Origin of the sequence: uncultured Sphingomonas sp. (assembly GCF_964237155.1) — a bacterium.
GTDB lineage: Bacteria > Pseudomonadota > Alphaproteobacteria > Sphingomonadales > Sphingomonadaceae > Sphingomonas.
In genome coordinates, this window is record NZ_CAXSHH010000008.1 from 1 (window position 1) to 57,671 (window position 57,671).

46 protein-coding genes and 1 pseudogene (1 of these 47 running past the window's edge) are annotated in these 57,671 nt (G+C 70.1%); 22 read left to right on the forward strand and 25 right to left on the reverse strand.

The window, feature by feature from the left end; all coding sequences use genetic code 11:
* Positions 1 to 54 precede the first annotated feature (54 nt).
* Positions 55 to 3,074: pseudogene (locus ACFE71_RS03335) on the forward strand (efflux RND transporter permease subunit); the annotation flags it as partial.
* A gap of 12 nt (positions 3,075 to 3,086) precedes the next feature.
* Positions 3,087 to 4,484 carry an efflux transporter outer membrane subunit gene (locus ACFE71_RS03340; RefSeq protein WP_375427398.1) on the forward strand — a complete coding sequence of 466 codons (1,398 nt, stop codon included), beginning with the start codon at positions 3,087 to 3,089 and terminating at the stop codon, positions 4,482 to 4,484.
* 154 nt (positions 4,485 to 4,638) lie between these two features.
* Here the strand turns inward: ACFE71_RS03340 and ACFE71_RS03345 are convergent, their stop codons facing one another.
* Entirely contained in the window at positions 4,639 to 5,838 is a 1,200-nt protein-coding gene (locus ACFE71_RS03345) for a tyrosine-type recombinase/integrase (protein ID WP_375427457.1), read from the reverse strand.
* Between the two features lie 869 nt (positions 5,839 to 6,707).
* Here ACFE71_RS03345 and ACFE71_RS03350 point away from each other — a divergent pair.
* Together ACFE71_RS03350 and ACFE71_RS03355 are read left to right on the forward strand one after the other, a co-directional pair.
* Positions 6,708 to 7,010 carry a hypothetical protein gene (locus tag ACFE71_RS03350; protein ID WP_375427399.1) on the forward strand — a complete coding sequence of 101 codons (303 nt, stop codon included), beginning with the start codon at positions 6,708 to 6,710 and terminating at the stop codon, positions 7,008 to 7,010.
* Positions 7,011 to 7,066: 56 nt separating this feature from the next.
* Positions 7,067 to 8,959, forward strand: a complete 1,893-nt coding sequence (locus ACFE71_RS03355; RefSeq protein ID WP_375427400.1) for a YcaO-like family protein — start codon at positions 7,067 to 7,069, stop codon at positions 8,957 to 8,959.
* Here ACFE71_RS03355 and ACFE71_RS03360 read toward each other — a convergent pair.
* From ACFE71_RS03360 to ACFE71_RS03375, 4 genes are all read right to left on the reverse strand, one after another.
* Positions 8,901 to 10,880: a BTAD domain-containing putative transcriptional regulator gene (locus tag ACFE71_RS03360; RefSeq protein WP_375427401.1), complete on the reverse strand. Its 1,980-nt coding sequence runs from the start codon at positions 10,878 to 10,880 to the stop codon at positions 8,901 to 8,903. The genes ACFE71_RS03355 and ACFE71_RS03360 overlap by 59 nt on opposite strands.
* 156 nt (positions 10,881 to 11,036) lie before the next feature.
* Positions 11,037 to 11,528, reverse strand: coding sequence for a hypothetical protein (locus ACFE71_RS03365; RefSeq protein ID WP_375427402.1), 492 nt, complete (start codon positions 11,526 to 11,528; stop codon positions 11,037 to 11,039).
* Positions 11,529 to 11,855: 327 nt separating this feature from the next.
* Positions 11,856 to 12,602 carry an HlyD family efflux transporter periplasmic adaptor subunit gene (locus tag ACFE71_RS03370; RefSeq protein ID WP_375427403.1) on the reverse strand — a complete coding sequence of 249 codons (747 nt, stop codon included), beginning with the start codon at positions 12,600 to 12,602 and terminating at the stop codon, positions 11,856 to 11,858.
* Between the two features lie 227 nt (positions 12,603 to 12,829).
* Positions 12,830 to 14,962, reverse strand: a complete 2,133-nt coding sequence (locus ACFE71_RS03375) for an ATP-binding cassette domain-containing protein (protein ID WP_375427458.1) — start codon at positions 14,960 to 14,962, stop codon at positions 12,830 to 12,832.
* Between ACFE71_RS03375 and ACFE71_RS03380 the strand changes: the two genes are divergently transcribed.
* From ACFE71_RS03380 to ACFE71_RS03395, 4 genes are all read left to right on the forward strand, one after another.
* Positions 14,864 to 15,226, forward strand: coding sequence for a TolC family protein (locus tag ACFE71_RS03380; RefSeq protein WP_375427459.1), 363 nt, complete (start codon positions 14,864 to 14,866; stop codon positions 15,224 to 15,226). The genes ACFE71_RS03375 and ACFE71_RS03380 overlap by 99 nt on opposite strands.
* Positions 15,227 to 15,415: 189 nt before the next feature.
* Positions 15,416 to 17,641 (forward strand): calcium-binding protein, encoded by a 2,226-nt coding sequence (locus ACFE71_RS03385; RefSeq protein WP_375427404.1) that lies wholly within the window; start codon positions 15,416 to 15,418, stop codon positions 17,639 to 17,641.
* A 238-nt stretch (positions 17,642 to 17,879) separates the two neighbouring features.
* Entirely contained in the window at positions 17,880 to 20,114 is a 2,235-nt protein-coding gene (locus tag ACFE71_RS03390) for a hypothetical protein (protein WP_375427405.1), read from the forward strand.
* Positions 20,115 to 20,123: 9 nt separating this feature from the next.
* Complete coding sequence (locus tag ACFE71_RS03395) at positions 20,124 to 21,101, forward strand: M23 family metallopeptidase (RefSeq protein WP_375427406.1); 978 nt, start codon at positions 20,124 to 20,126, stop codon at positions 21,099 to 21,101.
* A gap of 41 nt (positions 21,102 to 21,142) precedes the next feature.
* Here ACFE71_RS03395 and ACFE71_RS03400 read toward each other — a convergent pair whose 3' ends face one another.
* The 3 genes from ACFE71_RS03400 to hemC are packed head-to-tail and all read right to left on the reverse strand — an operon-like array spanning position 21,143 to position 23,597.
* Positions 21,143 to 21,988 carry a hypothetical protein gene (locus ACFE71_RS03400; RefSeq protein WP_375427407.1) on the reverse strand — a complete coding sequence of 282 codons (846 nt, stop codon included), beginning with the start codon at positions 21,986 to 21,988 and terminating at the stop codon, positions 21,143 to 21,145.
* Between the two features lie 32 nt (positions 21,989 to 22,020).
* The gene (locus ACFE71_RS03405) at positions 22,021 to 22,692 is read right to left on the reverse strand and encodes a uroporphyrinogen-III synthase (protein ID WP_375427408.1); all 672 of its coding nucleotides are present in this window, start codon (positions 22,690 to 22,692) and stop codon (positions 22,021 to 22,023) included.
* Positions 22,689 to 23,597, reverse strand: coding sequence for a hydroxymethylbilane synthase (hemC, locus tag ACFE71_RS03410; RefSeq protein ID WP_375427409.1), 909 nt, complete (start codon positions 23,595 to 23,597; stop codon positions 22,689 to 22,691). The genes ACFE71_RS03405 and hemC overlap by 4 nt, the downstream gene beginning before the upstream one ends.
* A gap of 64 nt (positions 23,598 to 23,661) precedes the next feature.
* Here hemC and tsaD point away from each other — a divergent pair, with 64 nt between their 5' ends.
* Together tsaD and ACFE71_RS03420 are read left to right on the forward strand one after the other, a co-directional pair.
* Positions 23,662 to 24,687 (forward strand): tRNA (adenosine(37)-N6)-threonylcarbamoyltransferase complex transferase subunit TsaD, encoded by a 1,026-nt coding sequence (gene tsaD / locus ACFE71_RS03415; protein ID WP_375427410.1) that lies wholly within the window; start codon positions 23,662 to 23,664, stop codon positions 24,685 to 24,687.
* Positions 24,684 to 25,661: an NAD(P)H-dependent glycerol-3-phosphate dehydrogenase gene (locus ACFE71_RS03420; protein WP_375427411.1), complete on the forward strand. Its 978-nt coding sequence runs from the start codon at positions 24,684 to 24,686 to the stop codon at positions 25,659 to 25,661. Before tsaD ends, ACFE71_RS03420 begins: the two co-directional genes overlap by 4 nt.
* A gap of 179 nt (positions 25,662 to 25,840) precedes the next feature.
* On the opposite strand, the gene ACFE71_RS03425 is transcribed toward ACFE71_RS03420, so the two are convergent.
* Positions 25,841 to 26,002, reverse strand: coding sequence for a DUF1674 domain-containing protein (locus tag ACFE71_RS03425; protein ID WP_375427412.1), 162 nt, complete (start codon positions 26,000 to 26,002; stop codon positions 25,841 to 25,843).
* 51 nt (positions 26,003 to 26,053) lie between these two features.
* Here ACFE71_RS03425 and ACFE71_RS03430 point away from each other — a divergent pair, with 51 nt between their 5' ends.
* From ACFE71_RS03430 to purH, 4 genes are read left to right on the forward strand one after another with little or no spacing between them, the layout of a single operon-like run.
* Positions 26,054 to 27,331, forward strand: a complete 1,278-nt coding sequence (locus ACFE71_RS03430) for an RsmB/NOP family class I SAM-dependent RNA methyltransferase (RefSeq protein ID WP_375427413.1) — start codon at positions 26,054 to 26,056, stop codon at positions 27,329 to 27,331.
* 37 nt (positions 27,332 to 27,368) lie between these two features.
* Positions 27,369 to 28,025, forward strand: coding sequence for a ribulose-phosphate 3-epimerase (gene rpe / locus ACFE71_RS03435; RefSeq protein WP_375427414.1), 657 nt, complete (start codon positions 27,369 to 27,371; stop codon positions 28,023 to 28,025).
* Positions 28,022 to 29,773, forward strand: a complete 1,752-nt coding sequence (locus tag ACFE71_RS03440; protein WP_375427415.1) for a heparinase II/III family protein — start codon at positions 28,022 to 28,024, stop codon at positions 29,771 to 29,773. Before rpe ends, ACFE71_RS03440 begins: the two co-directional genes overlap by 4 nt.
* Positions 29,774 to 29,814: 41 nt before the next feature.
* Positions 29,815 to 31,404: a bifunctional phosphoribosylaminoimidazolecarboxamide formyltransferase/IMP cyclohydrolase gene (purH, locus tag ACFE71_RS03445; protein ID WP_375427416.1), complete on the forward strand. Its 1,590-nt coding sequence runs from the start codon at positions 29,815 to 29,817 to the stop codon at positions 31,402 to 31,404.
* Positions 31,405 to 31,429: 25 nt separating this feature from the next.
* On the opposite strand, the gene ACFE71_RS03450 is transcribed toward purH, so the two are convergent.
* The 7 genes from ACFE71_RS03450 to ACFE71_RS03480 form a co-directional block, all read right to left on the reverse strand.
* Entirely contained in the window at positions 31,430 to 32,614 is a 1,185-nt protein-coding gene (locus ACFE71_RS03450; protein ID WP_375427417.1) for an alpha/beta fold hydrolase, read from the reverse strand.
* Between the two features lie 97 nt (positions 32,615 to 32,711).
* Positions 32,712 to 34,232, reverse strand: a complete 1,521-nt coding sequence (locus ACFE71_RS03455) for a lipopolysaccharide biosynthesis protein (protein WP_375427418.1) — start codon at positions 34,230 to 34,232, stop codon at positions 32,712 to 32,714.
* On the reverse strand, positions 34,232 to 37,012 hold the full coding sequence (gene polA / locus ACFE71_RS03460) for a DNA polymerase I (protein WP_375427419.1): 2,781 nt from the start codon (positions 37,010 to 37,012) through the stop codon (positions 34,232 to 34,234). Before polA ends, ACFE71_RS03455 begins: the two co-directional genes overlap by 1 nt.
* A gap of 68 nt (positions 37,013 to 37,080) precedes the next feature.
* Positions 37,081 to 38,220 carry a serine hydrolase gene (locus ACFE71_RS03465; protein ID WP_375427420.1) on the reverse strand — a complete coding sequence of 380 codons (1,140 nt, stop codon included), beginning with the start codon at positions 38,218 to 38,220 and terminating at the stop codon, positions 37,081 to 37,083.
* Between the two features lie 113 nt (positions 38,221 to 38,333).
* Positions 38,334 to 39,926: an L-aspartate oxidase gene (gene nadB, locus ACFE71_RS03470; protein ID WP_375427421.1), complete on the reverse strand. Its 1,593-nt coding sequence runs from the start codon at positions 39,924 to 39,926 to the stop codon at positions 38,334 to 38,336.
* A 159-nt stretch (positions 39,927 to 40,085) separates the two neighbouring features.
* Positions 40,086 to 40,910, reverse strand: a complete 825-nt coding sequence (locus tag ACFE71_RS03475) for an SAM-dependent methyltransferase (RefSeq protein WP_375427422.1) — start codon at positions 40,908 to 40,910, stop codon at positions 40,086 to 40,088.
* Positions 40,911 to 40,931: 21 nt separating this feature from the next.
* Positions 40,932 to 41,855: an ABC transporter ATP-binding protein gene (locus ACFE71_RS03480; protein ID WP_375427460.1), complete on the reverse strand. Its 924-nt coding sequence runs from the start codon at positions 41,853 to 41,855 to the stop codon at positions 40,932 to 40,934.
* Positions 41,856 to 41,929: 74 nt separating this feature from the next.
* On the opposite strand from ACFE71_RS03480, the gene ACFE71_RS03485 reads away from it, so the two are divergent.
* From ACFE71_RS03485 to tldD, 4 genes are read left to right on the forward strand one after another with little or no spacing between them, the layout of a single operon-like run.
* On the forward strand, positions 41,930 to 42,163 hold the full coding sequence (locus ACFE71_RS03485; RefSeq protein WP_375402811.1) for a zinc-finger domain-containing protein: 234 nt from the start codon (positions 41,930 to 41,932) through the stop codon (positions 42,161 to 42,163).
* The gene (locus tag ACFE71_RS03490) at positions 42,073 to 45,297 is read left to right on the forward strand and encodes a DUF4011 domain-containing protein (protein WP_375427423.1); all 3,225 of its coding nucleotides are present in this window, start codon (positions 42,073 to 42,075) and stop codon (positions 45,295 to 45,297) included. Before ACFE71_RS03485 ends, ACFE71_RS03490 begins: the two co-directional genes overlap by 91 nt.
* The gene (locus tag ACFE71_RS03495; RefSeq protein ID WP_375427461.1) at positions 45,258 to 46,868 is read left to right on the forward strand and encodes a DUF3320 domain-containing protein; all 1,611 of its coding nucleotides are present in this window, start codon (positions 45,258 to 45,260) and stop codon (positions 46,866 to 46,868) included. The genes ACFE71_RS03490 and ACFE71_RS03495 overlap by 40 nt, the downstream gene beginning before the upstream one ends.
* 27 nt (positions 46,869 to 46,895) lie before the next feature.
* Entirely contained in the window at positions 46,896 to 48,320 is a 1,425-nt protein-coding gene (gene tldD, locus ACFE71_RS03500; protein WP_375427424.1) for a metalloprotease TldD, read from the forward strand.
* A gap of 4 nt (positions 48,321 to 48,324) precedes the next feature.
* Here the strand turns inward: tldD and ACFE71_RS03505 are convergent, their stop codons facing one another.
* Positions 48,325 to 48,624, reverse strand: coding sequence for a CcdB family protein (locus ACFE71_RS03505; RefSeq protein ID WP_375427425.1), 300 nt, complete (start codon positions 48,622 to 48,624; stop codon positions 48,325 to 48,327).
* Positions 48,624 to 48,869, reverse strand: coding sequence for a type II toxin-antitoxin system CcdA family antitoxin (locus tag ACFE71_RS03510; protein WP_375427426.1), 246 nt, complete (start codon positions 48,867 to 48,869; stop codon positions 48,624 to 48,626). The genes ACFE71_RS03505 and ACFE71_RS03510 overlap by 1 nt, the downstream gene beginning before the upstream one ends.
* 36 nt (positions 48,870 to 48,905) lie before the next feature.
* Between ACFE71_RS03510 and ACFE71_RS03515 the strand changes: the two genes are divergently transcribed.
* The 4 genes from ACFE71_RS03515 to ACFE71_RS03530 all read left to right on the forward strand — a co-directional run bounded on the left by ACFE71_RS03515 (position 48,906) and on the right by ACFE71_RS03530 (position 51,583).
* Positions 48,906 to 49,472: a pyridoxamine 5'-phosphate oxidase family protein gene (locus tag ACFE71_RS03515; RefSeq protein WP_375427427.1), complete on the forward strand. Its 567-nt coding sequence runs from the start codon at positions 48,906 to 48,908 to the stop codon at positions 49,470 to 49,472.
* Entirely contained in the window at positions 49,469 to 49,666 is a 198-nt protein-coding gene (locus ACFE71_RS03520) for a DUF2007 domain-containing protein (protein WP_375427428.1), read from the forward strand. Before ACFE71_RS03515 ends, ACFE71_RS03520 begins: the two co-directional genes overlap by 4 nt.
* Positions 49,667 to 49,799: 133 nt before the next feature.
* Positions 49,800 to 50,138, forward strand: coding sequence for a P-II family nitrogen regulator (locus ACFE71_RS03525; RefSeq protein WP_375427429.1), 339 nt, complete (start codon positions 49,800 to 49,802; stop codon positions 50,136 to 50,138).
* Between the two features lie 14 nt (positions 50,139 to 50,152).
* Positions 50,153 to 51,583 (forward strand): ammonium transporter, encoded by a 1,431-nt coding sequence (locus ACFE71_RS03530; protein WP_375427430.1) that lies wholly within the window; start codon positions 50,153 to 50,155, stop codon positions 51,581 to 51,583.
* Between the two features lie 234 nt (positions 51,584 to 51,817).
* Here ACFE71_RS03530 and ACFE71_RS03535 read toward each other — a convergent pair whose 3' ends face one another.
* The 7 genes from ACFE71_RS03535 to ACFE71_RS03565 form a co-directional block, all read right to left on the reverse strand.
* On the reverse strand, positions 51,818 to 52,210 hold the full coding sequence (locus ACFE71_RS03535; protein WP_375427462.1) for a hypothetical protein: 393 nt from the start codon (positions 52,208 to 52,210) through the stop codon (positions 51,818 to 51,820).
* A gap of 5 nt (positions 52,211 to 52,215) precedes the next feature.
* On the reverse strand, positions 52,216 to 52,656 hold the full coding sequence (locus ACFE71_RS03540) for a TIGR01244 family sulfur transferase (protein ID WP_375427431.1): 441 nt from the start codon (positions 52,654 to 52,656) through the stop codon (positions 52,216 to 52,218).
* A gap of 32 nt (positions 52,657 to 52,688) precedes the next feature.
* Positions 52,689 to 54,452 carry a DNA helicase RecQ gene (gene recQ, locus ACFE71_RS03545; protein WP_375427432.1) on the reverse strand — a complete coding sequence of 588 codons (1,764 nt, stop codon included), beginning with the start codon at positions 54,450 to 54,452 and terminating at the stop codon, positions 52,689 to 52,691.
* On the reverse strand, positions 54,449 to 54,715 hold the full coding sequence (locus tag ACFE71_RS03550) for a type II toxin-antitoxin system PemK/MazF family toxin (protein WP_375427433.1): 267 nt from the start codon (positions 54,713 to 54,715) through the stop codon (positions 54,449 to 54,451). The genes recQ and ACFE71_RS03550 overlap by 4 nt, the downstream gene beginning before the upstream one ends.
* Before the next feature lie 59 nt (positions 54,716 to 54,774).
* The gene (locus ACFE71_RS03555; RefSeq protein ID WP_375427434.1) at positions 54,775 to 55,056 is read right to left on the reverse strand and encodes a hypothetical protein; all 282 of its coding nucleotides are present in this window, start codon (positions 55,054 to 55,056) and stop codon (positions 54,775 to 54,777) included.
* A 37-nt stretch (positions 55,057 to 55,093) separates the two neighbouring features.
* Positions 55,094 to 56,914, reverse strand: a complete 1,821-nt coding sequence (locus tag ACFE71_RS03560) for an ABCB family ABC transporter ATP-binding protein/permease (protein ID WP_375427435.1) — start codon at positions 56,912 to 56,914, stop codon at positions 55,094 to 55,096.
* 81 nt (positions 56,915 to 56,995) lie between these two features.
* Positions 56,996 to 57,671: the 3' portion of a S9 family peptidase gene (locus ACFE71_RS03565; protein WP_375427436.1), read on the reverse strand. 1,325 nt of this gene lie beyond the right edge of the window; only the last 676 of its 2,001 coding nucleotides appear in the window; the start codon falls outside the window, past its right edge — the gene reads right to left on this strand; the stop codon is at positions 56,996 to 56,998.

The following is a 57,671-nucleotide window of genomic DNA, read 5'->3' on the forward strand; positions in this document are numbered from 1 at the left end:
CTTGGACGCCGATCACCCCGCTAAGAGGGTCCTTGTTCCACGCCGATCCACAATCCCGGCGCGTCCGCGGAGACGGTGGCCGAAACGGTCGCCGCCCCGATCGAGCAGGAAATCAACGGCGTCGACGACATGCTCTATCAGAGCTCGCAATCAACGGGCGACGGCAACCTGACGATCACTGTCACCTTTCGCCAGGGCACCGACCTCGATGCCGCGCAGGTGCTGGTCCAGAACCGCGTCGCGGTCGCCGTGCCGCAGTTGCCCGAACAGGTGCAGCGCCTGGGCGTGGTGACGCGCAAGACCTCGCCCGACTTCCTGATGGTGGTGAACCTGGTCTCGCCCGACCGGTCGCTCGACCGCGGCTACATCTCCAACTACGCGCTGACCCAGGTCCGCGACCGGCTGAGCCGCATCGACGGCGTGGGCGACGTGCGGCTGTTCGGCAGCCGCGACTATTCGATGCGCGTCTGGATCGATCCCGGCCGCGCCGCGGCGATGAACCTGACCGCCGGCGAGATCGTGGAGGCGCTCCGCGCGCAGAACGTCCAAGTCGCGGCGGGCAGTCTGGGGCAACCGCCCCATGACACGGGCAACGCCTTCCAGCTCAGCGTGGAAACGCAGGGAGACTCGTCGATCCGGCGCAGTTCGGTGCGGTCGTGATCCGCACCGATCCCGACGGCGCCCAAGTGCGCGTGTCGGACGTGGGGCGTGTCGAGCTCGGCGCGGCGGATTATAACTCGAACACCCATCTTTCGGGCGAGCCCACCGTCATCGCGGCGGTGTTCCAGCGGCCCGGCTCCAACGCGCTCGCTGCGGCGGAAGCGGTCAGCGCCGAGATGGAGGCAATGGCCAAGTCGTTTCCCAAGGGGCTAGAATACCGGGTCATCTATAACCCGACGGAGTTCATCGCCCAGTCGATCGACGCGGTGATGGAGACGCTGGTCGAGGCGATGTTCCTCGTGGTGCTCGTCATCCTGGTGTTCCTCCAGAAATGGCGCGCGGCGGTGATCCCGATCGTCGCCATCCCCGTGTCGCTCGTCGGCACCTTCGCGGTGCTCGCGGCGTTCGGCTACTCGCTCAACAACCTGTCCCTGTTCGGGCTGGTGCTCGCGATCGGCATCGTCGTCGACGACGCGATCGTGGTCGTGGAGAATGTCGAGCGGAACCTGGAGCGCGGGCTCACCCCGCTGGAGGCGACGCGCACCTCGATGGACGAGGTCTCGGGAGCGCTGGTGGCGATCGTGCTGGTGCTCTGCGCGGTGTTCGTGCCGACTTTGTTCCTGTCGGGGTTGTCGGGCGCGTTCTACCAGCAGTTCGCGGTAACGATCACGACGGCGACGCTGATCTCGCTCGTGCTGTCGCTCACGCTGTCGCCCGCCCTGGCGGCCATGCTGCTGCGCGCGCATGTCGACGTGGGGCCAGGGAACCGCGTGCAGCGTCTCGTGCGGGCGGCGGGCGATAGATTCAACCGCGGGTTCGAGCGGATGAGCGCGGGCTATGCGGCGCTGACCGCAAGGCTGGTCGCACGGCCCAAGAGCATGATGACGGTTTATGCGGGTATGATCGTCGCGACGGTGGGCTTGTTCTGGGCGACGCCGTCCGGCTTCATCCCCGCTCAGGATCAGGGTTACTTCCTGACGGTGGTGCAGCTTCCCTCCGGCGCGTCAGTCGGGCGCACCGATGAGGTGGTTCAGAAAGTCGCCAAGCGCATCCTGCCGCTCGCGGGCGTCGAGGGCGCGGTGATGCTGGCCGGGTTCGATGGCCCATCCCAGACGCTCGCGCCCAATTCGGCCGCCGCCTACATCCCGCTGAAGTCGTTCGAGGAACGCGGGGAGCTCGGCGTCACGCTGGCGAGCATCATGGAGGAGGCGCGCCAGGCGACCGCCGACATCGACGAGGCGCGTATCCTGGTGATCCCGCCGCCGCTGATCCAGGGTATCGGCTCGGCCGGCGGCTACCGCATGATCGTGCAGGACAGGAACGGCGGCGGTTACCAGAAGCTCGCCGAGGAGACGGGCAAGCTGATCGGCCGGGCTAGCCAGACGTCCGGGCTGGCACAGGTCTTCACCTTCTTCGACACCACCACGCCGCGCGTCTATGCGGACGTTGACCGCACCAAGGCCAACCTGCTCGGCGTGCCACCCGAACGCGTGTTCGAAGCGTTGCAGGTCTATCTGGGCTCGGCCTTCGTCAACGACTTCAGCCTGCTCGGCCGCACTTACCGCGTGACGGCGCAGGCGGACGCGGCACACCGGACGACCCAGGCCGACATCGCCGACCTGCGCACCCGCTCCAATTCGGGCGAGATGGTGCCGATCGGATCGGTGGCGACGTTCCAGGACAGGACGGGTCCCTACCGGGTCACGCGCTACAACCTGTTTCCAGCGGTGGAGATCGACGGCGACACCGCCCCGGGCTTCTCCTCGGGCCGCTCGCTGCTCACCATGGAGAGCCTGGCCGCAAGCGCGCTGCCGCAGGGCTACGGGACCGAGTGGACCGGCATCGCGTTCCAGCAAAAGGCGGCCGGCAGCACGGCGGGCATCGTCTTCGCGCTCGCCGTGGTGTTCGTGTTCCTGGTGCTCGCGGCACAGTATGAGAGCCTAATCCTGCCGCTCTCGATCATCCTGATCGTACCCATGTGCCTCTTGGCCGCGATGATCGGGGTGAATTTGCGCGGCATGGACAACAACGTGCTCACCCAGATCGGGCTCGTCGTGCTGATCGCGCTTGCGGCGAAGAACGCGATCTTGGTGGTCGAGTTCGCGAAGCAGGCCGAGGAGCAGGATGGGCTGAGCCCCACGGAGGCTGCGGTCCGCGCCGCGCAGGACCGGCTCCGGCCCATCTTGATGACCAGCTTCGCCTTCATTCTGGGCGCGGTGCCGCTGCTGATCGCGACAGGGGCCGGGGCCGAGCTGCGTCAGGCGCTGGGCACCGCCGTGTTCTTCGGGATGCTTGGCGTGACCGGCTTCGGGCTGCTCTTCACCCCCACCTTCTACGTCGTCTGCCGCGCGCTCGGCGACCGCTTTCGCCGTCCGCGGCGCGGGGCCGAGCCGCTCCGGCAGCCTGCCAAATAAGGGAGAACACCCATGCGCGCCATTCTCACCGCCGCCTCCGCGCTCGCGCTCGCCGCCTGCGCAACCGGGCCCGACTATCGCACCCCCGCGACACCGGTCGCCGCCGCCGGCCCGTTCCTCTCGACCGGGCCGGGCGCGACCGCGACCGCGCCGGCCGACGAGAGCTGGTGGCGGTTGTACCGCGACCCCGTGCTCGACGGCTTGGTCGCCGACGCGCTCGCCGCCAACACCGACCTGCGGGTCGCGGTGGCCCGGCTCGGCCGCGCCCGCGCCGCCTTGCGCAAGGTTCGGAACGACCGCGTGCCGCAGGTCGGCGTCGGCGCGGGCGCGACCTATGGCCGGGCCTCATCCGTCCAAAGCCTGCCGGGCATCGACCGCCAGGGATGGCGCGTCGATGCGGGGCTGGACGTGGCCTATGAGGTCGATCTGTTCGGCCGAGTGGGCCGCAACGTGGAGGCGGCGCGGGGCGATTTGGGTGCGGTCGCCGCTGATCTCGACGCCGCCCGCGTCGCGGTGGTCGCAGAAACCGCGCGCGCCTATGCCGACGCGGTCTCCGCCGCCGAGCGGATCGCGGTGGCCGAGCGGATCGTGGCGCTGCTCGACCGGTCGGTGCGGGTCACCGAGCGCCGCGCGGAGGTCGGGTTGACGACGCGGCTTGATGGCGCGCGGATCGCGTCGCTGCGCGACCGCCGCCGCGCCGACATTCCGGAGATCGCTGCCGAGCGCCAGGCGGCGCTGTTCCGGCTGGCGACGCTGACGGGCCGCATGCCCGCCGAGCTGCCGCCGATCGCCGCCTCGCGCACGAGCACGCTCCGGCTCGATCGGCCGATCCCCGTGGGCGACGGCGCGGCGCTGCTCGCGCGGCGGCCGGATGTGCGCGCGGCCGAGCGCCGGCTGGCCGCCGCCACCGCGCGGATCGGCGTCGCGACCGCCGACCTCTATCCGCGCGTCAGCCTGGGCGGGTCAATTGGGTCGACGGGCACAGGGCTGGGCGACCTGTTCGGCGCGGGACCGCTGCGCTGGCTGCTTGGACCACTCATCAAATGGAACGCCAATGTCGGCCGCGCCCGCGCGCGGGTCGCCGGGGCGGAGGCGGACACCCAGGCGGCGCTGGCAGCTTTCGACGGAACGGTGCTCCAGGCGCTGGAGGAAGCGGAGACTGCGTTGTCCAACTATGCGCGCCTGCTGGACCGTCGCGGCGCCCTGCAGGCCGCGCGGAACGGGGCAGAGACGGCAGCGCGCATTACCCGCGCGCAGCAGCGTGAGGGTCGGATCGACAGCCTGGCCCAACTCGACGCCGAGCGCACCTTCGCAGACGCCGAAGCCGAGCTGGCGCTTGCCGACGCCCGCATCTCCGGCGCGCAGATCGACTTGTTCCGCGCTCTCGGGGGTGGATGGCGTGCCGCCTAAATTATTAGGCGACGATGGCTAGAAGCGGGATGGAGCGCTGGCGGCCGATGCGAGCCGCAAGCCGTACCTGAACCGATGTCCGGTTTAGGCGCGCGCTCAGGGCGTTTCGAACGGCCATTTCTGGGCCAATTTTTCAAGGCGGCTGACGACCACCTTACGCCCTCCGTAGCGTCCGCTCCGCACTGAGGTTCAGCGCCTTCGCGAGCTTACTGGACACGCGTTCCGCTGCGTTCTTCATCGGTGCGCGCTGAACGTGAGCGTAGATGGCGGTCGACCGCGGATTGCTGTGTCCCAGGATCGCGCCGGTAAGGGCGAGCGCCTCGCCGCTCGACACCGCGGTCGAGCCGAGCGTGTGGCGCAGCGTGTGCGGGGTCACGTCGGGGAGCTTGGCCATTGTCTTGACCTTGGCCCAGATCCGCTTGGTGCCCTGGTAATGGTTCTCGCCGGTGGTGCCCGGGAAGACATAGCCGGAGCCGTCCACATGCTCGACATCGGTCAGGATCGCGACGGCGGCAAGGCTGAGCGGCCGGACGGATCGACCGGTCTTGGTGTCGCCGAGGATGAGGAGGCCGCGTTCCAGATCGACCTCGTCCCAGCGAAGCGCGGCGACCTCGTTGCGGAGGCAGCCGGTCAGCGCCCACAGCCGCGCGATGGCGATCGCCTTGGCGTTCGCGCCCTCTGTGACCAGCGTGTCGAACGCTTGGCCGAGCCGCTTGACCTCTTCCAGGCTGAGGTAATGCTCGCGCTGGTTGTCGGTCTTGCGCACGGCCGCGCGCTCGACCGGGTTGCTCGCCACCAACTCGCGGCGGACCGCGAAGCTGTAGACGGCCGAGAGATCCCGCACGACCTTCCGGGCAGCACCGGCGCCGCCGCGCACGATGATGCGTTTACGAGGGGCGACCTTCTCATCCTTGGCGGTCTTGCCCAGCGACACGTCTCGAACGAAGCCCTCGATGTCGGCGGCGTTCACCTCGCCGATGCGCTTGTTACCGAGCAGCGGCACTACGTGGTGGCGCAGCCTGGCAAGGGTGTACGCCTTGGTCGTATCCTTCATGGGCTCGCCCTGGCGCTTGCCACGCTGCACGAAGCAGCCCTCGGCGTCATACTGGTCGACCAAGTCGCTGACCCGGAGTTCCTTGCGCCGCGCCTGCCGCTCCGCTGCAGGGTCGTTGCCGATCGCGGCCGCGCTCAGCAGCAATCGCGCCTGCTTGCGCGCCTCGTCCAGCGTCACGGTGCCGTACCGGCCGATTGCCATGAAGCGTCGGGGCGCGGTCCGTCCGCCGCCGTCGGTCCGGTAGCGGACGATGAAGGTCTTGCTTCCGCTCACCTCGACCCGCACGCCGAACCCGCTCAGGCTGCCGTCCCAGAGGCCCTACCGCGCGGCTCGCGGCTCCGCGCGATCGATCAGGGTCTTGGTGAGCACCACGCCGGACTTCGCCATGCATCCTCTCCACCGCAACAGCTGGTGGTCACATGGTGTCCACCAAAGCCGCCAACTCTGGAACAACGAGGCGCATCATAGCGTAGCTAATCTGCTGTAACAACGCGCATCATTCCCACTCCAGCATAGCCCGGAGTACCCCAGCGTAGCCTTGGCTTATTCTTGCCAAGGTTGGGGCCGAGGGTTCGAATCCCTTCGCCCGCTCCAAATCGTCACGGCAATTGTCAGGGCTCAGATAGGCGGCCGAAAGGCCTTCACTCTTTCGGCTATCCATGGTGCCCCCAATAAGCCGAGCCCCGGATCGTCGTTTGCCGACCGGCAGGCGGGTTGATCGCGAAAGCCGCCGTCCGTTCATCCGAGATCGCCCGCGCAAGACCGGGAGAGCGGACTTGTGGAAATCGCGACCGAGGCGGGTAGCATCGGCGTTGCTTCCCTGATACACTTCCCCGACGAGTCGATCAGTTTCGGTAGGCGTGCACGAAGCTACGGGCAGGTGAGTCCGATCATGAAGCCGTTCAAGCCAGGAATGATCGGACGAATGTTCCGCGACCGGTGCGCCGTATGTAGCCCTGTATCTTCGCTCGCGCCGGCCGTTCGAGGGCGAATACGGCCGGGTTATATATTTTCGACCGGAAACTTGTAAGTGCCGGTCACGATTATGGTCGAGTGGCCATTAGGGTTCTAGGACTACTACCTTCATTGTCCGTCATGCGAAGTAAAGGCGTTGGTTGCTTTGTAGGAAACACATTTGGGATCGGGTCGATCCCGCTTGGGAGAATGACATGGACCGGGAAACGATCGAAGAGCGGGGAAGTCGCTCAGCCACTCACTTCATCGTCGAGCTACCTTCCGAAGGAGGTGGGCGGTACGCCTTGTGCGAGGCGATCCTGACGGTCGACGGGAACGACGACGTGGGCGGCCTGCCCGCCGAACTCGTCGCGCGGATGTTCGAGGATGACGCCTTGCGCGCGGTGGCGCTGCCGATGGGGCAGGGCGGGGGGCATCGCCGGTTCGCCCGTGGCGGCGGGTGGACGCAGTCCGGGCACAACGTCAACATCAACATCAACTTTCCGCCCGAGCCCTGAGGCGCGACTGGTCCGTCGCGACCGGGCAGCGCCGATCGCGCCCACTCGCGCGGACGTTGACAGCCGCCCGTGCCGCCGCGATCCGGGCGGGCGTGACCCGCTTGGGCGATGTCACCGGCTTGGGCGGGCTGGGCGTGCCCACCTTCCAGGCGGTGCGGCCGTGGTCGCGGTCGCTCACCGTGTCGCAGGGCAAGGGCCTGACGCCAATGGCGGCGATGGTCTCGGCGCTGCTCGAGGCGGTGGAGTTCGACGCGGCCGAGCGGCTGACCGCGGCCGGGTCGAAGCCCGCGCCGCTGCGGGACCTGGGCCCCGACGCGCTCGCCTGTTGGGCACCCCGGGCGCGCGATCCGCAGGCGATCGCGCTCGATCCCGATCGCCCGCGCCCCTGGCTCCGTGGGAGCGACCTGTTATCCGGCCGCGCCGCCGTCCTGCCGTTCGACCTCCTGTCGCTCGACTTCACCCGTGCGCCCGCCCCGGATGTCCTGCCGTGCTCGGTAGGGCTCGCGACCGGCAACATACCCGCCGAAGCGTTGGCCGCAGGCGTGGCGGAGGTGATCGAGCACCATCTCACCGTCGAGCTGGATCGGCTCCCGCCCGCCGGACGTCGCCGCGTCGAACTCGACCTCGCGAGCGTCGACTGCCCGCTCGCGCTGCGATTATTGTCCCGTTTCGGCGATCACGGCTGGACGGTCCGGGTCTGGAGCCTGGGGCAGGAGGCCAACGTCGCGGCGTTCGCCTGCGTCCTCTTGCCGGAGCGCGGCCGTCGATCGGGTCTGACGCCCGCCGGTGGATCGGGCTGTCACCCGGACCGCCGCATCGCCCTGCTCCGCGCGCTTCTCGAAGCCGCGCAGGCGCAGGCGACGTTGATCGCGGGCGCACGCGACGATCTTCGCCCCGACGACTATCGCGACGGCCCGCAACGGCGCTTCGACCTGATCATGGACGGATTGAGCTTCGGGCCCGGCCCGCTGGCCTGGCATCGCGCTCCCCATGCCGAGACCGATTGCGCCAAAGCCGATCTGGAGGCGTTGCTGACCGTCGCCGAACGACTTTCCCCCATGCCCGTGATCGCGTTCGCGCACCCCCATCTCGGGCCCGACCTTCATGTCAGCCATGTGGTGGCGCCCGGACTTCTCGAAGGCGCACGGGCCGAGCGGCGCGGCGTCGACCTGCGTGATCGTCCCGGCGCGCCGTCCGTCCTCCGGCGCCGAGGGCGACGTCCCATCCTGTTCGCCGGCCCTAGTCTTCCGGCGGGCTGGCGGGACGAGCGCGTGGAGCTGCGCCCACCCGCGGTCTGCGGCGATCTGGCGGCGCTGCTCGATGATCCGCCGCCGGCGGTGGGGCTGGTCGACGGATGTTTCGGGATCGCCCCCACCGTGTCGCACAAGGAACTGCTCGAACTGCTCGCGCACGGGGTGGCGGTGCTGGGCGGCGCGAGCCTGGGCGCGATCCGTGCGGCGGAACTGGCCGCTTTCGGCATGCGGGGGATCGGCGCGATATTCCTGCTCTATGCGTCGGGCGCGGTCGTCAGGGACGACGCGGTGATGCTGGACCACGCGCCCGCCGAGCTCGGCCACCGCCCCCTCACGCTGGCGCTGGTCGACGCGGAAGCCGCATTGCGCGTCACGCCCATGCCCCCGGACGAGCGCAGGATGCTGCAACGGATCGTCCGTACGCTCTCGTTTCGCGAACGGACGTGGCGTCGTTGCCTCGATGCGTATGCCGAGCGGACCGGGCGGAGGGCGTCGGTGGACGATGGCGTGCTGGTCGCCGCGCTCTCGCTGAAGGAACACGACGCCGCGCTGCTCGCTTCGCTGTTGCCCGGTGCGGGGCCGGGCCGGGCGGGCGGGCGGCCGCCGCCGACCGGCGATCACCTACGCGTGCTGGCGCTCAATCGAGCGCGCCCGACATCCCTTGCTGAAGAAGTCGGCGATGCTCCTCGACCCTGAGCGGGATCGTGTCGTCGATCCATCGGCGTAGATCGTCGGCCCCGGGCGATCTCTTTCCGCGCCACGCCGCCCGAAAACCGCGTGCGAACCGCGCGCGGAGCGCAGCCGCTCCCGTTCGCCCCTTCGCCCGCGCGGCATTGGCGATCCGCACCGCCGCATATTGCAGGCCTTCCTCGCCCGACACCTCGAAATGCTCCTCCGCCTCCTCGACGCGTCCCTGTAGCGCAAGGATCACGGCGTAATCGGCATGGTAGTCGGTCGGCGGAAACGGGTTGAGCCGGAACGCGCGCTGCATCAACGAGTCGGCCTTGTCGAGCTCGCCCAGATGGCAGAATCCGAACGCGCACAGATTGGTCGTATCCGGGTCGTACGGCAGCGCCTGAACCGCGCGCTCGAAGCCCGCCTGCGCCAAACGCCACTCGCGCCGCCTCAGGTCGCACCAGGCGCGCATCACGGCCAGTTCGGTGCTGCTCGGCTCCACCATCGTCGCCCGCTCGCACAAGGCGCGCGCCCGCGCGCGGAACGTCGCCACGTCGTGCCCGGCGATCATCTGCCAAAAATCCGTGTTGTACATCCGCGCGAGCAGCAAAAGCGCGCGCAGGTGCCGTTCGTCCAGTTCCAGCACGCGTTCGAGCAGCGCGCATCCTTCCTCGGCCATCTCCGCCGTCCGAGCCTCCCCGATCCGCAGCCGCGCCCGCATATAGAGCACTCCCGCGTCGTTCTCGCCCGTTCGCTCCGCCAGGACGGAATGCAGATCGCGATCGATCGACGGCAACACCGCCCCGGTGGCGCGCTCCACGATCTGATCGACCGCGTTCAACAGGTCGCCCGCCGGCAGGCGGATCTGCTCGGACCAGACGACGGTGCGCGAGTGGACGTTGCCGAGTTGAAGGTTGACGCGCACCTCGCCGCTCATGCTGCGTAGCCGGCCCGACAACAGGTACACGGCCACCGCTCCGGCGCATACCGCCTCCAGGCGCTCGGCATCGGCCGAGTCCAGCATGATGACGCGCAGGTCGGGCAGGCGCGTCAACGCGACTCGTATGTCGTCCGTGCAGATTTCCGCCAGTTCGGCCGCCTCGCCCCGTCCATCGACCGCAAGCGGCGACACCAGGATCGTCGGGGGCGAAGCGGTCGGGGACGCGGGAGCGGTCGTCGGTGCGGGGCTGTCCGGAAACGACGGCGCAAGCGAGGTCAGGGCCGCGAACAGGGACCTGGTCTCGTCGGTCGGGCGGCTGCCGAAATCGCGCGCCAGGCCGACCTCCAGACGCTTGTACCGGCGGTGAAGCGAGGCGCGGTCGTCGCCGCCCTGGTCGACCCGCATGCCCAATCGGGTCACCGCCTCGTTGAGCGGATCGAGATGGTCGAGGCCGCGCAATATCGCCTGCATCTCGGTCGACGGCGAGCGGCTCAGCATATCGTCCGCGGCCTCGAGCACGCAGGCGACGATGCGCTCGTGCTGCTGATGGCGCTCCGTCGCCAGCCACTCGTCGAAGCCGCTGGCGAGGCCGTCCAGCCCGTCGCCGAAGCCACCGCGCACGTCGCCCATGATCCGCGCCAGCTCGGACGCGCTGCGATCGACGGCGGCGTCCAGGACCGCATCGATATCGGTCGTGACCGCGTCGCGGTCGAGATCGACGCGCTCGCGCCCGATGTCCAGGAACGGGTGGTCGGGCGCGCATCGCCGCACCTCGGCGAGCGCCTGGCGAAGGCTGCCGCGCGCCTGGTCGGCCCCGCGATCGGTCCAGAGAAGGTCGGCCAGCCTCTCGCGCGTGGCCGAACGCGTCGGCGCCACCGCGAGATAGGCGAGCACCCCGCGGGCCTTGCGGCCGCGCGGACAGACGTCATGGTCGTCTGACAGCAGGCGCACATGGCCGAGCAGTTGCAAGAACAGTCTTACGCGGTCGCGTCGCTCGCTCATCGCTTCGTCCTCGACCGATGAAGCTTGCGAGCCGGTGCATGACCAGCGTCGCGGACCGGGAGAGATCAAGCGATGACATGCAGCAATCGGCCGGACGCGGCAAGGCGGAAGCGTCCCCATCGCTTCCGCCTGCCTGACCGCGAAACCGCGTCGACCCTACTTCGTCGCGAGCACCGCGAGCTGGCCCGGTCCGTTGCGTTGCGCGAACCGCACGTTGCTCGCCTGCGCCGACGCCAGCATGCGCTTGCGCTGGTCGTGGTACGATACCGGATCCGCGACGTTGCCGACCAGCATCTGCATGCGGATACGCTTTCCGACATAGCCGGCGGGCAGCTGCGGCAGGTCACGGATGCGGTTGAGCGTGTGCCGGGCGGCCCGCGTCATCGCGGGGTGGCCCGATTTCACGATGATCGCCCTGGCGCGCCCGTCATCATCGCGCTCGAAGGTGGCCTGCACGACGCCGCTCCGTCCATTCGCCGGGAACACGATGGTCCGGTCGAGCTTACGGTTGACCTGCTTGACCCAGTTTTCGATCGCGCCCGGGTCGGCGTTCGCGTTCGCGTTCGCGTTCGCGTGGGCGGGAGCGCCGGCGGCCAGCGCGGCGGCGGTGACGAGCGCGGAGACCACGCCGATGACGATCTGATTCATGTCCCTGATCCTTGGCTTTTCTTCCGACGTCCATCGCCGGTGGAACTCAGCTAGGCCAGGCAACGTGATCCCATGTGCGATCGAAACGTGAAACGATCGTGAAAACGAACGGAGTTTGCGGCGCGCGGATCGAGGCGGGCGTTCGGATGCCCGGATGACGCCCTTGTCGGCCGGCTTATCGAAAGACCACCGTCCCATGTCCGTCGGCGAGCACGCGCCCTTCGGCATGCCACGTCAGCGCGGCGACGATCCCCAGCCGGTCGGGACGACCGAGCGTGTGCAGCCAATCGTCATGGGCACCGTCGCCATCGACCGAGGCGCGCGAGGTCAGTCCTCACGAAAGCCCCGGTTAAAACTGTCCGTCAATGGTTGGCGAAAATACCGGACGAGCGAACGCGAGCCGAGCTGGATGTAGACCTCGGCCGGCATCCCGGAGAGAAGCTTGACCCCGTCGAGCTTTTCCAGCGCGGCCGGATCGATCGCCACCTCCGTCTCGTAATAGAGCGTGCCCGTATTCTCGTCGAGGACGGCGTCGGCCGCAACCTGGCGCACCTCGCCGATGAGCGTGGGAACCGAGCGCGCCTTGTACGGGCTCAGCCGTATTTCGGCGAGGAGACTCGGCTGCACGACGTCGTTGTCGTTGGCGCCGAGTCGCGCCACCACCACCACCACGCGCCCGCCCGACGGCACGATGTTGAGGATCGGCTGGCCGGGCAGCAGGACGCTACCCGGTGTGACCAGGCGCAGGTTGACGACCGTGCCCGCCACCGGGGCGTTGATGCTGCGGCGGCGGTCGACATCGCGCCCGACCGCCAGCTTTTCCCGCGCCGCCGCGATCTCGGCCTGGACGGAGCGTTGTTCCTTGGCGGCGTCGGTGATCCGTTGTCCGCGCAGGAAGACGGCCTGCGCCTGCATCTCGCCGATCGTTTCTTGGAGCCGCCCGGCGGCGGTCGTCACGCGGCTGCGCTGGCCCGCCACGTCGGCGCGTTGGCGCTCGAGTGTCAGCAGGCGGGAACGGCGTTCCAGCTTCTCGTCGACGAGCGTGCGCACACCCGACAGCTCCTCGCCCAGCAACTGGTCCTGCGTGTCGAGGGAGGCGAGCTGGGGGGCGGAGCCGCCCAGTTCGGCGCGGCCCTGGCCGATACGCTCGTCAATTATCGCGATCTGGTCCGATAATGCGCGGCGGCCGGCGGTGAACAGCCGATCGGAGGCCCGGATGACCTTGGCGACCTCCGGGTCCGATCACCGGGCGAGCAGCTCCGCCGGATAGGCGACTCTCCCCTGGCCGTCGCGCTCCGCCGTCAGCCGCGCGTCCTGAGCCAGGAGGGAGTCGTAGGTGAATTGGAACGCCGCGTCCTGCGCCGCGCTCTGAGTATCGTCGAGCTCGACCAGGATCTCGCCCGCCGCGACCTTGCTGCCCTCGCCGACCAGAAAGCGGCGGACGATGCAGCCCTCCAGATGCTGCACCACCCGGCGTCCGCCGCCTTCGGCGCGAAGCACGCCCGACGCGATCGCCGCGCTATGCGTTGTCGCTGCCCGCCCGAAAGCTGGAGACCGCCGTCGGTCAGGACCATGTCGTATCCGCCGTCGAGGCGCATGATCATGCCGTGGCAGTCGGCCAGCTTGGCGGCCGCGACGACCTGGTCGTCGGTCGCGTCCGGGTTGAACCGCGCGATGTTATCGCGGACCGTGCCGGGCAGGATCTCTACATCCTGCGGCAGGTAGCCGACATTCGGCCCCCAATCGGCGCGCATCCAGTCGAACACGTCGGCGTCGTCGAGCCGTACATGGCCCTGCGTCGGCCGGATGTTGCCGACGATCAGGCGCGACAGCGTCGTCTTGCCGGACGCGGACGGCCCCACCAGCGCCAGCAGCTCGCCCGCATGGAGTTTGAAGCTCACGCCGCGCAGCACGGGCGTGGCGAGCGCGGGCGGCACATAGGTCGCCCCCTGCACTGCCAGGGCGCCCGTCGGGCGCGGCAGGCTCATGGTGGACGGCCGGGGCGCGGGCAGCCCCATGAACCGGTCGATCCGGCCGAGCGCCTGCCGGGCGAGCACGAACTGCTTCCAATAGCCGATCGCCGCCTCGATGGGGGCGAGCAGCCGCGCCACGATGATCGATTCGGCGATCATCGCGCCGCCCGTGAGCTCGCGGTCGAGCACCAGGAGAGCGCCGCCGCCGAGCAGCGCGACCTGGACCAGGTAGCGCGTGAACCGCGCCCATGTCGTAATCCATACGGAGAAGCGCTGCGGCCGGGCGTTCGCGCTCAATTCCTGGCGGTGGCGCGCCGACCAATGGGTGACGGTCGCGTCCACCATGCCCATCGCGTCGATCACTTCGCTGTTCCGGACCAAGCTTTCGGCATAGTCGAGATTGGCGGTGGTGAGCGCCTGGCCGTCGCGCACCCGGGCCCGCGTGCCCCGTTCGTTCAAGAAGGCGAGAATGAACAGCACCGCCGCGCCCAGCCCCGCGATGACGCCCAGCAACGGGTGGAGCAGGAACACCACGAGCAGGTAGAGCGGCACCCACATCATGTCGACGACGCTGAACAGCGTCGGCGTGGACAGGAAATTGTTCGCCACCGACAGGTTCCGCAGCGCGTCAAGGCGGCCCGGCTGGCCCTGTGGCCGCTGTTCGAGCGACTTGGCGAGGAGGGCCGGGCCGAGCCGGCTCGAAAGCCAGCGGCCGAGCCCTTGCGCCACATGCTGGCGCACGCCGTCCAAGATCGCGCTCAGCCTGATCGCCAGCACGGCCGCGAGCGTGAGGAAATACAAGGTGTCGCGGCTTTGCGAGGTCAGCACGCGGTCGAAGATCTGCAGGGAGAAGAGGGATATCGCCAACGCCAGCACGTTCACGATGCCCGAAAATAGCACCAGCGCGCCGACCACCTGGCGGTGGGGGCGGAAAAGCGCGGCGACATGCCCCGGTCCGCCCCGTTCCCGGCGATCGCGTTCCCGGCGATATTGGCCGCGCACCGTCACGCCGCCTCTCCGATCGGAATGGAACCGCCGTCCGCGATCATTGGGGGCGAGGAGCCCGTGGACCGAGCGGGCCAGGTCCATCTGCCGCGGCGCGCCGAGCTTGGCGCGGACGCGTTTCAGATAGGTGCGTGCCGTTTCGTCCGACAGGCCGCACCTCTTCGCCGCTTCGACCAGGCTGCTCGACCGCATGAAGACGGCGAGGAAGCGCTGTGCCCCGTCGGTCGAACTGGTCGGCGGATACCAATACCTGACCGGTGGGGTCGCCAATCTGTTCATCGACAGACTGCCCAGCGACCGGTCTGCGGTGTCGCGGCCCGTATTCCGTTCCTTCAACGCGGGCAGGAATATGCCGAGATCCGCCGCGCCCGCGCCATAGAAGGACAGCGCGGTTTCCAGTTCGCTCAGGTCGCGCGCGAGGTGGCGCGGGACCTCCAGATCGCCTGGAACCGCCAACGCACCGCCGCCGACATCACCGGGGCCGCGCGCGTCGCGGTCTCCGCCAACGAGGACGCCACCATGGGCGTCGAGCGGGAAAGCCAAGTCGGCGCGCGAACCACGGTCGAAGTGCTCGACGCGCAGAACGATCTACTCTCCGCGCGGATCGTGCTGGAGCGGTCGATCCGTGCCGAATACGTCGCGCGCGCGACATCACTTGCGATAATCGGCGAGTTGCAGGACGTGTTGGTCAGGACCCAGCGCGTGACTAGCCCCGATTGAGGACAGTACAAGCTCGATCGAATGAAAATCCTTCAACATGAAAGTCTATATTCACGATCAACCCTACGTCCCTTTGCGGGGATATTGAGCGGAGCTTGGACCGGATAACTGGATCAACGACGGAATAACCGTCTGCGGGACGCTGGACATGACGCCCAGCGCCCGCGTGGTTCAGGTAAGGAATATATCATGGTTGCTCCTATTCTTCCAAAAGCCGCCACCGCGCGCGCGCAAGTCCTGGGTACCAACGCGGTCGACGTGATCGACCTTCAGACCAGCAACACCACCGCCAACCTGCCGTACAATGTGCGCGCGGGCGGCGGGAACGACCGGGTCTTCGGTAACACCCTCGACAATGATCTGTATGGTGACGCCAGCAACGACGCGTTGATCGGCCGCAGGGGCGCCGACCGCATCGAAGGCGGCACGGGCGACGATGTCCTGGTCGGCGACAATGCCTCCTTCGTCGTGACCGGACCCGGCATGGCGACCTTCACGGGCAATGACGAGGTGGGCGACGGAGCCGACTCGCTGTTCGGCGGCGCGGGCAACGACACCGCATGGGGCGGGGGCGGCGACGACTTCCTCGCCGGCGGCGCGGGCAACGACCTCCTCAACGGCCAGTCGGGCGACGACCGCGCGGTCGGCGGCGACGGCAACGACACGATCAACGGCGGCACGGGCGCGGACGACCTGTATGGCCAGGCCGGGGCCGACGTGGTCAACGGCGACTCGGGCGACGACTATATCGAAGGCGGCCTGAACGTGGTCGGGGCCGACGTGCTGAACGGCGGCGACGGCGCCGACATCATCTTCGGCGATAACGGTCATAGCTTTGGCGCGACCAGCTCGCTCCGCATGGGGACCGGCAACGGCCTGAACGCCGACGGCGGGCGCGAAAGCGACCCGTTCTTCGCCTACAACCTCGATGGCGAGTACGATCCCAGTGAGGGCCAGGCCGACGTGATCACGGCCGGCGCCGGCGACGACCAGGTCTACGGCCAGGGCGGTAACGACGTCATCGCGGGCAATGCGGGCGCCGACCTGCTCTATGGCGACGACGGCGACGACGTGGTGTCCGGCGGCGACGACGACGACCAACTGGACGGCGGCGAGGGCAACGACGTGCTCGACGGCGACGCGGGCAATGACGAGCTCAACGGCGATGCGGGCGAGGACCTGATCCGCGGAGGCATCGGCAACGACTTCGTCCAGGCCGGGGCCGACAACGATACGGTGTTCGGTGGTGCCGGCGACGACGTGCTGAACGGCGACGACGGTGCCGACAACGTGAGCGGCGAGGCCGGCGAGGACAGGATCGCGGGCGGCCTGGGCAACGACGTGCTGTCCGGCGGCGACGACAACGACGTGATCCGCGGCAACGGCGATCCGTTCGCCGATCCGGCGGATGACGGCGCCGACGACGACGACACCATTTCGGGCGGCAACGGTGCCGACCTGATCAACGGCGACGGCGGCAACGATACGCTGTCGGGCGACGCGGGCAACGACACCGTCTTCGGTGACGACGGCAACGACACGATCTTCGGCGGTACCGGCGCCGACATACTGAGCGGCGATGACGGTGCCGACACGATCTTCGGCGGAGCGGACGGCGACGTCATCACCGGAGGGGTCGGCAACGACGCGCTGTATGGCGAAGACGGCGCCGACCTGATCAACGGCAACGTCGGCAACGACTTCATTTCCGGCGGTGCCGGAGCCGACAACCTTGCCGGCGATCTGGGCGGCGACACAATCTTCGGCGGCACCGGCAACGACTTCATCTCCGGCGACGACCGTTTCGACTCGATCGGAGCCGCCACGGGCGGGCGCGACTTCCTTTATGGTGAAGCCGGCAACGACGTCATCCAAGGCGGCGGCAACAACGACTTCATCGACGGCGGCGCCGATAATGACACCCTGTTCGGCGATACCGGCAATGACACGTTGCTGGGCGGAGCCGGCGACGACGACATCGAAGGCGAGAACGGCAACGACATCCTGACCGGCGGAACGGGCGACGACACCCTGTCCGGCGGCGCGGGCAAGGACCTGTTCCTGTATGACGAGACCGGGACGAGCGCGGGCTATGGCGACGACGTCGTGCAGGCGCCGGATAACACCGGGCGGGACTTCAGCCTGACCAACCGCGATACGGTGGTGTTCGACGTGGACAGCGGTTTCGACCCCGCCACCGACCTCACCGTCGAGACGGGCAATTTCGATGGGGACTTCGACTCGCTCGACGTGATGATCACGGGTGCCAACGGCTCGGTGATGCTGGAGGACTTCTGGGCGGGAGCCGACGTCTTCAATCTGGAGTTGGCGGCAGGCGGGTTCTACGACTCGGTGGATGCGATCAACAGCTACAGCCAGGGTAATGCCGGCTACGACATGATCCAGTTCACCTGATCGAGTTCACCCGGTCTACCGATCCTAATCTCCTTTCGTATCGGGAAAGCCGGGCGGACCTCTGCGACTGGGGACGGATGGATCGCCATCCGTCCCCCTTTTTCCGTGCAGTCTGTCCCCAAGGGGGAATGTCGAGGATCGGCCCGACGTATCAATCTCTCACCGCGCGGCACGTATGACACGCGTAAACAACCGAAGCGGCGTTCAAAATGCTTCGGGAGCAGAGATATGATGCGATATGACGACCGACCCGATCCAGGTCGGTCCGGTGACGTTGCTCACCCTGGTGGGCGTCACGGACAGACCAATCGTGACCAGGGGGCGATCACCCGCTGTCACGTCCACCTTGGCGTCGCTCCCGGCGGCTCCCGACCCTGTTCCCGGTTCCGCGCCCTTTCCGGGCGCACCGCCGGATCCGTCGACGCCGGTCGTGCGGGGAACCGCGTCGCTGGTCACCTATCCCCATGCGCCCGGTCCGAGCGGTTCGATGCCCGATGCGGTGCCGTCGATGCCCGACGGACCCGACGAGACCGAGCCGCCCGAAGAGCCCGGAGCGGAACCGGGTGTCGCCGATGACATGCCGGATGAGTTCCCCATCACGTCGGACGAAAAGGGTGACGGCGGGACATCGCTCGATGATCAGGAAATTCCTCCCACGCCGCCGGATATCGGATCGATCGTCGGTGGTCCGTCCGTTCCCGACCCCATCGGTCCGGTGGTCGAGGGTCCGAGCGGAGGAGCCGGCCTGGTGGGCGACGACGCGACGAACGCGCCCGGCGACCTTGACGACTCGCGGCCGGCGGCTCGGCCGGACGACGGACCGCCTCGCGGGGGAACGGGTGGCGAGACGGCACCCGACCGGGGCGGTGACGGGGTCGGGAGCGCCGGCTCCGATCCCGGCGCGGGCGGAACCGGAACGATCGGGCCCGGCCCGACCGACATCGGAAAGGGCGATCCCGATCCAGGCACCGGGTCGGGATCGGGATCGGGCGGGGCCGGCGGCGGGCCGGTCGTCGATCCGATACTCCCCACCGATCCACCCCTGCCTCCCGATCCGAACCTGCCGGAGGACACCCCGACCGAGGAGTCCGACATCGAACAGCCCGATCGGCGCGAGCTGGCCGGCACCCCCGGCGACGATACGCTTCGTTCGGCGGAAGCCGTCACCATCCTGTCGGGCGAAGGCGCCGACCGGTTGGAAGGATCGCGCTTCGACGACTTCCTCGACGGCGGGGAAGGCGACGACGTCCTGCATGGCGGCGGCGGTGCCGATTACCTGCTCGGCGACGCGGGCGACGATATCATCGAGGGGGAGGAGGGCCCCGACTCCCTTCGCGGCATGGCCGGAGCGGACCGCCTCGACGGCGGCATGGGCGACGACGTGCTCGACGGCGCGGACGACGACGACCGGTTGGTGGGCGGAGCGGGGCTCGATGCATTGTTCGGCGGCGAGGGCGACGATGTGCTCGATGGCGGCGCGGGTGCCGACCGACTCGACGGTGAGGCCGGGAACGACCGGCTGTCCGGCGGCACGGGGCGCGACCTGCTCCTGGGCGGGGACGGTGACGATTTCCTGGATGGCGGGGCCGGGCACGACGGCGGCGGGCCGAGCGTCGCGGAGCGGGATGCGCCGGGTGGCGGACCCGGCGAAGCACTGGCCGGCGGCTTGTTCGGCGGGGCCGGAAACGACACGCTCGACGGGGGTATCGGCGACGATTTCCTCGACGGCGGCGACGGGAATGACCTGCTCGACGGCGGCGAGGGCGCCGATCTTCTTCGGGGCGGCGATGGCGGCGACCTGGTTGATGGAGGAGCGGGCGACGACGGGCTCGACGGCGGCGGCGGCGACGATCGGTTGCGCGGTGGCGCGGGCCTGGATCGGCTGGTCGGGGGAACCGGGGATGATACGCTTTCCGGCGGTGAGGACGATGACGAGCTGCATGGGGGCGATGGCGCCGATCGGCTAGTCGGCGACGGCGGGCGCGACATCCTGGACGGCGGCGCCGGCTCGGACTGGGCGGACGGCGGCGAGGGCGACGACATGGTGAACGGCGGAGCGGGCGACGACCTCCTCTTCGGCGGCGGCGGCGACGACATATTGCGCGGGGGCGACGGCAACGATTGGCTGCATGGCGGGGCGGGCGACGACCTCCTGTCGGGCGGGGTCGGCAAGGACCGGTTCGTCTTCGATGCGACCGTCCCGTTCGGCGACGACCGCATCGTCGCCTTCGGCCCCAACAACCGCGACACCATCATCTTCGACGTGGACGATCCCGAACTGGCCGAGGAGGAGATCATCGTCACCTTCGACCTCGACGCGGGCATGATGACGCTGCGTTTCGGTGCATCGGGAAGCGTGACCCTGCCCGACATATCGCACGGGCTGCTCGCGCAGCTGATGGCGACGAGCGTCGATGAGGTGAACGGATTCTCCCAGGGACTGGCGGGCTACGACATGATCAAGTTCGTTTGAGGAACGTCGATGCGTGCCTCGATCCTGATGGCGGCGGCGCTCCTGCCGATCCAAGCGACACCGTCAGGCGCACCCGTGCCGCGGCTCGTTCAGCCGATCGCCTGCGAGGTCGGGCGCGACTGCCTGATCCAGAAATTGCCGGACGCGGATCCGGGTCCGGGTCGCGCCGATCATCGATGCGGACGGATGACGACGGACGGGCATGACGGCGTCGATTTCCGCCCGCGCGGCGATGATGTCGTGGCGCGCGGTGTCGCGGTGCTCGCGGCCGCCGACGGCACGGTGATCCGGGCACGTGACGGGGAGCCCGATCGAAGCGTATTCGAGCGCGGCTCGACCGGCGGGCGCGATGCCGGCAATGGCGTGGTGATCGGTCATGGCGGTGGCTGGGAGACGCAATATAGCCACCTGCGCCAAGGCAGCGTGCGCGTCCGCCCCGGCCGGCGCCTCCGCGCGGGCGAGCCGATCGGCGCCGTGGGCCTGTCGGGGGTGACCGAATACCCGCACCTTCATTTCAGTGTGCGTCGGGCGGGCGTGAAAATCGATCCGTTCACCGGGCTGTCGTTGACGACGCGGTGCGGCGCGGCGGGTGCGACGATGTGGGACGCGCGCGCCGCGGCGGCGCTCGCCTACAGGCCCGCCGCGCTGATCGGGATGGGGTTCGGTTCACGCGTGGCCGGTTCGGCGCGGCCGACGCCCGCAAGCGTAGACGGTGTGCTCGCGCCCGACCGACCGCTGATCCTGTGGGCCGAGGTTGCGGGGGCGGAACCGCGCGACCTCCAGCGTTTCCTGATCACCGGGCCGGACGGCGCGGTCGTGCTCGACCGCAAGGTCCCCGTCGCCTCCGGCGGGCTGGTCTGGTTTGCCTTCGCCGGCGCGCGCGCGCCATCTTCCGGATGGCGACGAGCAAGATATCACGGCCGGTATGAACTTATCCGGGCCGCCAGACCGCTCGTGAGCGGGGCGGCATCGGCGGAGCTGCGATAGTTCGCCTTTCCGAGGATTGGAAGACGGTCGGTTCCACCGATTTACCGCGGGGGTACGCGAGCGATCGCCATCGCGACCGGCGGCGTCACGGCCGCATCCTCCAGCGCGTCCAGGGCGCGGCGCGTCTCCACATATCGCCCCGCCGCCGCCAGCCACTTTCCCGCCCGGTCCGCGCCCGGCAGCGTCCGCGTCTCGACCAGCGCCGCCTCCACCTGCCCGCCATCGAGCAGCCGCCTTGCGCGCGCGAGACGTTCCACAGGGAGCGAGCGGGGAAAGTCCGCGCGGCGGAGCACCACGAGTTCGCCCAGCTCGCGGCGGAGCGCACGCCATACGTCGCCCCGCGATCGGGTCTGGAGTTCGGGCGCGATCGCGTCGAGGCCCAGGCGAAGATCCTCCAGCGTCACCGGCTCGCGCGCGGCGGCCGCGACGATCTCGACCGCGCGGGCGTTCGTTCCGTCGAACCGCTCGCGGAGCCGCTCTCCGGTGGTCCCGAGCGGAAGGCCGCGATCGATCAGCCGCCGTGCGGCGACCGTCAGGAGCAGCGCCTCGGCCCTGCCCGCCTGCGCGCCCGCCTGGGCGGCATCGCCGGCGGTCGCGGCCACGCGCTCCTCCAGGGCGGTGAGTTGCGCGTCCAGCCTCGCCTCGCGGGAGGTGAGCGTGGCGAGATCGTCGGCGGGCATGGGCGCCGCCGGCCGAAGAGGTTGCGCGACGGCGGGCGCGGTGGACCGGGCGGCCGTTTCTGGGGCACGGTCGGGGGCGAACCAGTCGAAACGTCGCGCCCCCCAGGCGGCGACCGCTAACCCGGCGAGGAAGGTCAGGACGAATAGGAGGCCGATGATGCCGAACTGCGGGCGCGAACGCATGTCGATCGGCGAGCGATACTCCATCGCGCCGCTTATCCCCGCCCGGTCAGCCCCCGTCAATCGCGACGGGGACCGAGCAGGTCCAACAGCGCGGCGTCGGTGGGGCGGGTGGCGACGACGGCGTGTCGCCAGCCTTCGCCGGCAGCGGCGAGCACCGCCGGGCTGAGCGCCGCGAGCGTGATGGAGGCGCGCGGGATCGCATCGCGGTCGACGATCTCCGCCAGCCGCCGGGCGGCGCGGGGCGAGTGGAGGAGCGCGGTCCAGCCATCGGCCAACAGGCGGGTCGCGCCCGCTGCGATCGGGACCGGGTCGCTGGCATAGACCGATATCGCCGTCACGCCGGCAAGGTCGGGCATCCGATCGCGCCCGGCGAGATGGAGGGGGCGGCCCAGCCCGCGCCCTCGCGCCGCCGCGAGCGCGGTCGTCACATCACCGTCGCCGATGACGGCGATCGTCAGTCCCGCCGCCCGCGCCGCCGCGGCCGTGCCCTCGCCCACCGCGATCCCCGGCAAGCGTTCCAGCGCCGCCAGCCCCGGCCCGGCGTGGCGCGCCGCCGATGCGCTGGTCAGGAGCAGCGCGTCGAAACCGTCCGGGTCCGGCGGGGTCCAGGCGAGAGGGCGGACGGCGAACAGCGGCAGACGCATGACGTCGAACCCGCGCTCGGCGGCGCGCTCGGCGGTTCGCGCATTCCCCGGCTCGGGCCGAAGAATGGCCGCGCGGAGCTTCACGTCGCGAACAGCCGCCGGATCGCGGGCGGGGCGCGGGCGAGCAGGTCGGCGGCGAGTTGCGCGCCTAGATCCGCGTTCCCGCCCTCCGCCGCGCCGCACGCCTGCTCCTCGCCGTCTGCGGAGAGGAGCGACGCGCGGAGGTGGAGGGACGCGCCGATGAGGCTCGCGAGCGCGGCGACGGGGGAATGGCAATCGGCCCCGAGCGCGGCGAGCAGCGCGCGCTCGGCGAGCACGCAACGGTGGGTGTCGGCGTGATCGATCGCGGAAACGACCCCGGCCGCGCGCGCGTCCTCGGCGCGGATCTCGATACCGACCGCGCCTTGCGCGGGAGCGGGGAGCATGATGTCGGTGGATATCGCGACGCCCACCTCCGGCCGGCCGAGCCGGTCGAGCCCGGCGGCCGCGAGCATCGTCGCGTCGACCTCCCCGGCCGCGAGCTTGGCCAAGCGGGTGTCGACGTTGCCGCGAATGGGGACGATGCGGAGGTCGGGGCGCCGCGCCAACAGCTGCGCGCGGCGGCGGGGCGAGCTGGTGCCGACGGTCGCGCCGCGTGGGATCGCCTCGATCGACTCCGCGCCGACGAGGCGGTCGCGCACGTCGGCGCGGGGCAGGGTGGCGGCGATGAGAAAGTCCGGGGGGCGGAGCGTCTCCACGTCCTTCATCGAATGCACGCACGCGTCGATCTCGCCGGCCAGCAGCGCGCGATCGAGCTCGCGCGTCCACAGCGCCTTGCCGCCGATCTCGGCCAAGGGGCGGTCCTGGATGCGGTCGCCGGTGGTGCGGATCACCACCGTCTCGATCCGGTCGGGCGACCAGCCGTGCGCGGCCGCGAGCGCGTCGGCGACCATGCGCGCCTGGGTGAGCGCGAGCGGCGAGCCGCGGGTGCCGAGGCGGAACGGGGGCATGCCGGGCGCTTAGGCCTGGGGAGACCGCTTCGACAAGCGGCGCGGGGGAGGGTAGGGTGATCCTATGATCGTGCTGGGCCTGGAATCCTCCTGCGACGAGACCGCCGCCGCGCTCGTGACCGACGAACGCGAGGTGCTGGCGCACCGGCTCCTGGGGCAGGAGGCGGCGCACCGGCCCTATGGCGGCGTGGTGCCCGAGATCGCGGCGCGCGCGCACGTGGAGGCGCTGGAGCCGCTGATCGTCGCCGCGCTCGACGACGCCGGGTTGACGCTCGCGGATGTGGACGCGGTCGCGGCGACGGCGGGGCCGGGGCTGATCGGCGGCGTGATGGTCGGGCTGGTGACGGGCAAGGCGCTGGCGCATGCGGCGGGCAAGCCGCTGGTCGCGGTCAACCACTTGGAGGGGCACGCGCTGTCGCCGCGGCTGGTCGATCCGGGGTTGGGATTTCCGTATCTGCTGCTGCTGGTGTCGGGGGGGCATTGCCAGCTGCTGCGCGTGGAGGGGGTCGGGCGGTACCGGCGGCTCGCCACCACGATCGATGACGCGGTGGGGGAGGCGTTCGACAAGACCGCCAAGATCCTGGGGCTGGGCTTTCCCGGCGGGCCTGCGGTGGAGCGGGCGGCGCTGGCGGGCGATCCCCGCGCGGTGCCGCTGCCGCGGCCGTTGAAAGGGTCGGCCGAGCCGCATTTCTCTTTCGCGGGGCTGAAGAGCGCGGTGGCGCGGGCGGCGGGCGCGCATTCGGCGGAGGATCTCGCGGCCTCGTTCCAGGCGGCGGTGGTCGATTGCCTCATCGACCGGACCGCGCGGGCGCTGGACGCGTCGCCGGGCGTGACCGCCTTGGTGGTCGCGGGCGGCGTGGCGGCGAATGCGGCGGTGCGGAGCGCGCTCGAAGTGCTGGCGGCGGAGCGCGGCCTGCCCTTCATCGCGCCGCCGGGATGGCTGTGCACCGACAACGCGGCGATGATCGCGTGGGCCGGGGCGGAGCGGTTCGCGGCGGGGCTGGTCGATCCGCTGGATGCGCCCGCGCGGGCGCGCTGGCCGCTCGATCCGACGGCGGAGCCGGTGCGCGGGGCGGGGGTGAAGGCGTGAAGATCGGGGTGATCGGCGGCGGGGCGTGGGGCACCGCATTGGCGCAGGTGGCGGCGCGGGGCGGGACCGAGCCGGTCGTGCTGTGGGCGCGCGAGCCAGAGGTGGTGGCGGGGATCAACGGCGCGCGCCTCAACGGAGCGTTCCTGCCCGGGGTGCCGCTGGCGGAGTCGATCCGCGCGACGGGGTCGCTGGAGGAGCTTGGCGAGTGCGAGGCGCTGCTGGTGGTCGCGCCCGCGCAGCATGTACGCGGCGTGCTGGCGGCGCTGCCCGCAGGCGACGCGCCGCTGGTGCTGTGCGCCAAGGGGATCGAGGCGGGGAGCAAGCTGCTCGTCGGCGAGGTCGCGCAGGAAGTGCGGCCGGGCGCGCCGGTGGCGGTGCTGTCGGGACCGACCTTCGCGCACGAGGTCGCCGCGGGCAAGCCGACGGCGGTGACGCTGGCCTGCGCCGATGCCGGGGTGCGCGCGGCGCTGGGCGCGCGCCTCGCCTCACCCAGCTTCCGCCCCTACGGGTCGGAGGACGTGGTCGGCGCGGAGATCGGCGGGGCGGTGAAGAACGTGCTCGCCGTCGCGTGCGGCGTGGTAGAGGGCGCGGGGCTGGGCCAGAACGCGCGCGCGGCGGTGATCGCGCGGGGGTTCGCGGAGATGACGCGGTTCGGGCTGGCCAGGGGGGCGAAGGTCGCGACCCTGAGCGGATTGTCGGGACTGGGCGACCTGGTGCTCACCTGTTCGTCGACGAGTTCGCGGAACTTCTCGCTCGGGGTCGGGCTCGGGCGGGGCAGGGCGGCGACGGAACTGCTTGCCGACCGGCGGACCGTGGCGGAGGGGGCGTTCACGGCGCCCGTCCTGGCGGAGGCGGCGCGCGACGCTGGCGTGGACATGCCGGTGACGGACGCGGTGGTGCGGCTGCTCGGCGGCGAGGACGTGCGCGCGGTGGTCGAGGCGCTGCTGGCGCGGCCGCTCCGGGACGAGGGGTAATTGATACCCTCTCCCGCTTTCGCGGGAGAGGGACAGGCGCGTGAGCGCGAGGGTGAGGGCCGGACCTTTCCGGAAACTGCCCTCACCCGACCTCGCTGCGCTCGGCCACCAGTGTCGGGTTGGTCATGCCGGGGGCATGACCAACCCGACACTCCCGCAAAAGCGGGAGAGGGCTTTATTCAAAAGTCAATCGCGATGCCCTTATGCTCCCAGTCGCCGTAGCGGACGGGGTTCTTGCCCATAGGGTCGTGCTCGGGCTCGGCGACCTCCTCCGGCTGGGGGACGGGCGGGTTGGGGGTGAGATAGGCGGGGGGCTTCAGGTGGTCGGGACGCTTGCTCATGGGTACGGCTCCGGTTGCGCGTGGCGCTGCTTCACTCCAGATCGGAGGTGCATGACCCTACCGCAACCCTCCCGCTACCTGTCCGACGACGTTCCCGGATTACCCGCGCGGCGCGCCGCGTTGAAGCTCCTCGACGCGGTGCTGCGCCAGGGACGCCCGCTCGAGGCGGCGCTTGCGGGGGCGACGAACGCGGTGCGCGGGCCCGACCGGGCGCTCGCGCATATGATCGCGGCAACGGTGCTGCGGCGCCTGCCCGATCTGGACGCGCTGATCGACGGGGCGACCGCGCGGCGGTTGCCCGATGACGCCAAGGCGCGGACCGCGCTCAGGATCGCGCTGGGGCAGGCGTTGGTGCTGGGAACGCCCCCGCATGCGGCGATCGCGACGGTGCTGCCGCTCGTCGATGGCGGCCCGCGCAAACTGGTGCACGGTGTGTTCGGGGCGGTAATGCGGGCGAAGGCCGTTCTTCCCGATCCGCCCAACCTTCCCGCCGACGTCGCCGATCGCTGGACGCGAGACTGGGGCGAGGATGCCGTCCTTGCCGCGCGGCGCGCGATCGCGGAGTCGCCGCCGCTGGACCTGACGCTCGCCCGGCCCGGGGCTACGGCGGAATGGGCGGAGCGGCTGGGAGGCGAGAGCTTCGGCCCCGGCCATGTGCGGCTCCCCGCGCGCGCGGCGGTGGTGGAGTTGCCCGGCTATACCGAAGGCGCGTGGTGGGTGCAGGACTGGTCGGCCTCGCTCCCCGTGCGCGCGCTGCTGGAGGGATGGGGCGACCGCCCGCCCGGCCGCGTGCTCGACCTGTGCGCGGCGCCCGGGGGCAAGGCACTCCAGCTCGCGGCGGCGGGGTGGGACGTGGTCGCGGTCGACCAGTCGGAAAGTCGTCTGGCGCGACTTCGCGAGAATTTTGTGCGGTGCGGGTTGGTGGCGGAGGTGGCGCTGGGCGATGTGCTGACCTGGGAGCCGGACGCCCTGGTGGACGCAGTGTTGGTCGATGCGCCGTGCAGCGCGACGGGCATCTTCCGGCGACATCCGGACGTGCTCCACCGCGCGCATCCGCGGTTCGTTGCCGAGATGGCGGAGGTCCAGGCGCGGCTGCTCGCGCGCGCGGCGGAGTGGGTCCGGCCGGGCGGCGTCCTCGTCTACGCTACATGCTCGCTGGAGCGTGCGGAAGGGGAGGAACAGGCGGATCGGTTTCTGGGCGAGCGGTCGGACTATGCGAACGCCCCGCCGTCGATCGCGGGCGGGGAGCGATACACGCGCATCCTGCCGTCGACGATGCCGGGGGGGTGCGACGGGTTCTTCATCGCGCGGTTCACGCGCAACGGCTGACTTGCCGGGGCGTTCGGGGGTGATAGAGGCCCCCACCATGTCACGATCCGTCCGCGTCGCCCCGTCCATCCTGTCCGCCGATTTCGCGCGGTTGGGCGAGGAGGTGCGCGCCGTCGACGAGGCGGGAGCGGACTGGATCCATCTGGACGTGATGGACGGGCATTTCGTCCCCAACATCTCATTCGGCCCCGGCGTGGTGCGCGCGATCCGGCCGCTTACGCCCAAGCCTTTCGACGTCCATCTGATGATCGCGCCGACCGACGCTTATCTGGACGCGTTCGCCGAGGCGGGGGCGGACACGATCTCCGTCCATCTGGAGGCTGGGCCGCACATCCATCGGTCGGTCGGGCACATCAAGTCGCTGGGGCTGCGCGCGGGCGTCGCGCTGAATCCGGGCACGCCGGCCAAGATGCTCGATTATCTGCTCGACCTGATCGATCAGGTGATCGTGATGACGGTCAATCCCGGCTTCGGCGGGCAGCGTTTCATCGGGTCGCAGCTGAAGAAGGTCGCCGCCATTCGCAAGATGATCGACGCGACCGGTCGCCCCATCGATCTGGAGGTCGATGGCGGGATCGACGCCGAGACCGCTCGCCAGGCGATCGACGCGGGCGCCGACGTACTGGTGGCGGGCACGTCGGTGTTCGGAACGGACGATTACGCCAGGAACATCGCGCGGCTCCGGCCCGCATGAGCCGTGACGACCCGGAGGCCCCGGTCCCGAGGGACGGGATCGACGAGGGCAAGCGGCTGATCCGGGTCGGCGGCGACAAGGGGCTGTCGCTCGCCGACCGACTGTCGGAGCGATTCCACCGGCTGACCTGGCGCACCCCGCTCCACGACCTGCGGCTGAAGGACCGGCATCCGCTCAAGCTGATCGCGGTACCCGACGATCCGATCCCGGGCGATGTCGGACGCGGGCGCGCGCTGCTCGCCGGGCGGCTCGTATTTTCGGGCGAGGAGCGCGCGCTGGGCGGACTGGACCTGCGCCGACCCGACTGGGGCAAGCCCTTCGCCGACCATCTTCAGAGTTTCGCGTGGTTGCGCGACCTTTCGACGGTCGCGACGCGTGCCGAGGCCGCGCCGGTCGCGGAGGCGCTGATGGCGCGCTGGCTCGACGCGCATGCGGACGCCGTCGACCAGACGGGGTGGCGTGCCGACCTCTGGGGTCGGCGCGTGCTGGCCTGGACCGCGCACGCGCCGCTGATCCTGTCCTCGACCGACCTGGTCTATAGATCGCGGGTGCTGAATGCCTTGGCGCGGGGCGGGCGGCACCTCGACCGCTATGCCGACAATACGCCCGCCGGGGCCGCGCGGATCGCCGCGTGGTGCGGGGTGGTGTCGTGTGGATTGCTGATACCGGGCGGCGAGGCGCGGTTGCGCTTCGGCGAGGCGGGGCTGGCGCGCGCGCTGGGGGCCAGCCTGTTCGAGGATGGCGGCATCGTGTCGCGCTCACCGTCGATGCTGCTGGGGACGATCGACCTGCTGGCGAGTCTCGGCGCCTGCTACGACGCGCGTCGGGAGGATATGCCCGATGCGGTGACGGGTGCGCTGGCGCGGATGGTGCCGGCGCTACTCGGAGTCGCGCATGGCGATCGGGGGTTGTCGAGCTGGCAGGGCGGGGGTCCCGTCGCCGCGACGCGCGTCGCGGCGGTGATCGAGGCGAGCGGGATACGCACCCGCCCGCTCCGCCAGGCGCGCGACTGGGGTTATCAGCGGCTGACGGCGGGGAGCGCGGTGCTGATCGTCGACGCCGCGCCGCCGCCCGTGGCGCGGGTGGTCGAGGGCGGATGCGCGTCGACGCTGGCGTTCGAGTTCTCCGACGGCCCGACGCGGCTGGTCGTGAACTGCGGCGGCGCGCGCGAGGCGGTGGCGGGCTTGCCGCGCACGCTCATCGAAGGGCTGCGCACGACGGCCGCGCATTCGACGCTCGGCCTGGCCGACACCAACTCGACGGCGATCCACGCCGACGGCACGCTCGGGCGCGGGGTCGGCGAGGTCGAACTGTCGCGTCAGGAGAGCGAGGCGGGCAGCCGGATCGAGGGCGCGCATGACGGTTATGCGCGCCGCTTCGGTTTCGTCCACCGCCGCCGGCTAATGCTGTCCGCCGATGGGCGCGAGCTGCGCGGTGAGGATGCGCTGCTGCCGCGCGGACGCCGCCGCCGGTCGGGGACGACGCCGTTCGCGATCCGGTTCCATCTGGGGCGCGGCATCGAGGCGGAGCCGACCGCCGACGGCCAGGCGGCGATCCTGCGGACCCGCGGCGGTGAAGCCGGGGGCGGACCGTGGCAGTTCCGCTGCCGGGGCGGGGCGCTGGCGATCGACGGGTCGGTGTGGATCGACGAGGCGGGGCGCCCGGTGGCGACACGCCAGCTGGTCGTCGCGGGCGAGGCGGCAGCGGGGGGCGCCAGCGTCGGCTGGCTCTTGAAGCGGGCGCGGTAGGCGGGCAGGGCGCGCGCGTCGCTGGTCACCGGAGTTCCCCCATGTCGCTCGTCCCCGTCAAGCGCGCCCTGCTGTCCGTGTCCGACAAGGCGGGGGTCGTCGACCTCGCCCGTGCGCTGGCGGCGCGCGGCGTCGAGCTGGTATCGACGGGCGGCACCGCCGCCGCGCTCCGGGATGCGGGGCTGACGGTGCGCGACGTGGCCGAGCTGACGGATTTCCCCGAGATGATGGACGGCCGGGTCAAGACGCTCCACCCGGCGGTGCATGGCGGGCTGCTCGCGGTGCGTGACGATCCGGCGCATGCGGCGGCGATGGCGCAACACGGGATCGGAGCGATCGATCTGGTGGTGGTCAATCTTTACCCGTTCGAGGCGACGGTCGCGCGGGGCGCGGAACGGGGCGAGGTGATCGAGAATATCGACATAGGCGGGCCGTCGATGGTGCGGTCGGCGGCGAAGAACCACGCCTATGTGGCGATCGTCACCGACCCTGCGGACTATCCGGCGCTGCTGGCCGAGCTCGACGCGAACGACGGCGCGACGACGCTCGAGCTGCGGAGGCATCTGGCCGCGAGCGCGTTCGCCGCGACCGCCACCTATGATTCGATGATCGCGAGCTGGTTCGCTTTCGCCGATCAGGGCGAGCGATTTCCGGGGACGCTGCCGCTGATCCTCCAGCGGCAGGACGAACTGCGCTATGGGGAGAACCCGCACCAAGCCGCCGCCTTCTACGCGAGCCGAGGCCCGTCGGCGCGCGGGATCGGGCAGGCGGACCAGGTCGGGGGCAAGGCACTCAGCTACAACAACCTCAACGACGCGGACGCCGCGCTCGAATTGCTGGCGGAGTTCCGCGACGCGGAACCGACGGCGGTGATCGTCAAGCACGCCAACCCCTGCGGCGTCGCGACGGCGCCGACGGCGGAGGCGGCGTACCGGGCGGCGTTCGCCTGCGACCCTGTGTCGGCGTTCGGCGGCATCGTCGCGGTCAACCGTCCGCTCGACGGCCCGACCGCGGCCGCGATCGCGGAGATCTTCACCGAGGTCGTGGTCGCGCCGGACGCGGACGAGGAGGCGCGGGCGGTGTTCGCGCGCAAGAAGAACCTGCGGCTGTTGTTGACGGGTGAGTTGCCCGATCCGGCGCGCGGCGGGCTGTCGGCCAAGTCGATCGCGGGCGGCTGGCTCGTCCAGTCACGCGACGGGGGACGGTTGACCGACGAGATGCTCCAGGTCGTCACCAAGCGGCGGCCGACGGAGCGGGAGCTGGCGGACTGTCGTTTTGCCTGGATCATCGCCAAGCACGTCAAATCGAACGCGATCGTCTATGCCCGGGACGGCGCGACGGCCGGCGTCGGGGCAGGGCAGATGAACCGGCTGGAATCGGCGCGCATCGCCGCCTGGAAGGCGCGCGACGCGGCGGACAGGGCGGGCTGGGCGGAGCCGCGCACGATCGGCTCGGCGGTGGCGTCCGACGCGTTCTTCCCCTTCGCGGACGGGCTGACGGCGGCGGTGGAGGCGGGCGCGACCGCGGTGATCCAGCCCGGCGGCTCGATCCGCGACGCGGAGGTGATCGCGGCGGCCGACGAGGCGGGGCTGGCGATGGTGTTCACGGGCATGAGGCATTTCCGGCATTGATCGTCGCGACCGCCCCGTCCGAGGTTTAGGGAAGCCGGGCGAGCGTCGTCAAGGCGTACCGGTTCAGGATGCGCCGCAGCTCGGCGTCGTGGCCGAAGAAGCCGTGGCCGCGACCCGGCACATCGATGCGGGTCGTGGCCGGGAACGCCCGGACGAAGCGCGCCGCCGTCGCGGGCGGGATGAAGTCGCAGCCGCCCCGCACCAGGAGCGTCGGCGCGGAGGACAGCGTTCCGCCGATCCGCGGCTGCGTCTCGAGATCGGATTGAAGCCTGAGTTGTGGATAGAGATTATGTCCGCCCGGCGACAGCGGTCGCGGCAGCGGCTTCCGAACGTCCTTGCATTGATAGCCGTAGATATGGGTCGTGGTGGCCGATCGGGCCTGATGCGTCGCGCGGGTATAGGGCTGGCTCTGCCACCGCTCGGCAAGCTGCGGCGCGTGGCCGATCAGGAGATAGATCGTGGCATCGCGCAGGGTCGGCTTGAATCCGCCTTTCGTGTCCGTACCCGAATAGTCCAGCGGTAGGGGCTCTCCCGGAAAGTCGCCGGGGGACTCCAGGATGGTCGCCGCCACCCGGTCCGGGTGCGCCCGCACATAGGCAGTCGCGAGCGACGCCCCCCAGCTCTGCCCCCATAGGACGATCTTGTCGGTTCCGAGCGCGGCGCGCAGCGAGTCGAGGTCGGCGACGGCGTTCGCGAGCGTATATTCCCCGATCGGCCGATCGCCGGACGCGCCGCCGCCGGCCTGGTCGTAGAAGACCGTCCGAAATCCGGCGTCTCGAAAGCCAGAACCGACATCGAAATCGCGAGGGCGCACCAGATCGCCGGGGCCGCCATGAAGGAATACGACCGGCGTGCGGTGGCGCGGGCGCTCCGGCTCCAGCGCCCACCAAGCGATCGATGCGCCGGTGCCGCTCCGCAGCAGGCGGTGCGGCCCGCGCGGGTCCGGGCCGGGTTCGGCGCGTGGCTGAAACGGGCTGACGAGCATCGCGGTCACGATCCCACCGAGCGGCAGCAGCGCGACAATCGCGGCGAGGCTAGACCCGGTGAGACGGGATAGACCGGCCCGCCGAGCAAAGAAACGAGCGAAGCCGGCTGCCGCAAGGCCTCCGACTAGCAAGGGCAGAAAAATCAGCAGCCAAAAATACGGTGCGATGGGGGCGAACAGGACGAGGACGCCGAAGCTGAGCGCCGCCCCTATCGCGGCCGCCACTATCAATCCGAGCCACCCCGAAATCCTCCGCATGGCCGCACTCCCCGACCTGGAGATTACGTCATCCCACGCGCGATGCAACTCGGCGAGGACGGCCCTAGAAGCCGGCCGCGCTTCCCGCCGGGAGCGCGGTCGCCTCCGGCGTCGCCTTGCGTCGGAACAGCGCGCGGTCGGCGTCGCCGAAGGACCAGCGCCACAGCACGAACAGGTACACGCCCGCGATCGCCGGGATGCCGATCACGAGCTCGGTCCACTCGTACCGTTGCGGCAGCGCGGTGAAGATCGTGCCCACGCCGATCGCCGCCAGCGCCGCCCATAGCAGCGACCAGCGCCAGGGCGCGACGCCGTGGCCGAGCATGCGTTCGAGGAAGCGCACCTTGACCACGCTCGTGACGCCGAGGCTCAGGCACAGCGCGACCGCCGGGCCCGCCGCCTGCCAGGTGGCGGGCCAGTCGAGCGTGCGCGCCGCGAACACCAGCGCGAAGCTCAGCGCGATCTGGAACAGCAGCATCCCCAGCGAGATGAGCAGGTTCCGCTTGCGGGCGATGTAGACCAGCGCCGATTCGGACACCGCCCCCGCCGTTCCCGCGAACTCGGCGGTGAGGAGGAACGCGAGCGCGGCGGTGCCCGCGACGAACTCGGGCCCGATCACGCCCATCACCGCCTCGCCGGGGATGGAGCCCATCAGCGCCAGCCCGCCCTGCGCCGCCATGATCCAGAACGCGACCTGGCACACCTGCCGCGCGACCGCGGCCTTGTCGTTCCTCGCCAGCGCCTCGGTCACGACCGGGCCAAGGATCGGGTCGAAGCTTGTCTTGAGCTTGGCGGGAAGCGAGGCGACCTGCTGCGCCATGTAGTAGATGCCGACGATCTCCGGCGCGAAGAGCAGCCCCAGGATGAAGCGGTCGACGTTGCGCGTCCCCCATTCGAGCGCGTCCGCCCCCGCCAACGGCGCGTTCGCCTTGGCGAGCGCCAGGAGCGGGCGGACGCGAGGGCTCCAGCCGCGCGGTAGGCCATAGGAGCGGACGAACGGCACCGCGCTCGCCACCAGTGCCGCGATCATCGAGGCGACGTAGGACAGCACCAGCCCGTCGCGCAGCGTGAAGTAGGAGAACGCCCAGGCGGCGATCGAGATCGTCCAGGGCTCCACCACCGCGCGCGCGGTCACCGCCGCCTTGACGTTCAGGCGATAGGCGAGCGCGGAGAGGCTGACATCCGACCAGGCGGTCGCGACGATGATCAGCGGAAGGAACCGGTCGAGCCCCGTCACCGCGCTGTTTGGATACATGATCTGCGGGAAGGTGAACAATACCGCGCTCGCCGCGATCGACACGACCAATGCGACAACCATCGCGTCCCATACTACATGAGCATGCGGGCGGTCGGTGGTCGCCAGCGCCTGGGCGAGCCCGCGTTTCAGGCCCAGCGTCGCGAGCAGCGCGGCGAGTTCGACCACCACCACCGCGATCGCGAACCGCCCGACCAACTCGGGCCCGTAGACGCGCCCCGCGATGAACAGGAACGGGATCCGCGCGAGCAGCCGGAGCGCGAAGCCCGCGATGTTGGTGCGGCCCCCCTTGGCGAGCGCCGCGATGTCCTCGGGGTCGCGGGTGGGCACTAGTGCGCCGAACCCCAGCTATGGCCGGTGCCGATCTCGACGCCGAGCGGGACGGAGAGCTTGACCGCCGGCTCGGCCGCGCCCTCCATGACGCAGCGGATCACCGGGCTCGCGGCTTCCACGTCCTTCTCCGGCAATTCGAACACGAGTTCGTCATGGACCTGGAGGAGCATGCGGACTTGTCCCAGTCCCGCCTCGGCGAGCGCGGGTTCCATGCGGATCATCGCGCGCTTGATGATGTCGGCGCTGGTGCCCTGGATCGGCGCGTTGATCGCGGCACGCTCGGCACCCTGACGCTCGTTCTGCTGGCGGCTCTTGATGCGGGGGAACCAGCATTTCCGGCCGAACAGCGTCTCGGTATAGCCGCGGTCGCGGACCTGGGTCAGCGTGTCGGCCATGTAGCGGTTCACGCCCGGAAACCGCTCGAAATAGCGGTCGATCAGCCCTTGCGCCTCGTCGGCGGTGATGTTCAACCGCCCCGCCAGGCCCCAACGCGAGATGCCGTAGAGGATCGCGAAGTTGATCGTCTTGGCCTGGCTCCGCGTGTCGCGGTCGACCTCGCCGTAAAGCTGCTGCGCGGTCAGCGCGTGGATGTCCTCGCCGTTGGCGTAGGCCGCCTTCAGCTCGGGCACGTCGGCCATGTGCGCGGCCAGCCGGAGCTCGATCTGCGAATAGTCGGCGGCGAGGAGGACGTGCCCCTCCTCCGCCACGAACGCCTCGCGCAGCTGGCGGCCGATCTCGGTGCGGATCGGGATGTTCTGGAGGTTGGGGTCGGTCGAGGACAGCCGTCCGGTTTGCGCGCCCGTCAGGGAGTAGCTCGTGTGGACTCGGCCCGTCGCCGGGTTGACCTGAGCCTGGAGCGCGTCGGTGTAGGTGTTCTTGAGTTTGGTCAGCTGACGCCAGTCGAGCACGCGGCGGACGATCTCCGATCCCGGCTCCTTGCTCCGCGCGATGCGCTCGAGCTCGGTCACGTCGGTCGAATAGACGCCCGATTTGCCCTTGCGCCCGCCCTTCAGCCCCAGCCGGTCGAACAATACGTCGCCCAGCTGCTTGGGGCTGCCGATCGTGAACGGGCCGCCCGCGAGCTCGTGGACCTGTTTCTCAAACTCGGCGATCTGACCCTCGAACTCGGTCGAGAGCGCGGCGAGGCGGGGCACGTCGACCAGGATCCCGCGCCGTTCCATGCGCGCGATAACGGGAACGAGGGGGCGGTCGACCATCTCGTAGATACGGGTCGCGCCCTCCAAAGGAAGCCGTGCCTTGAATCGTTTCCACAGCCTGAGCGTCACGTCGGCGTCCTCGGCGGCGTAGCGGGTCGCGGTCTTGAGGTCGATCTCGTGGAACCCGCGCTGGTTCTTGCCGGTGCCGACCACCTCCTTGAAGCCCAGGCAGGTGTGCGACAGGTGCTCGGCGGCGAGCTCGTCCATCTTGTGGCCATGCCTGCCCGCGTCGAGGTCGAAGCTGAGCACGATCGTGTCGTCGAACGGCGCGATATCCAACCCCAACCGCCCGAGCACGATCATGTCGTATTTCAGGTTGTGCCCGATCTTGAGCACCGCCTCATCCGCCAACAGCGGCCCGAGCAGCGCGAGAGCCTCCGCGCGGTCGATCTGTACGGGCGTCTCGCTCAGCAGGTCCGAGCCGCCATGCCCGAGCGGCACGTAGCAGGCGCGGTTGGGGGCGAGCGCGAGCGACACGCCGACCAGGTCGGCGCGGGTCGCGTCGACGCCGGTGGTCTCGGTATCGACCGCGACCCACCCTTGCGCGCGCGCCTCGGCGATCCAACGCTCGAGCGCGGCGGCGTCGGTGATCGTCTCGTAGCCGTCGAGATCGCAGGGCGGATCGGCGTCCGCGTCGTCGACTGCGGGCGCGGTGGCCTTGTCGGCGGCCTCGGTTACCTCGCCTAATTTCGCAAGCAGCGACTTGAACCCATGATGCTCCAAGAACGCCCTGAGCGGCCCGGGCGGAATGCCCGCTTCCGGCAGCGCGAGCGCGTCGAGCGGGTCGTGGAGCGGGGCATCGTCCTTGAGCGTCACGAGCACCCGGCTCAGCCGCGCCTTGTCGGCGTGCTCGACCAGGTTGTCGCGGAGCTTGCCCGCTTTCATCGCGGGCGCGGCGGCGAGCACGCCCTCCAGGTCGCCGTGTTCGGCGATCAGCTTGGCCGCAGTCTTGGGTCCGACGCCCGGCACGCCCGGGACGTTGTCGACCGCGTCGCCCATCAGCGCGAGCACGTCGCCCAGCCGCTCCGGTCCGACGCCGAATTTCTCGACGACGTACTCGGGGCCGAGGCGGCGGTTGTTCATCGTGTCGAGCATGTCGATGCCGCCCCGACCTTCGACCTTGGGCTCGAACAATTGCATCAGGTCCTTGTCCGACGAGACGATGGTGACCTCCCACCCCTCGCGCCTGGCGGCGAGCGCGTAGGAGGCGATGATGTCGTCCGCCTCCAGCCCCGCCTCCTCGATGCAGGGCAGCGAAAAGGCGCGGGTGGCGTCGCGGATCATCGGGAATTGCGGCACGAGGTCGGGCGGCGGCGGCGGACGATGCGCCTTGTACCCGTCATACAGGTCGTTGCGGAACGTCTTGGACGACGCGTCGAAGATGACCGCCATATGCGTCGGCCCGTCCGCCGCATGCAGCGCCTCCGCCAGCCGCCAGAGCATGGTGGTGTAGCCGTACACCGCCCCCACCGGCTCGCCATGCTTGTTGGTGAGCGGCGGGAGCCGGTGGTACGCCCGGAAGATGTAGCCGGAGCCGTCGACGAGATAGAGATGGGGCATCGCGCGAGGGTGTAGCGCAGGGTGGCGGGTGGACCAACAGCCAAGCCCACGCCCGCCCGACGCGCGGGTTAGTTCGCCACGCCGTCCGGCACCGGACCCAGCGTGGGGCGGCCCGGCGCGTACGTCGTCACCGCCCTCGCGACCGCCTGGATCAGCTGCTGGCGGGCGGTGGTGGAGCGCGTCGTGTCGCCGATCATCACCGCGATTGCGTAGCGGCGGCCGTCGGGGGCGGTGAGGAGGCCGACGTCGTTGAAGCCGGCGTTGCGGCCGTTCAGGTCCTGGCCGGTGCCTGTCTTGTGCGCGAGTTGCCAGCCGGGCGGGACCGCGGCGCGCAGGCGCGAGCGGCCGGTGACGGTGCGCGCCATTGTCTCGAGCAGGAAGCGGGTGGACGATTCGGACAACAACTCGCCGCGCGCGAGGCGCGACAGCGCGTCGGCGATGGCGAGCGGGGCCGCGCCGTCGGGCGGGTTCGCGATGTAGGCGTCGAGCGCGGCGCGGCGGCGCTCGGGCGCGAGGCGCGAGCGGGCGTCCTGGAAGCCGCTGGTCAGCGAATATTCCTGCCGCCACTCGACCCCCGCCGTGCCTGCCTGGAGCAGCCGTTCGCCCGGGCCGAAGCGGATGTCGCCCAGCCGCTTGCCCGCGATGACGTCGCGCACGGCGGACGGCCCGCCGACGAGGGTGAGCAGCCGGTCGTTGGCGGTGTTGTCGCTCTGCGTCAGCGCGCGCGTCAGGAGGCCGCCGACGGTGGTGGTGAAGCTGCCTTTCTGCCGCACGAGGTAGGCGATCGGTTGGTGGAACAGCGTCAGGTCCTGCGGGCGAACGGTGATCTCGTCCTCCAGCCGGACGCGGCCCTGGTCGCGCTGCTCCATCACCGTGATCGCGACCCAGAGCTTCGACACCGATTGCTGGGGCAGCAGGCGGCGGCCGCCGGACTCGACGGTCCAGCCGTCGTCGACCGCGCGCACCGCAACGCCCGCCAAGCCGCCGAAGCCGCGCACGGCCTGGGTCACCGCGAGCGTCAGCCCGTCCGGCGCGGCCCGGACCACGCGCGGCGCGGGGGCTGGGACGGGCACGGAGACCGCCGCGACGGGGGCGGGGAGCGACACGGCCGCGTCGGCCCGCGACGTTTTCTCCGGCCGCGGCGGGGGCACGCAGGCCGCGAGCGCGGCGCAGAGCGCGACCGCGAGATAACCGTTCGACTTGATCACGACCACATCACCCCGACCCCACGTCGTCCTACCTGTCCCGAGCTTCGCGCCAGTGAAACAACAAGATGTCGTCGCTGCGGTGAAACGAGCGGTCCGTGCGCCGGGTCGCGGGGTTAAAAACGCGACGGCGTCAGGACCGTGTCGACGGGGGCATCCAGCGTCTCCGGGTGATCGAGCGTGTAATGCAGCCCGCGGCTTTCCTTCCGGTGAAGCGCCGAGCGCACGATCAGGTCGGCGGTCTGGAGCAGGTTGCGCAGTTCGATCAGGTCGGGCGTGACGCGAAAATTGCCGTAATGGTCGGCCACCTCCTCGGTCAGCATCGCGATGCGGGTGGCGGCGCGTTTCAGGCGTTTGGTGGTGCGCACGATGCCGACATAGTTCCACATGAACCGGCGGATCTCCGTCCAGTTCTGCTTGATCACGACCTCCTCGTCCGAATCGGTCACGCGGCTCTCGTCCCAGGGGCGCACGGGCGGGGGCGGGGGGAGGTCGTCCCAGCAGCTGGCGATATGCGCCGCCGCCGCCTCGCCATAGACGAAGCATTCAAGGAGCGAGTTGGAGGCCAGCCGGTTCGCGCCGTGGAGCCCCGACTGCGTGCACTCCCCCGCCGCATACAGCCCGGGCAGGTCGGCGCGCCCGTCGCGATCGACGACGATCCCACCGCAGGTGTAGTGCTGCGCGGGGACGACGGGGACCGGCCCCGTCGTCATGTCGATGCCGAGCCCCAGCAGCTTCTCGTGGATATTGGGGAAGTGCCCGCGCACGAAGTCGGGAGCCAGGTGGCTGATGTCGAGATGGACGTAGTCGAGGCCGTCCCGCTTGATCTCCGCGTCGATCGCGCGCGCCACCACGTCGCGCGGCGCCAGCTCGGCGCGCGGATCGAGATCGGGCATGAAACGGTGGCCGGTATTGGGGTTGAGGAGCCGCCCGCCCTCGCCGCGCACCGCTTCGGTGATCAGGAAGTTCTTGACCTCCAGATTATAGAGGCAGGTCGGGTGGAACTGCATGAACTCCATGTTCGACACCCGGCACCCGGCGCGCCACGCCATCGCGATGCCGTCACCCGTCGCCCCCTTGGGCGCGGTGGAGAACAGGTAGGTCCGCCCCGCGCCGCCGGTCGCCAGGATCGTCGCGCGCGCGGTGTGCAGGTTCACCATCCCCGTCGCCCGGTCGACGGCGTAGACGCCCCACACATGCCCCGCGCCCGAATAGCGTTCCTCGTGGCGCGAGCCGGCGAGGTCGATCGCGACCTGGTCGGGGACAAGGGTGATGTTCGGGTTCGCGCGCGCCGCCTTCAGGAGCGCCTCCTGCACCGCCCAGCCGGTGGCATCGTCGACATGGACGATGCGCCGGTGCGAATGCCCGCCCTCGCGCGTCAGGTGGAGCGCGTCCCCCTCCATCGCGAAAGGGACGCCAAGTTCGCGCAGGCGCTCGATCGCGGCGGGCGCGCGTTCGACGACGAACTCGACGACGCCGCGATCGTTCAATCCCGCGCCCGCGACCATCGTGTCCTCGACATGGTTGTCGAAATTGTCGCCGGGCTCGAGCACGGCGGCGATCCCGCCCTGCGCCCACGCGGTCGATCCCTCGTCGAGCCCGCCCTTGGCGAGCACCGTGACCCGGAACCGGTCGGCGAGGTTGAGCGCCGCCGTCAGCCCCGCCGCGCCCGAACCGATGATGAGGACGTCCGATTCAATCCCGCTCATCGCGGAGGGCCACCAAAGGTAACGAAAGTCACGCTAGTACGCACGGTTTCGCGCGTTCCCGGGCGGCTCGATCGGCTGGACGGGGTGGGTCGCAATCGCATCGGAGCCGCTCCTGGCACGAGTCGGCGGCTGTAGGACAGCCCCATATTCGGTCGGTCCTCATCGAGCGGTCCGGCGCGCGCTCCAACCAGGCCCGACGACCCGGTCGCCCGAGACCTCGCCCGTGTACGAACGCCCGCCTGCGGCGAAGCGCAAGCGCGCGCCGTCCAGCCCCGTGTCCGACAGCGGCCAGACCCGGTCGTCGCGGATCAGGACGCCGCCTACATCCTGATGGCGCCGGGTCAACCGCAGCTCGGCCGGGCGGCCCGCGTCGCGCAATCGCCACCGTCCCTCGACGCGCGCGGGCACTATCCACAGATGCGCCCGCGCGCCGCCGACGCGCTCGGTCCGATCGGGCCGCCAATCGCCCATATCGAACACATGGCTGACGATTCGCGCGCCCGGCGCCAATTCGGCGAGGAGGCGGGGCCGCAGGCGCATGTTGACCTCCGGCAGCAGGAACATCGTTGCCACGTCGTACCCGGCGAGCGGCGTCGCGAACAGGTCGCGCGCCTCGAACCGCGCGCGGTCGGCGACCCCCGCCTTCGTCGCGGCGGCGCGAGCATCGGCGACGAGTACCGGGTCGATATCGACGCCCAGCCCGCTCGCCCCGCGCTTCGCCGCCGCGATGAGGATGCGCCCGTCGCCCGTGCCCAGATCGAGCACCCGGTCGCCCGCGTTTACATCGGCCATGTCGAGCATCCGCTTCACCAGCTCGGGCCGGGTCGCGGCATAAGGCACGTCGAGCCGAGGCGCTTGCCCGAACAGCGTCGAGACCGAACACCGCGCCTGCGTCGCCGACAGGCACCGCGCGCCGAGCGCGACGCTCCCTGCCGCGCACAAGGTCAGCCCCGCAGCCGCGACGTTCAGGCGACCGGCCTTCACGCGTGTCGCGCTAGCCGGCCGTCACGCGTTCGCCGCGCGCGTGAGGCTCAGGAACACGTCTTCCAGGTCGGGCTCTTTGGTGACCACGTCGACGATGCCGAGCCCGCCCGCCTGCACCGCCGCCAGCACCTCGCCCGCATTGACGCGGTCCTTGGCATAGGTGATCTCGAGCGTCCGGGGAGGGCGCAGCACGACCTTCTCGAAACAGACCGCTTGCGGCGTATGCCCCAGGTCGCGGTCGACGGTGACGGCCACCACTTTCTCCTGCGCGCGGCCGACCAGCTCGCGCGTCGGCTCGTTGGCGATCAGGCGACCGCCGTTGATGATCGCGATGCGGTCGCACAGCTCCTCCGCTTCCTCCAGATAGTGCGTCGTCAGCACCACCGTCACCCCGCCCGCGTTGAGCTCGCGCACATACGCCCAAAGCTGCTGGCGGAGCTCGATATCGACCCCGGCGGTCGGTTCGTCGAGGACCAGCACGGGCGGCGAATGGACCATCGCCTTGGCGACCATCAGCCGCCGCTTCATGCCACCCGACAGCGTGCGGGCGTAGGCGTCCGCCTTGTCCTCCAGCCGCACCGCGCGGAGGAGCTCCATCGAGCGGCGCTCGCGTTTGGGGACGCCGTACAGCCCGGCCTGGATCTCCAGCGTCTCAAGCGGCGAGAAGAACGGATCGAACAGGATCTCTTGGTTGACGATGCCGATCGACGCCTTGGCGTTCCGGGGGTGGCGGTCGATGTCGAACCCCCAGATCGACGCGGAGCCCGCCGTCTTGTTGACCAGCCCCGCCAGGATATTGATCAGCGTCGACTTGCCCGCGCCATTGGGGCCGAGCAGCCCGAAGATCCGGCCGCGCGGCACGTCGAGCGTCACCCCGTCCAACGCCTGCTTGCCGCCGGCGTAGGTCTTCGAGAGCCCGGAGATGCTGATCGCGGCGTCGTCCATACGGTCGCGATAGCGGGCGCGGGTGCCAAGATACACCCCTTCCGCCCCGCCCGTGCGCTTGCTATCCGTCGGGCATGCATCCGCCGCTCGAAACATCCCGCGTGTCCTCCCGCCGCGTCGCGTGCGATGGGGCGACCGACATTCCCGGCGGCGCGGCGCTCGGTCATCCGCGCGTGTTCCTGCAGATAGCGGAGCCGGGCTACACCGACTGCGGCTATTGCGACCGGCGCTTCATCCTGATCGGCGGGCCCGCCGACGGGGCGGATCAGGGCAAGCTCCACGACCGCGGCGACGGCGCGGGGAACTGAGTCCGGGGGACCAGAGCGCCCCCGTCGATGCGGCGGGGAAGGGCGACCCGGCCGCGCGCCAATCGGTCCAGCGGCTGTTCGACGAGACACGCAGGCGACTGGTCGAGACGGGGACGCGCAACCGGCTGGTCCACGTCAATCGCGCCAACACGCGCGGGAACGTCGTCGGGATCGTCAACGAACGGTCGGACGAGCTCCATGGCCTGCTGTGTTCGGGCAAGGCGATGCGGTTCCGCGCGCTCGGCCGCGACGCGAAGGGCGAAGCGGGCGATATCCAGCTCGCGGGCGATGAGGAGGCGATCGACGCCAAACGCTACACCGACAACCACTTGGAGACGCGGCTCGGCCCCGACGCGCTGAGCAAGAAGCTGCTGACGATCGCGCGCGAGGCCCGGACCGCCGAGGAGGAGCAGGGCGTCAACATCCTCTATCTCGCGCTCGGCTTCGTCACCTGGTTCGAGGATGCGACTTCGAGCACCCCGCGCGAGGCGCCGTTGGTGCTGCTCCCGGTCGAACTGGTGCGGAACGCGCGGACCTCCACCTATGATCTGAAGCTGCGCGACGAGGAGCTGTTGACCAACCTCCCGCTCCGGCAGCGTTGGCGCGACGATTTCGGGATCGTCCTGCCGCCCGTCGAGCCGGGCGAGGGCTGGCGGCCGTCGGACTACTTCGCGCAGGTGGAGGCGGTCGTCGTCGACCGGCCGCGCTGGCGGGTCGATCGCGATGCGGTCCAGCTCGGCTTCTTCTCCTTCTCCAAGCTGCTGATGTTCCTCGACCTCGCGCTCGACGCTTGGCCGGGCGGCGCGCTGGAGGGGCATCCGCTGACGCGCGGGCTGCTGTATGAGGGGTTCGAGGCGGAGCCGCCGCTGTTCGGGCCCGACGACCGGCTCGACGAGCGGCTCCCGCCCGACAAGCTGTTCCATGTGGTCGACGCCGACGCCAGCCAGGCTCGCGTGGTCGAGGAGGTGCGCTCGGGCAGGAACCTCGTCGTCCAGGGGCCTCCGGGGACGGGCAAGAGCCAGACGATCACCAACGTCATCGCCGCCGCGGCGCGCGAGGGCCGCACCGTGCTGTTCGTGGCGGAGAAGATGGCAGCGTTGTCGGTGGTCCGCGACCGGTTGGTCAAGGTGGGCTTGCGCGACATCTGCCTGGAGCTCCATTCCAAGACGGCCAACAAGAAAGCGGTGCTGGCCGACCTCGCGCGCACGCTAGCCGCCGCGCAGGCCGCCCCGGCCGCGCCGCCCGCGCCCGAGGCGCTGCTAGAGTGCCGCGACAGGCTGAACCAAGTCACCGCCGCGCTTCACGCGCCGATCGGCGCGACGGGGGAGACGCCCTTTTCCGTATTGGCTCGGCAGGCGCGCCATATCGGCTTGGGCACGCCCGCCCCCGCGCTGGAGGCGGACGCGCTGGCGACGATGACGCGGGCCGAGGAGCGGGCGCTCGCGGAGGCGCTCGTCGAGTATGGCGCGCTGCTCGGGCGGGCGGGGCCGCCGGAGCGGCACCCGTTCGCGGGCGTGGGCGCGCTCGATATCCAGCCGGTCGAACTGGCCCGGCTGGCGTCGCGACTGGAGGAGGCCGGGGCGGCGGTCGAGACGCTGCGGCGGACGCTCGATGCGCCGCTCGCGGCGTTGGGCTCGGCCGAGGTTCGGTCGATGGCGACGGTCGCGCCCGTGCTGGACACGCTGGCGCGGCTGGCGGGAATGCCCACGACCGACGGCGGGTCGGCGCGGGCGCTGCTCGTCACCGCCGATCCGGTTCGGTTGAGGGAGGGTTTGGACGGTGCCCAGGATTGGCGCGCAGCGAGGAATGCGGCCGGAGCGGATTTCGTCGACGCCGCTTTTACGACCGACGTCGCCGACCTGCGCGCGCCGCTGGTCGCGGGCGCGTCGTCCTTCTTCTCGCGCTGGGGCTCCGCCTATCGATCGGCGTCGCGGACGCTCGCGGGGTCGTTGCGTGGGCCGCTGCCTTCCTCGGCGGACGGGCGGCTGGCGCTGCTCGACCGGCTGCTCGACGTCCAGGCGCTCCGCGCGCGCTGGGGCGAGGACGAGGCGTTCCTCGCATCGGCGCTGGGCGGCGCATGGCGAGGCGAGCGGACCGACTTCGTCGCCACCGCCGCCCTCGCGACCTGGTGCGCCGGATTAGGCGGCGCGCCGCTGATCGCCGATCCCGAGCGGTTAGTCCGGATCGCCTCCGCGCCCGCCGAGCTGGCGATGACGACGAACGCCCTCCGGCAGGCGCAAACCTGCGCGCGGACCGCGATCGATCAGGTGGTCCGCGCGCTCGAACCCGACTGCGGCACGTTCGCGCAGGCCGACCTGACCGAGGTCGCCGCACGATTGCGCGCCATGGCGGCGTCGACCGACCGTTACGGCGAATGGGCGCGCCTGTGCTCCCTGCGCGAGCGGCTGGACGCGGTCGGCTTGGGCGACCTCGCCGCGCGTGTCGCGAGCGGCGCGATCGACGGCCAAGCGGCGGCGACCGAGCTGCGGTTCGCGCGCGCCGAGCGGCTGTGGCAGGGCGCGATCGCGACCCAGCCCGCCTTGCGCGACCTCGCCGCGCTCGATCGCCACGCGCTGGCCGCCGACTTCGGGCGGCTCGAGCGCGCGCGGCTCAAGGAGAACGTCACCGCCATCCTCGCCGAGCACCTGGCCCAGGTGCCGCAAGGCGCGATGGGGGAGATGGGGGTGATCCGCGGCGAGATCGGCAAGAAGCGCGCGCATCTCGCGCTCCGCCAGCTGTTCAAGCGCGCGCCGACCGCGATCCAGCGGATCAAGCCCGTGCTGCTGATGAGCCCCATCTCCGTCGCGCAGTACCTCACCCCGGGCCTCCTCACCTTCGACCTGCTCGTCATCGACGAGGCGAGCCAGGTCCGGCCGGAGGACGCGCCCGCGCGATCGCGCGGGCGCGTCAGATCGTGGTGGTGGGCGACCAGAAGCAGCTCCCGCCCTCCTCCTTCTTCGACCGGCTGCTCGCGGACGGGGAGGAAGCACCCGAGTCCGAGGACGGGGAGGACGACCTGCTGGAGGGCGCGGCGACGCTCGGTTCGCTGGAGAGCGTCCTGTCGCTGTGCGAGGCGCGCGGTCTCCCGTCGCGGATGCTCAAATGGCACTACCGCTCGCGCGATCCGTCGCTGATCCGCGTCTCGAACCGCGAGTTCTACGAGGACGGGCTGATCCTGCCGCCCTCCCCGCTGGAGAAGGACCCCGCCTACGGGCTGACGTTCACCAAGGTCGCGGGCGTCTACGACAAGGGCGGCAAGCGCGACAACCGGCTGGAGGGCGAAGCGATCGTCGCGCGCGTCGCCGAGCACGCCCGCGCGCATCCCGACCTGTCGCTGGGCATCGTCACCTTCTCGTCGGCGCAGAAGAACACGGTCACCGAACTGCTCGAACTCGCCCGGCGGTCCGACCCCGCGCTCGACGGATTCCTACGCGAAGGACAGGCGGAGGACGTGTTCGTCAAGAACATCGAGAACGTCCAGGGCGACGAGCGCGACGTCATCCTGATCTCGGTCGGCTACGGCCCCGTCACGCCCGGCGGGCGGCTGGCGAGCATGAGCTACGGCCCCGTCAACGCCGAGGGCGGCGAGCGGCGGTTGAACGTGCTCTTCACCCGCGCGCGCATCCGCTGCGAAGTGTTCGCCTCGTTCGATCCGGGCGACATCGACCCCAGCCGCGTCGCGCGGGAAGGGCCGCGCATCCTCAAACGCTTCCTGGAATACGCCAAGTCGGGCAAGCTCGACGAGGCGACGGCGACCGGCGCGCCCGCCGACACGCCGTTCGAGGACGACGTCGCGGACGTCATCCGGTCGTTCGGCTACCTCGCCGACCCGCAGGTCGGATCGGCGGGGTTCCGCATCGATATCGGCGTGCGCCATCCCGACAAGCCGGGCGCGTATCTGCTCGCGGTCGAGTGCGACGGCGCGACCTACCACTCGGCGCTCTGGGCGCGCGAGCGCGACCGGTTGCGCCAGGAAGTGCTCGAGCATCTGGGCTGGCGCTTCCACCGCGTCTGGAGCACCGACTGGTTCCAGCGCCGCCCCGCCGAGATCGAGCGGCTGCGCGCGGCGCTGGCGGCGGCGCGCACGGCGGCGGAGGCGGGGGTGAAGCTCGACGGGGCCAACCGCGCCGGCGCGCGGCCGATTGCCCGGAGCGCCCCGGCGGCTGACGCGTTCGTCGTCCCCGAGACGACAGGGCGCACCATGCCGCCCTACCGGCGCGCCCTGCTTTCCGTCCGAAGCGCGGTGGAACCGCACGAAGCGCCGGCCGCGCTGCTCGCCAAGCTAGTAGGCCAGATCGTCGAGGCGGAAGGACCGATGCATCTGGAGGAGGTGGCGCGCCGCGTCGCGACCGGCTTCGGCAAGGAAAAGGCGGGCGGGCGCATCCTGGCCGCGACCTCGCGCTCGCTTCAGGCGTCGCCCGACCTCCGGACCGAGGACGATTTTTGGTTCACGCCCGCTCAGGGCGAGGCGCCGCCCGTCCGCGACCGCTCCGCCGAGACCGGGCCGACGCTGAAGGCGGGGGCGATCTCCGCGATGGAGATCCGCGCGGCGCTGGCGATCGCGCGCGAGGACAATGCGGGCGGGTCCGACGGCGACCTCATCCGCACGGCCGCGCGCCTGATGGGCTTCCGCCGCGTCGGGCCCGAGCTCCAGGCGCGGGTCGCCGACATCCTGCGGGCGGACGCCGGAAACGGGCTGGCGTAGGCTAACGGCGGGCTTATATCCGGTGTCATGAACGCCATCACCGATCCACGCCGCTTCCTCTACCGCGATCTCGATCCCGCCAGGGCGCAGGCGCTCGCCGCGCAGGCGCTGGGCAAGGCCGATGACGGCGAGCTGTATCTCCAATATCGCCGCTCGGAGGCGTTCGGCTTCGATGACGGCAGGCTCAAGACCGCGAGCTACGACACGCATGGCGGCTTCGGCCTCCGCGCCGTGTCGGGCGAGACCACTGCATTCGCGCATGCGAACGAGCTAAGCGAGGCCGCGATCAAGCGCGCCGCCGAGACGATGACGCTCATCGACCCCGCGACCGGTCCCAAGGCGGGCCCGCCGCAGGGTACGAACCGCCATCTTTACACCGACGGCGATCCGCTCGACCTCGTCCCCTTCGCCGACAAGGTGAATCTCTGCCAGCGCATCGACGCCGCCGCGCGCGCCCGCGATCCGCGCGTGGCGCAGGTCTCCGTCGGCCTGTCGGGCAGCTGGAGCGTCGTCGAGATCGTCCGCGCCGACGGCTTCGTCGCGCACGACGTCCGCCCGCTGGTACGGCTGAACGTCTCGATCGTCGTGGAGCAGAACGGCCGCCGCGAGACCGGCAGCTTCGGCGTCGGCGGCCGCTACCTGTACGACCGTCTGTTCGACGAGGCGACCTGGACCCGCGGGATCGACGAGGCGCTGGCGCAGGCGCTCGTCAACCTCGACTCGGTCGCGGCGCCCGCGGGCGAGATGACGGTGCTGCTCGGGCCGGGCTGGCCGGGCGTCTTGCTCCACGAGGCGATCGGCCACGGGCTGGAGGGCGATTTCAACAGGAAGGGCACCAGCGCGTTCTCCGGGAGGATCGGCGAGCGCGTGGCGGCACCCGGCGTCACCGTGGTCGACGACGGCGCGATGCCCGACCGACGCGGGTCGCTGTCGATCGACGACGAGGGTACGCCGACCCGCGAGACGGTGCTGATCGAGGACGGCATCCTCAAGGGCTATATGCAGGATCGCCTGAACGCCCGGCTGATGGGGGTCGAGCCGACGGGCAACGGCCGTCGCGAGAGTTTCGCGCACGCGCCGATGCCGCGCATGACCAACACCTTCATGAAGGCGGGGTCCGACGACCCCGCCGAACTGCTGAGCCGCGTGAAGAAGGGCATCTTCGCCAAGTCGTTCGGCGGCGGTCAGGTCGACATCGTGTCGGGCAAGTTCGTCTTCAGCTGCACGGAGGCCTACCGCGTCGAGAACGGCGTCATTGGCGCTCCGATCAAGGGCGCGACGCTGATCGGCGACGGCCCGACGGTGCTGACCAAGGTGCTGAGCGTGGGCAACGACTTCGCGCTCGACGAGGGCATCGGCGTCTGCGGCAAGGGTGGGCAGAGCGTTCCCGCGGGCGTCGGTCAGCCGACGTTGCTGGTGAGCGGGCTGACGGTGGGCGGGACGGCGGTCTAGCCAGTCAGAAGCCGGTCATTAGCAGGTCTAGCGCGCGTTGGACGGCGAGCTGCTCACGATCGGTCGCGAGAGCTCCGACGGTCGAACCTAGGTCGCGGATGCGGACCGTCCCGGCGAGCTGCGGAACCATCACCAGCGTTTCGCCGTCGATCTCGAACCGGGGGTTAAGCTGCTCGTCGATGATGAGGGCGGGGTGCATGGGTTCGAGCGGCACGACGAAGCGGGTCGGCAGTCGATGCAGAATATCGGCCTGACAGTCGAGCGCCAGGCCTCCTCGCACCCGATGGACGTCGAACCGAGCCATCAGAAGACGCGCAAATCCTCGAACGGCATGCCGTGTTCGTCCAGCCACGCGGCGAAAGCGTCGATCCGCTCGCGATGCTCGTCCGCCCATTTGCGCCCATGCGCTTCGCGCGTCGCCGTCCGCAGCGCGTCTTCGCTGATTTTGGAGAGATTAAGACCTAGTCCACGCGCCGCTTCGACCACTCCGGTATCGAGCGAAAGATTGACGGCTTTACGATTGCCGGATGCGATCGGATCGTGCTTCATACGCATAAGCTATGCGCAAAGTCTGAATGGGTCAACATGTCCGAGTTCTTCGACACGATCAACGACGACCACCGGGCGATGATCGCGCGGCAGCCGGTGTTCTTCGTCGCGACCGCCGCCGAGGGCGCGCGGATCAATCTTTCTCCCAAGGGCATGGACAGCTTCCGCGTGCTCGACGACCATACGGTCGCCTATCTTGATGTCGGCGGGTCGGGGAACGAGACCAACGCGCACCTGATCGCGGACGGGCGCATAACGATCATGTTCTGCGCCTTCGAAAGCCCGGCCCTGATCCTGCGCCTATATGGCCGGGGAACGCCCGTGCTGCCGCAGGATGACGGATGGGACGCGCTGGCGGCGCGGTTCGAGCTATTCCCCGGCACACGGCAGATCTTCGAGGTCGCGGTGATGCAAGTCCAGACCGCCTGCGGTTGGGCGGTGCCGCGCATGACGCTCGAGCGCGAGCGCGAGACGCTCAACAAATATCACCGCAAGTTCGCGCCCGACGAGCTGCTCGGCGTGTTCGCGACCGAGAACGCCCGAAGCATCGACGGCCTGCCCGCGCGCGTGCCCACCGAGGTTCCACCCGGGTTCCGCCGTTGAACTTGGTCGAGCTCGGCCGCTATTCCCGCAACGAGGCGCATATGGTCGTCGGCATGCTGGACGCGCACGGCATCGACGCCAGGCTGTTCGACGGCGAGACCTCGATTGGCGAGGGAAGCTGGTTCCTGATCCCCGTCCGCGTGATGGTCGACGACAGCGACTTGGCGAAAGCACGGGTCCTGCTGCCTAAATAACGGGCATGATCGCGTCATTGCCTCAATTTGCGGCGTCCGTCGCCTCGAAGTGGGTCCGAATTCCCGCGATCCAGCCATCATCGAGCTTGGCACGATTGTTGCGGTGTACGAACCCGACAAGGGGGGTGCGCGCATGAAGATGGTGATGGCGATCATCAAGCCGTTCAAACTCGACGAGGTTCGCGAGGCGCTGACCGGGCTTGGGGTCGCGGGAATGACGGTGACCGAGGTCAAGGGCTTCGGCCGGCAGAAGGGCCAGACCGAGATTTACCGGGGGGCGGAGTATTCGACGTCCATGGTGCCCAAGCTGAAGATCGAGGTGGTGTGCGCCGACCCTTTGAGCCCGCGCGTGGTGGAGGCGATCCAGCAATCGGCCAACACGGGCACGATCGGCGACGGCAAGATCTTCGTGCTGGACGTGGGCGAGGCCGTGCGCATCCGCACCGGCGAAATCGACGAGACGGCGATATGAATGGGGGGACGGACATGAATCGAGCGATCAAGCTCGTACTGGGCGCGGGGTTCACGGCCGCGCTCTACGCGGCGCTGCCCGCCTGGGCGCAGGAGGTCGCGGCCGCGCCGCCGCCGCCCGCGCCCAACAAGGGCGACACGACCTGGATGCTGATCTCGTCCGCCCTGGTGCTGATGATGTCGATCCCGGGCCTGGCGCTTTTCTATGGCGGGCTGGTCCGCACCAAGAACATGCTGAGCGTGCTGATGCAGGTGCTGACCATCGTGTCGGTCGCCAGCCTCGTCTGGGTCTGCTGGGGCTACAGCCTGGCTTTCACCAGCGGATCGCCCTTCGTCGGCGGGTTGTCCAAGGCGTTCCTGCGCGGGGTCGACGCGACCACGCTGGCGACGACCTTCTCCAACGGCGTGTACATCCCCGAATACGCGTTCGTCGTCTTCCAGATGACCTTCGCGTGCATCACCCCCGCCCTGATCGTGGGGGCGTTCGCCGAACGGGTCAGGTTCACGCCGCTGATCCTTTTCACCGTCGCCTGGCTGACGATCGTCTATTTCCCGATCGCGCACATGGTCTGGTATTTCGCGGGACCCGACTTCCTCGCCGCCACGGTGGTCAAGGACTCCGCCGGGGCGCTCGTCTCGCAGGACGCGGGTTATCTGTACGGCATGGGCGCGCTCGATTTCGCGGGCGGGACGGTGGTGCACATCAACGCCGGGATCGCCGGGCTGGTCGGGTGCCTGATCATGGGCCCGCGCGTCGGTTACAAGCGCGACCCGATGCCGCCGCATTCGCTGGTGATGACCATGATCGGCGCGTCGCTGCTGTGGGTCGGCTGGTTCGGGTTCAATGCGGGGTCGAACCTGGAGGCCAACGGCGTCACCGCGCTCGCGTTCCTGAACACCTTCCTCGCCGCGTCGGCCGCCGCCGCCGCCTGGGCGATCATCGAGCAGGCCCTGCATCGCAAGCCGTCGCTGCTGGGCGCGGCGACCGGCGCGGTCGCGGGGCTGGTGGCCATCACCCCCGCCAGCGGCTTCGCCGCGCCGATGGGGGCGATCCTGCTCGGGCTCGTCGCCTCGCCGATCTGCTTCCTGTTCGTCACGACGGTGAAGAACCGGCTCGGCTATGACGACACGCTCGACGTGTTCGGCGTCCATTGCATCGGCGGGATCGTCGGCGCGATCGGCACCGCGATCGTGGCGGACCCGGCGATGGGGGGGCAGGGCTGGTTCGACTACACCGTCCTTCCCGCCGTGGCGGGCACTTACGACATGGGCGGGCAGCTCTGGACGCAGATCAAGGCGGTCGGGGTGACCTTGCTCTGGTCGGGCCTGGTGTCCGCCGCGCTGTTCCTCCTGCTCGACAAGACGATCGGCCTGCGCCCTTCGACCGAGGTCGAAGTGGAAGGGCTCGATATCAACGAGCATGGCGAGCGCGCCTACAATTATTGAGTTTCCGGGCGGGCCCACCGGCTCGCCCGACACGTCGTTCCTCCTGCGGACGCCCTTTGGCCCGGTGCAGCGATGCACCGGGCTTTTTTTCGCGGGACTCGCGCGGATGCGGCTTGCGGGCGCGGGGTTATGCTGCACGAACGGCGGCGCGGTTTTGCCTCGTTGCCTCAGCCCGACGGGCGCACGAGGACTCCCGCCCCGATGCGGCGACGGAAAATCCCGGGAACCCGACGCCTACACCGCCCCCCGCGCGCGATCGCCCGCCAGCCGCCGCATGTCGAGCGCATCGACGCCCTTGACGGGCACGCGGCCGAAGCGGCGATCGCCCGTCTCGACCACGATACCCGCGGGCGTCGAGCGGATCGCCCCCCAGCCGACCTCGCACACGGCGACGCGCGCGCCGCGGCGCTTGCACACCGCCAGCCGCACCGCGCCCGCATCCACCGCCAGCGCCGCCATGCCGTCCGCGCCGACCACCGCGTCCGCCGTGCGGAAGCCGCCAAGCGCGTGGTCGGCCGCATCCGCCGCTTCCTCGGGGCCGATGATCCGGCCGTCGCGCCCCAGCCGGAGCCACCACGCGATCCCGGCGAGCATGAGGATCGCGGCGATCGACCCGCCCAGCTGCACCCAGTTCAAGTGGACGACCGCGCCTCGGCGGCGAGCGCGTCGAGCATCGGCCCGATCGGCCGCAGGTCGTATCCCACGGCCTCCGCCTGCGCGACGAGCAGCCCCGGATCGCGTCCCGCCTTGGCGGCCGCCAGCGCCCATAAGTGACACGATCGCGTCCCCGACCGGCAATAAGCGAGCACCGGCCCGTCCGCGCCGCGCAGCGCCTCGGCCATCGCGTCGAGTTGGGCGTGGCCGAACCCGGCATGGCCGACGGGCACCGCGGCATAGCCGAGCCCCGCAGCTTGCGCGGCGGCCCGGATCGAAGCGCCCGAGGGTTGTCCAGGCTCCTCTTCATCTGGGCGGTTATTGATGATGGCGACATAGCCCGCGGCCTTGATGGCGGGGATGTCCTCGGGCCGAATCTGGGGCGCGACGGCGACGGCGTCGTTCAGGGGGCGGATCATGGCGTCGCGACTATCGCAACCCCGCGTCCGCGTCACGCCGCCTCGCGCACCACCTCAAGGAACGCATCGCCGTACGCGTCGAGCTTGCGCGCGCCGATGCCCGACAGGACGGCGAGTTCGGCGCGGCTCGCCGGGCGACGCGCGGCGATGTCGCGGAGGACCGAGTCGTGGAAGATGACGTAGGGCGGCACCCCCGCCGCCTTGGCCAGATCGCGCCGTTTCTCGCGCAAGGCTTCAAACAGCGGATCGTCGGCCTCCGCCCCGACCGGCGCGGGCTCGCCGCGACGACGCCGCTCGCGCACGGGCGCGGGCGCGACCGCCAACGTCGCCTCGCCCTTGATCAGCGGCCGCGCGCCGGGACCGAACTCAAGCCCGCCATGCTCGTTCGCCCGGAGCGCGTCGCGCAGCAGCAGCGCGCGGCCGACGGGCTTCAGCAGCGCCGCCTCCTCGCCTTCGACGATGTTCCATACCGACAGCTTCTCATGGCCGTTCATCAGGCTGCGCTCGGTCGACTTCCCCGTCAGCACCTGCTCGATATAGCCGACGCCGAACATCTGCCCCGTCCGGAACACCGCCGACAGGAACTTGCGCGCCAGCTCGGTCGCGTCGAGCGCGCCCGAGCTCCCGAGGCAATTATCGCAGTTCCCGCAATCCTCCGCCCGGTCCTCGCCGAAATGCTTGAGCAGCACGCGCCGCCGGCAGCCGCCCGTCTCGACCAGCGTGGAGAGCGACTGGAGCCGCGTCTGCTCGCCTTCGCGGCGTTCGGGCTCGACCTCGCCGATCCGCTGGCGCGCACGCACGAAGTCCTCCGCGCCCCAGAGTAAATGCGCCACCGCCGGATCGCCGTCGCGGCCCGCGCGGCCCGTCTCCTGGTAGTAGCTCTCGATCGATTTGGGCAGCCCGGCATGGATGACGAAGCGGACGTCGGGCTTGTCGATCCCCATCCCGAACGCGACGGTGGCGCAGATCACCATGTCCTCCGAGCGCACGAAGTCCGCCTGGTTCCGCGCGCGGATCGCCGGGTCGAGCCCTGCGTGGTACGCGCGCGTCGGCCGCCCCGCGCCCGCCAGCGCCGCCGCCATCCTCTCGGTGCCGACGCGGCTCTGGCAATAGACGATGCCCGGCCCCGGCACCTTCCGGATCAGATCGGCGATCTGCCGCGCCCCCGCCTTGGGCGCGATGTGATAGCGGATGTTGGGCCGGTCGAACCCCGACACGATCAGCCCGTCGGCCGGGATGCCGAGCTGCCCCAGTATGTCGGCGCGCGTATGCGCGTCGGCGGTCGCGGTCAGCGCCAGCCGGGGGACCTCCGGGAACGAGTCCATCAACGGCTTCATCAGCCGGTAGTCGGGGCGGAAATCGTGCCCCCATTCGCTGACGCAATGTGCCTCGTCGATCGCGAAGAGGTTGAGATCGACCTCGGACAGAAGGCTGCGGAACTGGTCCCCCGACGCGCGCTCGGGCGCGACATAGAGCAAATCGAGCTCGCCCGCCCGAAGCCGCGCGCGCGTCTCCGCCTGGTTGGTGTCGACAGACGTCAGCGTCGCCGCGCGAATGCCCACGGCCTCCGCCGCGCGTAGCTGGTCGTGCATCAGCGCGATCAGCGGCGACACGACCACGCAGGTTCCGCGCATCATCACGGCGGGCAGCTGATAGGTCAGCGACTTGCCCGCCCCCGTCGGCATGACGGCGAGCGTACGCTCCTGACGCAGCACCCGGTCCACCACCTCGCGCTGGACGCCTCGGAAATCGGGAAAGCCGAAGATACGCTGGAGGTGGGGCAGGGGGTCGGTCATGCGGTCAGCCCCAGTACCGCCACGAGTGCTGCATCGACTCGTGCCAAGTCGTCCCTGCTCAGGTCTCCAAACTTGCGTCCGAATTTAGCGTTGGGGACTGCTATCAACACATCTACCATGACAGCTGAGAGCTCGCGCAGATTATTGATCGGATCGGGTATGATGACCGGACGCAAATACGATAAGTGCTTTAGATCGCTGCTCAGTGGGGCTACCAACTTGATCGAAAGACCCAGGTAAGCTTGCGCGGTGACCAGAATCACCGGTCGCGGCTTGCTGCCGTAGCCCGATCCCGTAGCCGCGCTCCACAACTCGCCTCGTCTCAATGCCTGCCTTCAACCCCGTCGAGGTCGGCGAACAGCTCATCCATCATCGCCTCGACAAACGACATCGCCTCCTCGTCATTCGCGAACGGTTCGTATGCCAGGACACCGTCGGGTGCCGCGCGCGCCAGGGTGCGGCGGGGCATCCTGCGCTCGATCCCGGCAGGCTGCATTCGAAGCTTCGGAGACTTGAGCCGACGCTTACGAACCGTGGCACGCTTACGGGTCAGGCGCTCGCTGCCGGTTAGGTGCCATTCGAAGTTCATGAGATTGACTGCCATTCCATAAAGATGACCGCCGGGAAAGGCGCAACTGCGCTCATTCCGCCGCCAGGGCGACCGGCTCCTCCCGTTCGGCCTGCTGGCGCGTCCACATGTCGGCATAAAGCCCGTCGCGCCGGAGCAACTGCGCGTGGGTGCCGCGTTCGGCGACCCGGCCCTGATCGAGCACGACGATCTCGTCGGCGCCGACGACCGTGGATAGCCGGTGCGCGATGACGATCGTGGTGCGCCCGCGCTCGATCCGCTCCAGCGTGTCCAGGATGTCCGCCTCCGTCCGGCTGTCGAGCGCGGAGGTGGCCTCGTCGAGGATCAGCACCGGCGGGTTTTTCAGCAGCGTGCGCGCGATCGCCACGCGCTGCTTCTCGCCGCCCGACAGCTTCAGCCCGCGCTCGCCGACGCGGGTGCCATAGCCGTGCGCCTGGCGCTCGATGAACCCGTCGATCGACGCGCCGCGCGCCGCCTCGCGGATCTCGGACTCGTCCGCGTCCTCGCGGCCGTAGGCGATGTTGTAGCCGATCGTGTCGTTGAACAGCACCGTGTCCTGCGGCACGATGCCGATAGCGGCGCGCAAGCTCGCCTGCGTCACGTCGCGAACGTCCTGCCCGTCGATCGTGATCCGGCCGCCGTTCACGTCGTAGAAGCGGAACAGCAGCCGCCCGAGCGTCGACTTGCCCGCGCCGGACGAACCCACGACGGCGAGCGTGCGGCCGCCCGGTACGTCCAGATCCACGCCGCCCAGGATCTCACGCTCGCCCTCATATCCGAAGCGCACGTTCTCGAACCGGACATGGCCGCCGGTCACGACGAGCGGCCGTGCGTCGGGCGCGTCCCGTATTTCCGCCCCCGTATCGAGCAGGTCGAACATCGCCGCCATGTCGATCGCGCCCTGGCGGATGGTGCGGTACACCATGCCGAGCAGGTCGAGCGGGCGGAACAGCTGGGCCAGCAGCGTCGACACGAACACCACGTCGCCAGCCGTAAAGCGCCCGGTCGACCAGCCATAGGCGACCGCCGCCATCGCGCCCGCCAGCATGACGTTGGTGATCAGGCTTTGCCCGATATTAAGCCAGGCGAGCGAGTTCTCGTTCTTCACCGCCGCGTCGGTATAGGCGGTCACCGCGCGGTCGTAGCGCTTGGCCTCGCGCCCCTCCGCGCCGAAATACTTCACCGTCTCGAAATTGAGGAGCGAGTCGACCGCATGCGCGACCGCGCCGGTGTCGAGGTCGTTCATCCGCACCCGCAGCGCGTTCCGCCAATCGGTCACCTTGCGCGTGAAGACGATATAGACGGCGACCATCACGAGCGTCGCCGCGACCAGCCACAAGCCGAAGTTCGATCCGAATATGCCGAGCACCAGCACCAGTTCCAGGATCGTCGGCGCGATGTTGAACAGGAGGAAATACAGCATCGTATCGATGCTCTTGGTCCCGCGCTCGACCACCTTGGTGACCGCGCCCGTCCGTCGTTCGAGGTGGAAGCGGAGCGACAGGCGGTGGAGATGCCGGAACACGTCGGCCGACAGCCGCCGCGCCGCGTCCTGCCCCACCCGCTCGAACACCGCGTTGCGCGCATTGTCGAACAGCGTCCCCATGAACCGCGACAGCGCATAGGCGGCGACCAGCCCGACGACGATCGACACGCCCGCGCGCTCGCCCGTGGCGAGCCGGTCGACCGCGTATTTCAGCGTGTAGGCCGCGCCGAATACCTGGACGAGCTTGGAGCAGACCACGAGCAGCATCGCCCCCACGATCCGGCCGCGCAGCGCAGGCGCGTCCTTGGGCCACAGATAAGGCAGGAAGCGGCGCAGCGTCGGCCAGAGCGGCTCGGTGCTGGTGGGGGTCAGGGAGGCGGGGGGCATCGTCGCTTAATGTCGGGCGGACGCGCCCGCCGTGCAAGCGCGCGCGGTCCGCCGTGAGACCGGCCGGCGAAGTACCGGAAACTACCTCGCCGCCGTCGTGGCGGTCAGCCCCGCCACATGCTCCGCGCCGTGCTTCACCTGCGCGCTCGACGCGCCCAGCGCTCCGCCGACCGGTTCCGCGCGACCACCCAGGCACTTGCTCAGGAAATTCTCCGCCACCGCGTTGAAGGCGATGTTGTTCGCGGGCCGGGCGAAGCCGTGGCCCTCGTCGGGGAACACCACATACGTCACCGGGATGTTCCGCGCCTTCATCGCCTCCACGATCTGGTCCGACTCGGCGACGTTGACGCGCGGGTCGTTCGCGCCCTGCCCGATCAGCAGCGGCCGCTTGATGCGGGCCACATGGGTCAGCGGGCTTCGCTCGGTGAGCATCGCGCGCCCGGCCTCGGTCGTGGGATCGCCCATCCGCTTGTAGAATTGCAGCTTCACCGCCTCCCAATAGGGCGGGATCGTCTTCAGCAGCGTCTGGAGGTTCGACGGCCCGACTATATCGACGCCGCACGCGAACTTGTCGGGGGTAAAGGTCAGCCCGGCGAGCGTCGCGTAGCCGCCGTACGATCCACCCATGATCGCGATCTTGTCGGGCGCGGTGACGCCGCGCCCGACCGCCCAGTCGACCGCGTCGATCAGGTCGTCATGCATCTTGCGGCCCCATTGCCCGTCGGCGGCCGACACGAACTTCTTCCCGAACCCGGTC

Excerpts from the sequence above, each read along its gene's own strand:
- ACFE71_RS03510 (WP_375427426.1), bottom strand. The coding sequence starts at position 48,869 with ATGAAGCACGATCCGATCGCATCCGGCAATCGTAAAGCCGTCAATCTT.
- ACFE71_RS03425 (WP_375427412.1), bottom strand. The coding sequence starts at position 26,002 with ATGAGCAAGCGTCCCGACCACCTGAAGCCCCCCGCCTATCTCACCCCC.
- ACFE71_RS03350 (WP_375427399.1), top strand. The coding sequence starts at position 6,708 with ATGGACCGGGAAACGATCGAAGAGCGGGGAAGTCGCTCAGCCACTCAC.
- ACFE71_RS03385 (WP_375427404.1), top strand. The coding sequence starts at position 15,416 with ATGGTTGCTCCTATTCTTCCAAAAGCCGCCACCGCGCGCGCGCAAGTC.
- ACFE71_RS03395 (WP_375427406.1), top strand. The coding sequence starts at position 20,124 with ATGCGTGCCTCGATCCTGATGGCGGCGGCGCTCCTGCCGATCCAAGCG.
- ACFE71_RS03530 (WP_375427430.1), top strand. The coding sequence starts at position 50,153 with ATGAATCGAGCGATCAAGCTCGTACTGGGCGCGGGGTTCACGGCCGCG.
- nadB (WP_375427421.1), bottom strand. The coding sequence starts at position 39,926 with ATGAGCGGGATTGAATCGGACGTCCTCATCATCGGTTCGGGCGCGGCG.
- hemC (WP_375427409.1), bottom strand. The coding sequence starts at position 23,597 with ATGCCCCCGTTCCGCCTCGGCACCCGCGGCTCGCCGCTCGCGCTCACC.
- ACFE71_RS03560 (WP_375427435.1), bottom strand. The coding sequence starts at position 56,914 with ATGCCCCCCGCCTCCCTGACCCCCACCAGCACCGAGCCGCTCTGGCCG.
- ACFE71_RS03515 (WP_375427427.1), top strand. The coding sequence starts at position 48,906 with ATGTCCGAGTTCTTCGACACGATCAACGACGACCACCGGGCGATGATC.
- ACFE71_RS03440 (WP_375427415.1), top strand. The coding sequence starts at position 28,022 with ATGAGCCGTGACGACCCGGAGGCCCCGGTCCCGAGGGACGGGATCGAC.
- recQ (WP_375427432.1), bottom strand. The coding sequence starts at position 54,452 with ATGACCGACCCCCTGCCCCACCTCCAGCGTATCTTCGGCTTTCCCGAT.
- ACFE71_RS03430 (WP_375427413.1), top strand. The coding sequence starts at position 26,054 with ATGACCCTACCGCAACCCTCCCGCTACCTGTCCGACGACGTTCCCGGA.
- ACFE71_RS03340 (WP_375427398.1), top strand. The coding sequence starts at position 3,087 with ATGCGCGCCATTCTCACCGCCGCCTCCGCGCTCGCGCTCGCCGCCTGC.
- ACFE71_RS03555 (WP_375427434.1), bottom strand. The coding sequence starts at position 55,056 with ATGGCAGTCAATCTCATGAACTTCGAATGGCACCTAACCGGCAGCGAG.
- ACFE71_RS03505 (WP_375427425.1), bottom strand. The coding sequence starts at position 48,624 with ATGGCTCGGTTCGACGTCCATCGGGTGCGAGGAGGCCTGGCGCTCGAC.
- ACFE71_RS03360 (WP_375427401.1), bottom strand. The coding sequence starts at position 10,880 with ATGAGCGAGCGACGCGACCGCGTAAGACTGTTCTTGCAACTGCTCGGC.
- purH (WP_375427416.1), top strand. The coding sequence starts at position 29,815 with ATGTCGCTCGTCCCCGTCAAGCGCGCCCTGCTGTCCGTGTCCGACAAG.
- tldD (WP_375427424.1), top strand. The coding sequence starts at position 46,896 with ATGAACGCCATCACCGATCCACGCCGCTTCCTCTACCGCGATCTCGAT.
- ACFE71_RS03485 (WP_375402811.1), top strand. The coding sequence starts at position 41,930 with ATGCATCCGCCGCTCGAAACATCCCGCGTGTCCTCCCGCCGCGTCGCG.
- tsaD (WP_375427410.1), top strand. The coding sequence starts at position 23,662 with ATGATCGTGCTGGGCCTGGAATCCTCCTGCGACGAGACCGCCGCCGCG.
- ACFE71_RS03525 (WP_375427429.1), top strand. The coding sequence starts at position 49,800 with ATGAAGATGGTGATGGCGATCATCAAGCCGTTCAAACTCGACGAGGTT.
- ACFE71_RS03480 (WP_375427460.1), bottom strand. The coding sequence starts at position 41,855 with ATGGACGACGCCGCGATCAGCATCTCCGGGCTCTCGAAGACCTACGCC.
- ACFE71_RS03495 (WP_375427461.1), top strand. The coding sequence starts at position 45,258 with ATGCTCAAATGGCACTACCGCTCGCGCGATCCGTCGCTGATCCGCGTC.
- rpe (WP_375427414.1), top strand. The coding sequence starts at position 27,369 with ATGTCACGATCCGTCCGCGTCGCCCCGTCCATCCTGTCCGCCGATTTC.
- ACFE71_RS03400 (WP_375427407.1), bottom strand. The coding sequence starts at position 21,988 with ATGGAGTATCGCTCGCCGATCGACATGCGTTCGCGCCCGCAGTTCGGC.
- ACFE71_RS03540 (WP_375427431.1), bottom strand. The coding sequence starts at position 52,656 with ATGATCCGCCCCCTGAACGACGCCGTCGCCGTCGCGCCCCAGATTCGG.
- ACFE71_RS03365 (WP_375427402.1), bottom strand. The coding sequence starts at position 11,528 with ATGAATCAGATCGTCATCGGCGTGGTCTCCGCGCTCGTCACCGCCGCC.
- ACFE71_RS03390 (WP_375427405.1), top strand. The coding sequence starts at position 17,880 with ATGACGACCGACCCGATCCAGGTCGGTCCGGTGACGTTGCTCACCCTG.
- polA (WP_375427419.1), bottom strand. The coding sequence starts at position 37,012 with ATGCCCCATCTCTATCTCGTCGACGGCTCCGGCTACATCTTCCGGGCG.